Below are 56,026 nucleotides of genomic sequence, written 5' to 3' on the forward strand. Positions count from 1 at the left end.
GGGCTGCCAGGAGGGGGCGTCGGCAAGCGGGGTGGCACCCACCGAGGTAGGCAGCGGCCGCTCGGGCGCGGGCTGGGCGCAGCCGGCGAGGCAGAAAGCGGCCAGGATGGCGAAAATGAGAGTGCGCTGCATTGAAAATCCCCCCGAATTGAAAAGTGCAACGCCCCGAAGTTTAGCGGCTGACTGTGAATCGCGCACTCCAACTTTTGTATAGCGCGCGAATCGCTAGAATGTCAGACATGCCTAATACTTCCCAGTCGCAACAGTGGTTTGAGCGTTCCTCCAAGGTGATTCCGGGCGGGGTGAACTCGCCGGTGCGCGCGTTTGGCTCCGTGGGCGGCCAGGCCCGCGTGATTGAGCGCGGTGCGGGCTCGCGCCTGTGGGACGTCGACGGCAACGAGTACGTTGACCTGGTCAGCTCCTATGGCCCGATGATTCACGGCAATGCGCACCCAGAGATTGTGGAGGCCGTGCAGCAGGCCGCTGCGGTCGGCTTGAGCTTTGGCTCGCCCACCGAGGGTGAGGCTTTGCTCGCGGAAGCCATCGTCGCACGCACCGCGGCCGATAAGGTGCGCATGGTCAACTCCGGCACTGAGGCCACCATGTCTGCGGTGCGCCTGGCCCGCGGCTACACCGGCCGCGCCAAGGTGCTGAAGTTCGAGGGTTGCTACCACGGCCATGTGGATGCGCTGTTGGCCTCGGCCGGCTCCGGCGTGGCGACCTTTGCGTTGCCGGATTCCCCGGGCGTTACGGGCGCGACGGCGGCCGATACCATCGTCGTTCCTTATAACGATATCGAGGCCGTGCGCGAGGCATTTGCGCAGCACCCGGGCGAGATCGCCTGCATCATCGCGGAGGCTTCGGCCGGCAATATGGGCACCGTGGCACCAGAAGAGGGCTTCAACGCCGCGCTTGCCGACGTCGCCCATAGCGACGGCGCCCTCCTCATCCTCGACGAGGTCATGACCGGCTTCCGCACTTCCTATAAGGGCTGGTACGGCGTCGATGGCGTGGCGGCGGACCTGGTAACCTTCGGCAAGGTCGTCTCCGGCGGCCTGCCGGCCGCTGCTTTCGGCGGCCGCGCCGAAGTTATGGACTACCTCGCCCCGGACGGTCCGGTCTACCAGGCCGGCACGCTGTCCGGTAATCCGGTGGCCATGGCCTCCGGCCTGAAGTCTTTGGAGTTGGCCGATGAATCGCTCTACGAGCGCCTGCAGGCCAACGCGGATCGCCTGACCGGCATGATTTCTTCCGCGCTGTCGGCCGAGGGCGTAGCGCACCACATCCAGCGGGCGTCGTCGATGTTCTCCATCCGCTTTGCCGAGGGCGAGGGCCGCAACTTTGCCGATATGCAGGCGGCCGAGACCTTCCGCTTCACCCCGTTCTTCCACGCCCTGCTGGATAACGGCATCTACGTCGCACCGAGCCCATTCGAGACCTGGTTTGTCTCGGATGCACTTACCGACGCCGACTTTGAACTCATCGAAGCCGCCCTCAAGCCCGCCGCCCAGGCGGCGGCCGCCGCGCGTCCCGCACATTAAGTCCCGCACACTAAGGAGAGACATGACACGCACCATCGTTCACCTCGTGCGCCACGGCGAGGTCCACAACCCGGAGAAGATCCTCTACGGTCGCATCCCGGGCTATCACCTGTCCTCGCGCGGGCATTCCATGGCGGCGCGCACCGCGGAGTCTTTCCGCGACCATGACGTGGCCTACCTGGCGGCCTCGCCGCTGCAGCGCGCCCAGGAAACCGCGCGGCCGATTGCGGAGGCAACGGGGTTGGACGTGGACGTCGATAAGACGCTCATCGAGTCCGGCAACCGCTTCGAGGGCCTGCGCACAAAAGGCCTGCGTTCCGCGCTGTGGAACCCGCGCCGCTGGCCGCTGCTGGTCAACCCGCTGGAGCCCTCGTGGGGCGAGCCCTATGAGCAGATTGCCGAGCGCATGCTGGGCTCCATCGAACGCGCCCGCACCGCCGCGGCCGGCCACGAGGCGATCTTGGTCAGCCACCAGCTGCCCATCGTGATGGTGCAGCGCACCGTGCTGGGCCAGCGCCTGCCGCACGCGCCGTGGAACCGCGAATGCGACCTGGCCTCGGTTACCTCCCTGCTTTTCGATGACAACCAGGTCACCGATATCTTCTACTCCTCGCCGGCCCAGGAGATTTAATGGCACTACAACGCAAACGCGCGATCGGCGCGGTGCTGGCGGCGGCAGCCATCGCGCTGCCGCTTGCCGGTTGCTCGCAGGATGCCGATAACGCGCAAAACGCGGTTGCTACCGGCGGAAACTTCGAGTTCATCACGCCCGGCGGCGAAAAGGTCATCAACTACGAGGAATCCGAGCGCAAGCCGCTGCGCACCTTCTCCGGCGAGGATGTGCGCGATACGGATAAGACCATTTCCCTGGAGGACTTTGAGGGCGAAATCGTCGTGCTCAACTCCTGGGGCCAGTGGTGCGCCCCGTGCCGCGCCGAGGCCGATGACCTCCAAGAGGTCCACTCCGAGCTACAGAAGCGGAAGATTGGCACTGTCTTGGGCATCAATGTGCGCGACTATAACCCGCAGGTGTCCAATGACTTCCTCGAAGACAACGGGCTGAAGTATCCCTCCATCTACGATCCGCCGTTTAAGACCGCGGCGGCCCTGGGCGGCGTGCCCACCTCCGTGGTCCCGACCACCATCGTCTTGGACAAACAGCACCGCCCGGCTACGGTCTTTTTGCGGTCCATCACCGCCCAAGATGTGATGGACGTAGTGGACAAACTAGAAAAGGAATAAATGAACAACGCAGCGAGCATCGGCAACTCTTTTGCCGAGGCCGCGACCTCCGGCCCACTCATTCTGGGCCTGTTCGCGGCCGCCGTGGCGGGGCTGGTGAGTTTTGCCAGCCCATGCGTCATCCCACTGGTGCCCGGCTATATTTCCTACCTGGCCGGCGTAGTGGGCGGCGAGGTTACCTTCGATGGGGAGCTGGGGGTGGGCGTCGGCAAGCGCAGGCAATGGGCCGTGGTTCTGGCCGCCGCGTTGTTCATCCTGGGATTTACCGTGGTTTTCCTGCTGGCGACGGTCTCCGTATTCGGCGCGATTTCCGCGCTCCGGCTCAATGAGGAGACGCTCATGCGCGTTGGCGGCGGCGTGACCATCCTGATGGGTGTGGTTTTTCTCGGCGCGATCCCGGCGCTGCAGAAGGACACCCGCATGGCACCGAAGCGTTGGACCACCTGGCTGGGCGCGCCGCTGCTGGGCGGGATTTTCGCGCTGGGCTGGACGCCGTGCTTGGGCCCAACGCTGGCCGCCATCATTTCCGTATCGGCCGGCACCGAAGGCATGACAGCCGCGCGCGGCGTGCTGCTTATCATTTTTTATTGCTTGGGCTTGGGCCTGCCGTTCCTGCTGGTGGCGCTGGGCTCCGCGCGGGCAATGCGCTCGATTTCGTGGGCCCGCAAGCACTCGCATACCATCCAGATAATCGGCGGCGTGGCCATGATCCTCGTCGGCCTGGCCCTGGTAACCGGCCTGTGGGGCGAGTTTATTAGCCTCATCCGCCAGTGGACCGGCAACTTTGGCGCAACCCTGATTTAGGAGAGACGTGAAATATTTCCGCAAAGCCTGGCATTGGCTGACCAGCATGCGCACGGCACTGGCGCTGCTTTTCTTGCTGGCGCTGGCCGCGATTCCCGGTTCCTTGCTGCCGCAGCGCGACCTCAACGAGCAGAACGTGCAGGACTTTATTGAGTCCAATGGCAACGTAGCGAAGATCTACGACAAGCTGCAGCTTTTCGACGTCTTTTCTTCCGTCTGGTTCCAGGCCATCTTTATCCTCTTGGCCATTTCCCTGGTGGGCTGCATCCTGCCGCGCTCCTGGGATCACTACAAGGCATGGAAGACCCCGCCAACGCGCGCGCCGAAGTACCTCCACAAGCTGCCGCTGGCGGCCGAGGGGCATTCGGATAAGAGCGAGGAAGAGCTATCCGCGGAAATTACAAAGCGCCTGAAGAAGTGGCGCGTGGCCGAGTACGCCCCAGAAGAAGACCGCGCCGGCGTGCATACCTTCTCCGCGGAGCGCGGCTACGGCCGCGAGCTGGCAAATCTCATTTTCCACGTGGCGCTGGTGGCCATCTTGGTTACCGTCGCTGCCGGCCGCTTGGTCAACTACGAGGGCCAGGTCATCGTGGTCACCGAGTCCGGCTCGCAGGGCGGCGGCCAGACCCTGGACCAGTCCACGGAGTTCTGCAATACCTCCACGTCCAACTTCGACTCCTTCCGCGCCGGCCCGCTTTTCGACGGCACCGGTCTCCACCCCTTCTGCCTCATCGCCCATGACTTCGCGGCCGAATACCTGCCCAACGGCCAGGCGGAGATGTTTACCTCCAACGTTTCCTACGCGGAGGACGAGGACATCTACAAGGATGACTCCGAGTGGAAGGATTATGAGCTTAAGGTCAACCACCCGCTGCGCTTGGCGCACAACCGCGTCTACTTGCAGGGCCACGGCTACGCGCCGACGGTCACGGTGGAATGGCCCAATGGTGAAAAGCGCACCCAGACCATTCAGTTCCAGCCGAATGACACGACCTTCTTCTTGTCCTCCGGCGCGATGCGCTTCGACCCACCGGCCGGCATGCACCCGGATCTCTATGACCGCCGCCAGAACCAGATCGCCATCCAGGGCCTCTTCGCGCCTACGGCCGAGTGGGCCGGCGAGAACGGCAAGCTGCTGCAGTCCGCATATCCCGGCCTGCAGGATCCGGCGATGGCCATCGATATCTACCGCGGTGATGCCGGCCTGGACACCGGCACCCCGCAGTCCTTCTTCTCGCTGGACCCGAACCTAGTGCAGTCCGGCCAGCTACAAAAGATTGACCGCGTGAACCTCAACCAGGGCGAGGACGTCACCCTGGACGATGGAACGAAGATCACCTTCGACGGCGCCAGCGAGTTCGCCAACTACCAGATCTCTTATGATCCTTTCCAGAAGTGGGTGCTGGTCTCCGCGCTGGTGATGCTCATTTCCTTGGTGGGATCGCTGATAATTAAGCGCCGCCGCGTCTACATCCGCCTGCGGCCGAATGCGGCCGGCGGCACCGACGTGGAGATGGGCGGGCTTGCCCGCACCGACCGCGCCGGCTGGTCCGAGGAGTTCCACGAGCTGCACCGCGCGCTGCTGGAGCTGCCGGACCCAGACGAGGTCGAAGAAGACGAACTTTATACCGACGATTAGCGCCCCGGCCCGATCCAACAAAAGTTGGATTGGGTCGTTTCGCTGAGTAAGGTAATCAGCACTTATCCCGCACGTGTGAAGGCTAGGAGCATTCATGCAGATCGATCAGAATCTGTCTAATTTCTCGGATATCGCGGTGCAGACCGCCTTTGTGGTGTACTGCGTCGCGCTCTTTTTGTCGCTGTTTTACTACGGCCGCATGCAGGGCATCATCGAGGGCCGCCGCGCCGTGAAGTCCGAGGCCGCGAAGGTCTTGGTGGGGGCGGGCGCTGGGGGCGTCGACAAGCGCAGCTATGCCGGCGAGGTTGCCCAGTCTTCTTCCGGAATCACGGCCGATGAGCTGAAGGAAAAGGAGCGCAAGGCCGATAAGCTCGGCGGCATGACCAGCGCGCTGATGTGGGTGGGCATTGCGCTGCACGCCGCGGCGATTGTGCTGCGCGGCCTGGCCACCGGCCGCTTCCCCTTTGGCAACCTGTACGAGTACGTGCTGATGGTGAGCTTCGGTGTGCTGCTGGTGGGCAATATGGCTATGCAGCGCAAGGAATGGCGCACCGTGTGGCCGTGGCTGCTCACCCCGACCCTCGCGCTGATGTTTTATGGTTCCACCAAGCTCTATGCCGAGTCCGCCCCGGTGGTGCCGGCGCTGCAGTCGCACTGGCTGCCCATCCACGTCACCGTGGTTTCTTTGGGCGCGTCCATCGGTATTATCTCCGGCATTGTCTCGCTGCTGACGCTGTTCCGTATGGCGCAACCGAAGCATGCCGAGCATGGCTTCTTCGGTGCGGTGGCCCGCCCGCTGCCTTCGGCCGCGAAGATTGACCAGCTGGCCTACCGCCTGGCTGTTATCACCCTGCCGACCTTGGGTCTGGGCATCATCCTGGGTGCCATCTGGGCCGAGTCCGCGTGGGGCCGCTTCTGGGGCTGGGACCCGAAGGAGACAGTGTCCTTTGCCACCTGGATCCTGTATGCCGCTTACCTGCACGCGCGTGCGACGCCGTCCTTCCGCAAGGCGGCGCCGTGGATCAACGTCATGGCGATGGCGCTGATGGTCTTCAACCTGATCTTTATCAATATGGTCGTCTCCGGCCTGCATTCCTATGCGGGGCTGAACTAGATGGCGGAGCATACGAGCCCGCGCCATAAGCAGGGCAAGCCGGCCGGCGATAATGCGGTGATTTTGGGCCTAGGCGCCCAATTTGCCGAGCGGCGCCGCGAGTTGGGCATTTTGCAGCAGCAGCTTGCCGACGCCGCCGGGGTCTCCCGCTCCACCCTCCACACCATCGAACACGGTGGTGCGGGCGTGCGGTGGGAAAAGATCACGGCCGTGGCCGAGGCCTTAGGCCTAGAGATGCGGTTCGTGCCGAAGGAAGCCTAGTCCTTCTCGCCGTCGGCGTCGCGTTTGCGGCGCTGGCGGCGTTTTTCTTCTTCTGCCTCCTGGGCGCGGCGCTGTTTGAAGCGTTCCTTTTCTAGGTTCCACAGGAATTCCTCGTCATCATCGGGGCCTTTGATAGCGCGGGGTTGTTCCACCTCGCGCTTTTTCCATGTCGAGGGCCCGAAGGCCTTCCAGACGAGGTAGGCGGCGAGGACAAAGAGTAGGAGGAGGATGATTCGGCCCATGCGTGCGATTCTACCTGCACCGCGTACAATCAACCCCCATGACGCATAACCCTGAGCCACCCAAGCCGGACCCAGAACTGCGCCGCCGTTCGCGCGCGGCGCTGTGGAAGTACGGGCTCGCCCGCGTGATGCTATTTATCGCATTGACCGTGGTGATTGAGCTGTTGGCCATCACCATCGGCTTTCCCATCCCGGTGCTCATCGCGGCGCTGCTGGCGCTCTTTGTGGCGCTGCCGCTATCGATGCTGATCTTTAAAAAGTGGCGCATCGAGGCCACCCAGACGCTGGCCGAGTACTCCGCCCAGCGTAAGGCCCACAAGCGCTGGGTCCAGGCGGAGCTGGAAGGCCGCGCCGCGCAGGACTAGACGAGGATGAGCGCGGCGGCCTCGATAACGGCCCACAGGAGCATCGCGCGGCCGGTCAGGCCGAGCACGGGGATAAGCTCTGGGCCCTGGGCGCCGCGGTTGACGGTGCGGATGGCGCGCAGCGCAAGGGGGAAGTAGACCAGGCCGGCGAGCGCGAGCCAGCTGCCGAAGGCGATGCCGATGGTCAGCAGGAATGGCAGCAGGAGCAGCACCGTAAAGAGCAGTCGCGCCTTCTGGTTGCCAAGCCGCACGGCGAGGGTAATCTTGCCGGTCTCGGCGTCGGAGGGAATATCGCGGATATTATTGACTAAGTTCACCCCGGAGCTCATCGCGCCGATGCCCACGGCCAGCGCGAGGCCCGACCACGACAGGCGGCCGGCCTGGGTGAATTCGGTGCCGAGCACAGCGACGAGCCCGAAGAAGATAAAGACGGCGACCTCGCCGAGCCCGCGATAGCCATACGGGTTCTTGCCACCGGTATAAAACCACGCGCCGGCGATGCATAGCGCGCCGACGAGGATGAGCCAACAGGCGTGCGCCGCAAAAGACAGCGCGATGCCGGCGAGTCCGGCCACGGCGAAGGCGGCGAAGGCCGCGAGTTTCACCTGCTGCGGGCGGGCCAGGCCGCCGCCGGTGAGGCGCTGCGGACCGGTGCGGTCGTCGTCGGTGCCGCGGATGCCATCCGAGTAATCGTTGGCGTAATTGACACCGATGATGAGCGCCCACGCCACCACGAGGGCGAGAAGCGCGCGGCCGAAGTGCGCGCCGTCGGCAGCCGCTGCGGCACCAGTACCAGCGATGACTGGGGCGAAGGCATTAGCCCACGTGTGCGGGCGTGCGCCTTGGAGCCAGTCTTTGGCAGTTGCGGGATAGGCAGAAAGTGACATGTCAGTTATTGTGCCACGCCACCGCGGGCATGCTGTGCACAAGGGACGCACACGGCGGATATATAAAAGCCACGGGTATGGCGGAAGCGCGTCGTACGTACCCAAGAAAGGACGGCTGTGGGCCACACCCGTGACAAAAGTTCAATGCGTTGAACTTTCTTAAAGTTATCATGTGAATCGCTCGCGGGGCAAGGCCTTTACTACGATGAATATCATGCATTTAAGCGATCTCCCTGAACGTACCCAGGACTACCTCAAAGTCCTGTGGGACCTCTCCGAGCACTCCGGCGGCGCGCCCATCGCGCTCAAGGAGCTGGCGGGGCGATTGAACCAAAAGGTGCCCACGGCGTCGGAAGCCGTAAAGCGTCTCGTTGCCCAAGGGCTGGTGGAACATGAGCGCTACGCTGGCGTTTCGCTGACCCCAGAGGGCCAGGCACTGTCCATGGGCATGGTCCGCCGCCATCGTCTCCTCGAGACCTTCTTGGTCAAAGAGCTGGGGTACACCTGGGACGAGGTTCACGAGGATGCCGATCTCCTCGAGCATGCATGCTCCGATCGCTTCATCGATCGACTCGATCAGCACCTGGGCCATCCTCAGCGCGATCCCCACGGCGATCCCATCCCCGACGCGCAGGGCAGCATCGAGGACCTTGGCACGCTCACGCTTGACGACGTTCCCCTTCACACCCCTGTCACCATCGAGCGGGTATGCGACGGAGACACCGAGCTGTTGCGCTACCTCGACAGCCATGGCGTCGGCCTGGGCGTCGAGGTCGTAGTCGATTCCCGCGTTGCGGGCCTGCTCAACCTGCACGCAGGGGACGAGGAGTTCTCTCTTGCGGAAGTCGCGGCCGCCGACGTGACGGTGCGCGCTAACGAAGTCTAATCAGTTCTTAAAGAGCCCTGCGACACCACGACGGTCCACCTTGCCGGGGCCGGTCAGCGGCATCTCAGCAATGCGGATAATCTCGCGCGGAATCTGCCACCGAGGCAGGTCATCGAGCGCTTCGAGGATGTCGGTGCGCGAGGCCCAGCCGGTGTAAGCTGCGGCGATCATCTGGCCAAGACGTGGATCAGGGATGCCCACCACGCATACACTGTCGACGCCCGGTACCTGCAACAAGAGCTGTTCCAGTTGTTCTGGGTGCAACTTCAACCCGCCCGAGTTGATGATGCTGTCCAGACGTCCAGTGACGGTGAGTTGACCGTGGGCGTCGAGCTCCCCGGCGTCGGAAGTGGCGAACCAGCCATCGACGAAGTCGCGCGATTCCACATTGCGGTAGCCCTGCGCAATGGTCGGCCCGCCCAGGAAAATGCGGTTATCCTCGCCGATGCGCACCTCGGTGCCGGGCAGGGGAGTGCCGTTGTAGACGCAACCGCCCGCAGTCTCCGAGGAGCCATAGGTGGTTACCACGGTGATGTCGAGCTTGCGCGCAGATTCCAATAGCTGGGGATGTGGCGCTGCTCCACCTACCAGGATGGAGTTGAAACGGCGCAGTGCTTGGATGCCGTCCAGCGAATCGAGTGCCTTGTGCAGCTGCATCGGCGTGAGCGCGGTGTACATGCGGTCTTCGGTGTGAGCGAGTTCTTCTGCTGCGCGGGCGAACTCGGCGATGTTAAAGCCTTGAGACAGGTCGAGGCACAGTGGCTCCACACCCGCCACCAACGAACGCACGAGCACCTGGATGCCCGCGATGTGATGGGCGGGCATGGCCAGTAGCCATTGGCCGGGTCCACCCAGGAAAGAATGGGTGGCATCCGCACTCGCCACCAGGTTAAGCGGGCTTAGCTGCGCACCCTTCGGTGTGCCCGTGGAACCCGAGGTAGCCACCACCAAAGCAATGTCCTCAGCAATCGATTCGCCCGCGCGCATGTGGTTGCGCAGCAATTCCGTCCGCGTGCGGTCCGCTGCGGGAAGGGGTAAGAGCGTGGTCTGCCCAGCGATGGCTCTCTCGAGCTCATCCAAAATACCTGCGGGATTGTGGGGATCGACTGGGAGTGGGGCGAGGATATGAGTCACGAATAATCAGGTTACCCGGGCATATCGCTCGTCCCGGGAGGCGGCGCGCCGGGCGTTTAGAGCAAGGCGCGCAGCCCCATGCTGAGCAAATAGAACACACCCGCCAGCACCGCGATGCAGCCGCCCGCCGACAAACTGAGTGCGGCCGCCAGCCAGAGCCCGCCGCATGCCAGCGCAATGCCCGCGATACCGGCACCGAGCATGAGCTGGGTCGGGCGCTTGATCCACGGCTGCAACGCCGCCGCCGGGGCTACCAGCAGCGCCAGGGACAAGATAGTGCCCACTGCGGGAATCACCACCACCATGGTCACGCTGATAAGCGTGAGGGTAAGCAAGTCATAGCGGCCGGGCTTTCCGCCTTGTGCGCGGAAGGACGTCTGGTCGAAGTAGAAGGAGACCAACGTCCGGCGAAATGCTACCAGCACGCCAAGGCTGACCACCACCAGGGCGCTGACAAACCAGACATCCTGCGCATTGACAGTGGTCAGCGAGCCCACGAGAAAGCTATCCACGTGGATAGGTAGCGGTTGGAACCAGCGCAGCAACAAGATGCCCAGGGAAAATCCCAGGGTGAGCGTCACGCCGGCGGCAGCGGTCGAAGAAATGCCCTCGACGGTACTCAACCACCGCATAAGCCAGGCCAAAGGTAGGCAGAACAGTGCCGCGCCCACCATCAAACCCGTGGAGAGATCCAAGCTCAGAAGGTTGGCCACCACTACGCCGAGCACCGCGCCGGGGAAGATTCCGTGCGACAGGCTCTCGGCGAAAAAGACGCGCTTGCCCATGACCATCAAGGTTCCAACCAAGCCAGATAAACATCCCACAGCAATGGCCTCAAGGAGGGGCATCCGCAGGATCTCTGGATCAAGATGAGACAGTCCCATTAGCTAAATACCCCCTTCAAGCCCGCTAGCGGCACGGTGACAACCAGCATCAAGCTGACGATTGCCTGCGGCGAAATCTGGTGCGCGGTTTGGGACAGCATGATGGCAAATCCCACCACCACTGCCAGCGTGGACAAGCCCGCAGCCCAGAAGCACATGCTGCGCGGGGATCCTGCGATCAAGCGCGCCGAGAGGCCTGGAATGACAATAAAACCGATAACCAGCAACACACCCACTGCCGAGCTAGCCGCCACCACGATTAGGCCAACCGCGACATTCGCAATGAGCTCATAAGCCGCCACGTTGACGCCCATGGCGCGGGCCGCTGCTGTATCGAAAGCGACGAGAATCTGCATGCGCCAGGTTGTCAGGATGAGCAGTGCCGCAATCACGCAGAGCGTGACGGAGGTTGCCAGCCTGGACTGCGTGACGTCGAGAAGCCGGCCAAACATGAGCGCCTCCAGCTGCCCGGACTTGTCGCCATAGGCCAAACTGATGACCACGCCGATGCCGTACATGAAGGTCAGCACCACGGCCGTTCCGGCTTCTATATCCAGCTTCCGCGCTGACTGGCGCCGCCCAGAACCCAGAGAAGCCAGCACCAGCACCGTCACCGTGGCCACCGCGGCCGCACCCGGCACGATGCCCGGGATGCCGCCCACGATGAGCCCTACCACGATGCCTGGAAAAACCGAGTGCACGAGGGCTTCCACCGTAAATTCCATGCGGCGGAGATTAACGAGGACGCTAATGACAGCCCCCACAATCGATAGGCACAGCAGGAAGAGGAAGGCATTGCGCAGGTACGGGGCGAAGAGAATCTGCTCCATTACAGTCGCGCACCTTGCTCCATATAGGTTTCCACTGCTTCCTCGGTTCCCATGGTGTGGACCTTGCCGTCGAGCACAAACGCCGCCCAGTCGCAGGTGTGCTGCGCCAAGATGGGGTCGTGAGTGGAGACGAGCAGGGCGATTCCTGCTTCCTTGAGATCCGCAATGATCTGAATCAGGATTCGGCGGCTTTCTTGATCAAGCCCGTTGAAGGGTTCGTCGAGAAGCACCAGCTCCGGGGCCGAAACCAACGCGCGCGCGATGAGCACGCGCTGGCGCTGCCCTCCCGAGAGCTGGCCAAACCGCGTCTCGGCGAGGTGCTCCATCCCCACTTGTCGCAGGGCATTGAGTACATGGCCGCGATAGCTACGCATGCTCGTGCACCTATGCCACCAGCTCACTGATGGCAAAAGGCCCATTTCCACGACCTTGTAAGCCGTGACGGGAAAACTCAGGTCGGAGTCTTGGTACTGCGGGACGTAGCCGAGCGAGGCGTCGATGGTGGCCATGCCGCGCAAGGCAGCCAGGCCAGTGATTGCCTTGAGTAGGGTAGATTTGCCCGCGCCGTTGGAACCTAGGAGCGCCACGGCCTCGCCCGCGCGGATCTCAAGGTCAACGTCGGTGAGGATATCCCGGGCGCCATAGCCGCAGGTGGCATTGTGCAGAGTGACTAATGGGGAAGACATAAAGAGCTACTTGCGCTTGGCGAAGTCGAATTCCTGCAGCGATTCTGGCAACGGTTGCTGCTTGGAGTCCCAGGCGCTGACCAGGGTGTTGATGTTGTGGACGATGGATCCGATGTAGGTCTCGCCCTCACTGCCTGGCACACCTAGCGAGTCGCCGTACAAAGCGTCGTCGGATGTAACCGCCTTGACGCCTGCGGCGCGGGCGATGGCCTCGATGGACTTCGAGTTGTTGGAATTCTCCGCAAAGATGGCCTTGGCGCCGGACTCGCGGACCTTCTTTACCTGCTCATCGATGTGGCTCGAGGTGGCGTCCTGCTGGTGGTTGAAGTCAGACAGTGCGGAGCCGATGAATTTCACGCCATACTCGTTAGAGAAGTAGCCGAAGGCGTCGTGGGAAGAGAAGAGCACGCGGTCTTGCTCAGGAACTGCGGACATGGAATCGCTGGCCCACTTGTCGAGGTCCTCCAGCTGGTCGGTGTACTTCTTGCCGGCGGCGGTGAAGGCGTCCTTGGCCTGCGGGGAGGCCTGGGACAACGTGTTGACGATGTTGTCGACCTGAATCTTGGCCTGCTTCGGGGAGGTCCACACGTGCGGGTCGTACTTGAATTCTGGGGCCTCGCCGTCCTCCCCCGGGAAAGGCCACGGGCGCGGGCTCACGTGTTCGATGCCCTCGTCGATGGTGTACTTGCCGTTGCCATCGCCCATACCTTCGCTCTTGACGCCCGAGGTCACGGCCATGACGCCGTGGAAGCCGGAGGAGTCCACGGCTTGGTCGAGGAAGTGCTCGAGGTCGACTCCGTTAACGAACATGTAGTCGGCCTGGGAGAGCGCCTGCATCTGCTGCGGGGTCATCTCGTGCTCGTGGGCGCTGGCGTTGGGGGCGAGCAAACAGGTGAGGTCGAGGGTCACTGGGCCCTCGCCGGAGTTGGTCTCCGCACCCTGGGAGTCGACCTTGTGGAGCTTGAGGCCGCCGGCGGCTACCTGGGTGAGGTAGTCGCAGATCTGGGTAGTCGTGGCCACGGCCTTGACGGTGTCGCCGTCCTTCGGCTTTGCAGCGTCGGTGGATTCTTTCGAGGCGCTGCAAGCGGCGAGGCTGGCGCCGAGTGCTAGGGCACAGGTGCCTGCGAGAATGCGCTGTAGGGGCCGGCGTGGGGTGCTGTGATTTGAGCTCATAATGAACTTCCTTTGCATTGTGAGAAGCGAACTCAACAAACACTAGCACCCTTGAACTGAATTGTTCAATACCGTGAACTTAGGTAGTCCTATCTCCTTCTTGAGCTGCTAAACTTAAAAAATCCTCTCACTTCAATGGATGAAGTGAGAGGTTGGGAAGCGGTGGCCTTAGTTGGCTACTTTTGTCTTCTTGCTGAAGAGAAGCTGGTCCAGGGAGTGCATGCCGGGGCCGGCGGCGAGCATCAGGCCCGCGACGGCGACGGTCCATTCGGAGAACCTTTGCCAGCCCTGGGCGATGAGAATTACGCCCAGGGCGACGCGTGCTGCGAGCATGACGAATGAGTTGCAGAGTTTCATGTTCGACACTTTAAGTATTAACTATGGGCATGTCCACAATTGCTTGAGATGTCTCACTCCGGTCCGAGGGCGTCCCACGCCATTTACTCCGCTACATGTATGGATTGCGCGGGGTGTCCTCCTGATCGAAGGGACGCTCCCCGCTGTCCTGCGCATCCTTGATACGCTTGAGCATCCACACTCGCGAGACGATGACGCCCGCCAGTGCAAGTGTGGCCAAGCCGATGGCGAAAATCCACATCGTGCTAACTCCTGGCTAGTAGTAATACGGGAACTGCTCCCACTGCGGGTCGCGCTTTTCGAGGAATGCTTCTTTGCCCTCGACGGCCTCGTCGGTCATGTACGCCAGGCGGGTCGCCTCGCCGGCGAAGACCTGCTGGCCCATGAGGCCGTCATCGGTCAGGTTGAAAGCGAACTTCAGCATGCGCTGGGCTGTTGGGGACTTGCCGTTGATTTCGCGGCCCATCTGGATTGCGGCGTCTTCCAAGTCGGCGTGATCGACAACCTCATTGACCGCGCCCATCTCATACATCCGCTGGGCATCATAGGTGCGGCCCAAGAAGAAAATCTCGCGGGCGAATTTTTGGCCCACCATCTTGGCTAGGTAGGCCGAGCCATAGCCGGCGTCGAAGGACCCTACGTCCGCGTCCGTCTGCTTGAAGCGCGCCTCCTGGCGGGAGGCGACCGTCATATCGCAGACCACGTGCAGCGAGTGCCCGCCGCCGGCCGCCCAACCATTGACCACGGCGATAACCACCTTGGGCATGGTGCGGATAAGGCGTTGGACCTCGAGGATATGTAGGCGGCCGCCTTCCACCTTCTCGCGGGCGGTGTCCACGGTGGATTCATCCGCGGTGGCGTCATCATGGGCGTGCTCGGTGGCGTAGCGGTACCCGGAGCGGCCGCGAATGCGCTGGTCGCCGCCCGAACAAAAAGCCCAGCCGCCATCCTTGTCGGAAGGACCATTGCCGGTGAGCAAAATCGTTCCCACATCCGGCGTGCGGCGGGCGTGGTCGAGGGCGCGGTAGAGCTCGTCTACGGTATGCGGGCGAAAGGCATTGCGCACCTCAGGGCGGTCGAAGGCGATGCGCACGATGCCGTTCTTGCGGCCCTCGCCGTTGAGCCGGTGATAGGTGATATCCGTCAGGTCCTCAAACCCTTCTACGGAATGCCACAATTCCGGCCGGAACGGATTATCGGTGCTGTATTTTCTCTGCTCGCTCATAAAAGCCAGCTTAGTGGCAAAAGAAGAATAGTCCCCATTCCCAACCCTCACCCACACACGCTGCCCAGCAGGCCGGTAATAATCAATACGCGATACTGCGAGGTTGTTGCCCCGCACAATACCCGTGTACGCCATACCAGCGCGGTATTCCATGCCATGGGGAGACTTGAACTCCCCGCCCCTTAAAGCGCTAAAGGGGGCCAGGGTCCCAGGATTTTCCCCTCCAGGGTGGGGGCCTGCTCGCTGCAGGTGTGTGGGCTACCATCGCGCGCTTTAAGCAGCGCGCGAGATGACTATCCGTTTTTCAGTTCGGTATTCCAGTTCAGCTGCTGGATGCGGGTATCCAGCTCGCGGTACTGCTTAGACAAATCATCGACGCGCTTGCGCAGATCCGCCACCGGGATGGTGGAGACAAACTTAATCTCGGTGCGGGAATAGCGATCCGAGCGCGTACCCGCCCGCTGCGCCAGGTCGTGGTAGATGCGGCGCTTGCGCAAGAGGCCGTCGCGAAGCGCGAGGGCTTCCATCAGGTTCCTCTTCTCATCAAAGGCGGTGGCGATATTCGTCGCATTAATGGCCTGCACCAGCTCATCGATGCGCCCGGCCACGCCATCGAGCTCGCGCAGCAGCTCCTGCGGATCCTCATCCGGGGTATCGCCCTCCTGCACGCGGGCCACGGTGAGCAACCGCTCGTGCAGGCTATTGAGGCGCTCCTGTGCCTGGGCGCGCTCCGCCAATGCCTCAGCTAGCAGCATAATTCCTCCTTTATTGGTATGGGTTCCCAAAATAGCGCAGAGCGGGGGAGGGGTCAATGGCCGGCGGGCGCTACCATGAAGGCCATGCATATCGATGACGTCCTTGACCGCGCCCACGTAGTCTCCCTCCCGCTCGCCGTGCGTTTCCGCGGCATCACCACGAGGGAGGCCCTGCTCATCGAGGGCCCGGCCGGCTGGGGCGAGTTCGCGCCCTTCCTGGAGTACGGCCCGGCCGAGTCCGCCGCGTGGCTGCGCGCCGGGCTCGAGGCCGCCTACGAGGGCTTTCCAGAGCCGGTACGCGATTCCATCGAGGTCAACGCCACCATCCCGGCCGTATCCGCCAGCGAGGTCCCGGCCGTAGTGGAGCGCTACCCCGGCTGCCGCACCTTCAAAATCAAGGTGGCGGAGAAGGGCCACACGCTTGCCGACGACGCCGCTCGCGTCCACGCCGTCCGCGACGCCGTCACCCAACGCGGCGATATCCCCATCCTTCGCGTGGACGCCAACGGCGGCTGGAGCGTCGATGAGGCGGTCGAGGCCGCGCAGATGATGATGCCGCTGGATTATATGGAACAGCCGTGCGCCACCACCGAGGAGCTTGCCCAGGTCCGCGGCCGCCTTATGCGCGCCGGCCTCTTTGTGCGCGTCGCCGCCGATGAATCCATTCGCAAGGTCGCCGACCCGTATCGCGTGGCCGAGTTGCAGGCCGCGGACGTCGCCGTGGTCAAGCCTGCCCCGCTCGGCGGCGTGCGCCGCGTCCTCGAGGTGGCCCAACATTTGCGTCAGCGCCATATGGATATCACGGTGGCCTCCGCGCTGGATACCTCCATTGGCATCAATATGGGCCTTGCGGCCGTCGCCGCCCTCCCGCGCATCTACGACGACGAGGACATCGACGTCACCCCGGCCGCCGCCGGCCTTGCCACCGGCTCCCTTTTCGAAGAAGACGTCACCGCCCCGCGCCCGCTTATCGACGGCCACCTTCCCGCCGATATCCTAGCCCCCGCCCCAGACCGTCTCGCTGCGCTCGCCGCCCCCGCCGACCGCCGCGACTGGTGGTTCGACCGCCTTCGCGCCTGTTGGCCGCACCTGTCTGACTAGGCCCTAGAGCAAGCTTTGGTGAAACCGCCATGCCGGAGTCACCAACGCCCGCCGCACCTTTTGCGGACTGCTCTTTAGCCCGCGCACGCTGCGCCGATGCGCCACCGTTTCCTGCACCGTCTCCACCACTAGTTTGAGGTGGTAGTCGGTGCACTCATCCGTAAACTTCAGCGGCGCCCATCCGTGCTGCACCGCGTGATTGGTCTTCCACGTCCCGATGAGGAATTCCCGGTGATTATTCTCCGGCGCGTGATAATAAAGCGAGTCCAAGTCCACCACCGTCGTCCCCGCTTCGAAGCCTAAATCCCAGGTATACGGCCCAAGCCGGAAATTTGGCACCGGCTTGAGCCCCACCCGCCGCATCTCGTGGTACATCCGCTGCTCCCACTTCGATGCCGTCCCCACCGGCGCCTCCTCCGCCAGCTCGCGTACCGCGTCCTTTTCCTTGCTGCTCACCAGCTCTAGATCGGCCGCGAACCTCCCCCTTCCGTTGAGCCCGCGATACGCCTGCGCCAGCGCTTCTTTCAGCAGCCACTCGCTGCAGCGCTCGAAGCTCAATGCATCTGCTACCGCCTGTGCCGGCAACGCCATCCTTACACCCTTTATCCGATTCGCCGGCACCGGCCGCGACCTCACCGTATACACCACATCATCCGCTCGAATCCGGCAGTTTTTATCCACCCGGATCACCGCCGGCAGCTGCACCTCGCATAAGCCATAGGCCGCGAGCGCCGCCGTCCCCGAAAACACCGCATCCGGATAAAGCTGCGCCACCGCGGCTACTTTATCTTTCGCGCTCGCCTCTGCAGCGATATAACAGTTGCGCCGCAAGCGCAAAAGTGTTCCCCCACTAATCCTGCTGCGGATTTGATAGTCAGTAAGGCCTAAATCTAGTAATTCATTTCTCGTCCACATGACTCATTGGACTGGAAATCTTCCGGAAAGGTTCCACCTTCCTAGTTTCAACGATTTCGTCCATCTAGAACACCTAAACCGTCGACGGTTTTCGCCATATGGGTGGACGAAATCGTTGAAAGCCGGTGAACCGCTAGAGAGAACCGTTAAAAAACTGCTGTCAGGCTTGAGACTGCCCAACCTGCCACCTGTGAGTACGCTGGAGGACATGTCTACTATCAAGGTCCGCGATGCTCACCTGCACAATCTGCGCAATGTCGACGTCGATATGCCCCGCGGCAAGCTCGTCGCGGTCACAGGTGTGTCTGGTTCGGGCAAATCTTCGCTGGCGTTCGGTACGATTCACGGCGAAGGCCAACGCCGCTACCTTGAATCGGTAGCACCCTTCGCACGCCGCCTCATTAGCTCGGCCGTCGACCCACAGGTCAGCCAGGTAGAGGGCCTACCGCCGACGGTCGCACTGCAGCAATCGACCTCCGGCGGCGGTGCGCGCTCTACGGTGGGCACGGTGTCCGTGCTTTCGAATAGCGTGCGCCTGCTTTATTCGCGCGCCGGGGATAACCCGGAGGGCCTGTACTCGGATTCCTTCTCGCCCAATACCCCGGAGGGTATGTGCCCGCAGTGCCACGGCACGGGCGTGGTCCACGAGCCGACTGAGGACTCCATGGTCCCAGATCCCACCCTCTCCATCGAGGAAGGCGCCATCCAAGCATGGCCCGGTGCCTGGGCCGGCAAGAACTTCCACGACATTTTGATGAACTTGGGCTATGACCTGGATTCGCCGTGGCAGGACCTGCCGCAAGAGGACCGCGACTGGATCCTCTTCACGGAAGAGCGCCCCGTAGTCACGGTCAAGCCCTTGCGCGGAAAAGATCAGATTCAGCGCAACTATGAGGGCACGTGGCGCTCGGTGGCCAGCTACCTCAATAAGACGCTGGCGGAGACCCAATCGGATACCCTGCGCAAGCGCACCCTGTCCTATATGGAATCGCGCGAGTGCGAGACTTGTGGCGGCCGCCGCCTCAACCCGGCCGCGCTGAAGGTCACCTATGCGGGCATGCCGATTGATGAGCTGGGCGCGCTGCCGCTGGATAGGGTGCATGAGGTGCTCAGCAAGCAGAACCCGGAGGAGAATTCGGCCGAGGATTTGCTCCTGCGGCAGATTCTGCCGGCGTTGACCTCGGCGCTGGAGCTCGGCTTGGCGCACCTGAGCCTGGATCGGCCGACGCAAAGCCTGTCCGGCGGCGAGATGCAGCGCATCCGTTTGGCGGCGCAGCTGCGCTCCGGCCTCTTCGGCGTAGCCTATGTGCTCGACGAGCCCTCGGCCGGCCTACACCCCGATGAGCGCGACGCGGTCATGGATATGTGCCGCCGTTTCATCGCGGCCGGCAACTCCGTGCTCTTGGTGGAGCATGACATGGATCTGGTCGCGCAAGCGGACTGGCTCGTTGACGTCGGCCCGCTGGCCGGCGAGCGCGGCGGCAACGTGGTCTATTCGGGCCCGGTCGAAGACTATGACGCGGACACCCCTACCGCCAATGCGCTGGCTCACCGCACGCTCACGCTTGCCGACGACCCCCGTACCCCCTCCTCCCACCTCGCCCTCCGCGGCATCAACGCACGCAGCATCGACAACTTGGATGTGGACTTTGGCTTGGGCCAATTCACGGCGGTCGCCGGTGTCTCCGGATCGGGCAAGTCCACCCTGGTCAGCACGGTGCTCGCCGGCCTACTGCGCCAATCCGCTACGGCCGTTTCCGATGAGGAAGAGACCGAGGAGAAGGGCTGGTCCGTAGAGAGCACGGAAGGCTTTGACCGAGTCAAGCGCGTCGTGCAGATTACCCAGAAGCCCATTGGCCGCACCCCGCGTTCCACGCTGGCAACCTATACCGGGCTTTTCGATAATGTGCGCAAGCTCTTCGCCTCCACCGATGAGGCTAAGCAGCGTAAATGGACGGTCTCGCGCTTTTCCTACAACGTAAAACAAGGCCAGTGCCCCACCTGCGGCGGCGCAGGCAAGATCGAGGTGGAGCTGGTCTTCTTGCCGGGCTCGTACACCACATGTCCAGAATGCGGCGGCGCCCGCTTCAACGACGAGACCCTGGAGGTGACCTGGCAGGGCCGCACCATCGCGGATATCTTGGAGCTGACCGTGGATGAGGCCGCGGAGGTCTTCGCCGAGGAAGAAAAGATTTACCGCGCCATCGCCACGTTGCAGGCCGTCGGCCTGGGCTACCTCCGCTTGGGCCAGGGCGCACCGGAGCTGTCCGGCGGCGAGGCTCAGCGCATCAAGCTGGCCACGGAGCTGCAGCGCTCCCGGAACTCGCGTCGCGGCCATACGGTCTATCTGCTGGACGAGCCCACCACGGGCCTACACCCAGCTGATATCGACCTGCTCAATACCGAGCTGCACAAGCTGGCGGATGCGGGCCATACGGTAATCGTCGTCGAGCATGATCTTTCGGTCATGGCGAATGCGGACCGCATCATTGAGATGGGCCCGGGCGCTGGCGAAGATGGCGGCCGCATCATCGCGGATGCCACCCCGGCGCAGGTTGCCGCAGAGGATACCGCCACGGGCCGCGCCTTGAGTGCACGCCGAGCGCATTAAGCGGCGAGCCTTCGCTGCCCGTTAGCTGTGGGAGACCTCTCTGGGATCTCACAGCAAAATGGGGTAGAGGTAGAGGGTATGACTACTAAAGGCCCTCATGGCGATAATAATGAAACCCGCAGCTGGTCTAGCCCGGCGGATGATGCCACGCGCCAGATAGGCCGCGTGCCCGATAAAGCCGCCGGCCCCAGCCGCGACCAAGCGCGCCGCGAGCACCCCAAGCAGTACTTCCCAGGCGAGCAGCAGCCGCAGAATGAGACTCGTCAATTCGATGCGGCCGCCGGCTACCAGCAGGGCTCTGGCTATCAGCAGGGCTACGGTCAGCAGCAAAGCTACGGCCAGAACTATCAGCAGCCGGCCGGGCAGGCCTATGGCCAGCAATACGCGCAGCAGCCCGAGTACGAGCCGGTGCCGTCGAACTACGATCCGGACCAGCCGGAAAAGCGCAAGAAGAAGAGCGGCGGCGGTGGCGCCATGGCCGGCGTCTTCGCGGCCATCGCGGTACTTGCAGTGCTGGCTGCGGCGGTCCTGTTTTTCCTGTGGCGCAATGCCGCGGACGAGGCGGATAAGCCGGAACCCCAGCCGGTGACAGAAACGCTGACCACGGAGGTTCCCACCACCGTGACCCAGACCGAAGAGCCGGATACGCAGGATGAGAACTCCAATAATCTGCCGAAGCTGCCGGACTTCCAAAATGACCTGCCGTCCGATATCCCGACCGAGCTGCCACCAGAGGTACAAGACCAGCTAGATAAGGGCAGCGACGTGGACATTGAGGGCCTCCTCAATGACCTCCTGGGCGGCGGCGAGCAGCCGGCCAGCCAGAACTAAGCGCCCAGCACCTGCCCGGTAAGGGAAATGGTGCGCGGACAGGTAAAATCGGGCGGCATGAATGAATCGATGCAGTTGGCTGAGAAGGTAGCCGCCCAACTGGCGCGCCACCTTACGGATGTCGTCCTGTGCCCTGGTTCGCGCAACGCGCCGCTGTCGCTGGCGCTATTGGCGCGTGATGATATCCGCGTACACACCCGCCTGGACGAGCGCGGGGGAGCGTTTACCGCCCTAGGCATGGCGCGGGTGCAGCGCCGCCACGTGGGCGTGGTTATGACTTCGGGGACTGCGGTAGCCAATACCTTGCCGGCCGTGGTGGAGGCACACTATTCCCATACGCCGCTGGCGATTATTAGCGCGGACCGGCCGGAGCGTCTGGTGGGCACGGGGGCGTCGCAGACCATCGAGCAGCAGGGCATCTTCGGCGTCTATGCGGATACCACCCAGGTCACCGGCGCGGACGATATCGCGGCGATGGCCCAGCGCTTCCGCGAGGACCTGCAGGTACACATCAATGTGGCCTTTGATGCCCCGCTTGTCGACGACACCCTGCCAGACCACACCTCCGGCGACGGCGTACGCGAGCCAGCACCGGCCTTTGTGGACCACGGGGAAGTGGCCGTGGATTTGAGCAAGAACACCCTGGTCATTGCGGGCGACGAGGCCTGGGAGGTAGAAGGCCTGCAGGACGTGCCGACCATTGCGGAGCCGAGCGCGCCGGGCCCGTATCATCCGGTGCATCCAGCGGCGGCGCATATCTTCCGCAAGGCGCAGGTCTCCGCGAATGATTATGTGGTCAATACTAAGGTGGAGCAGGTCATCGTCGTGGGGCACCCGACGCTGCACCGTGGCGTGCTAGCGCTGATGAATGATCCGGATATTGAGCTGGTGGTGCTCTCGCGCACCAAGGACTTCACCAACCAGCGCGGCGACGAGGCCCGGCTTGGCACCACCGTCAAAGCCACCGGTGAGCCGAGCCGCGAGTGGATGAAAATCTGCGAAGGCGCAACCGATATGGCTGGACAAGCGGTGCGCGAGACCCTCGAGGATGAGGAACTGGGATTCACCGGGCTGCACGTCGCGGCCGCAGTGGGCGATACGCTCTCCGTCAACGACACCCTGGTGCTCGGCGCTTCGAACCCGGTGCGCGATGCCTCCATGGTGGGCCTGCCTTTCGACGGCGTGGATACGTACTCGCCGCGAGGAGCGGCTGGCATCGACGGCACCATCGCCCAAGCCATCGGCATTTCCTTGGCTACGCAATCGCTGGATCCCACCAACTGGCGCGCCCCGCGAGTAATGGCGCTCATGGGGGATGTGACCTTCTTGCATGACGCGAATAGCCTGCTCATCCCGGAAGACCAGGCGCGACCGGAAAACCTCACCATCGTGGTGGCCAATGACAACGGCGGCGGCATCTTCGAAACCCTGGAACAAGGCGCCGATGCGCTGCGCGAGTCCTTCGAGCCGGCGTTTGGAACGCCGCATGGGGTGGACGTCGGCAAGCTGGCAGAAGCCTATGAAGCAGACTACCGCGAGGTGACCACCCTGCAGGAGCTATTGGATACGCTGGCGGAGCTGAAGGAATACTCCACCGGGATTACCATCGTGGAGGCCAAGACCACCCGTGCCACGCGCCGGGCGCTCAATGAGAAGCTCACCGCAAAGGTAGGCCAGTAAGTGGCCCCGCCGCAGCATAAGCCGCACGCGGCCGTGGTGCCGCGCTATACGCCGGCGGTCTATCGCCGCCGCCTGCACCAGCTGACACTGGCGCTGTATCTGGCTGCGCTGGTGGGCGTGGTGGGCATGGTCATCGGGCCGGCGCTGAATGACCATGCCATCGCCAGCCACCCCGCGCGCGCTTTGGCCACGGTCAAGGATGTGGGCATGCTGCGCACCACGGTGGATTTCCAAGACAGTGAGGGGATTTACCACACCCCACAGCACGGGCTGCTCTATCCCAGTGGGCTGGGCGAGGGCCAACAGGTATGGGTGCACTACGCCCAGGACGATCCAGACCTAGTCAAGGTCGAAGGCCGCGAATGGACGCTGGCCATCATCCCGGCGCTTTCGGTAGGGGTAGTTGCCACGCTCATCGCGGCCGTGCTGTGGAAGCTGATTAGCTTCTTTACCCGCCGCGCGGAGAAATAATTAACCAAGATTTTCCGCTGGCTTCACCATAAACTTAAGAAGATGGGCCATGATGGTGGCATGCGTGTTGCGATCGTGGCTGAATCCTTCCTCCCCAATGTCAATGGTGTGACCAACTCCGTGCTGCGCGTTTTAGAGCACCTGCACGAGACTGGCCAGCAGGCCATCGTCATCGCGCCGGGCGCCCGTGAGGGACAAGAAGAGATTCCGGACTACCTAGGATTCCCCATCTACCGTGTGCCCACCGTGCGCGTGCCGTTGGTGGATTCGCTGCCGGTTGGCGTGCCTACCACGGCGGTCGATGAGGCCTTGCGCGACTTCAAGCCGGATATCATCCACCTGGCCAGCCCCTTCGTACTCGGCGCGGCGGGCGCTTTCTCCGCCCGCCAGCAGCGCGTGCCGGCCGTGGCGTTGTACCAGACCGATGTTGCCGGATTTGCCACCAAGTACCATGCCTCCGCGCTGGCCTATGGCGTGTGGGAGTGGCTGCGCACGATTCATAACTCCTGCCAGATGACGCTGGCACCGTCCTCGTTGACCATCCGGGACTTGGAAAAGCACAACATTAAAAACGTGCGCCACTGGGGTCGTGGCGTGAACGCAGAACTTTTCCATCCCTCCAAGCGCTCTGACGAGCTGCGCCGCAGCTGGGATCCGAGCGGCACCAAGAATGTGGTGGGATTCGTTGGTCGTCTCGCCGCGGAAAAGGGCGTGCACCGCCTCTCGGCGCTCAACGGGCGCGAGGATATCCAGCTGGTCATCGTGGGCGATGGGCCGGAGCGCCCGCTATTGGAAGCCCAGCTGCCCGGTGCCGTCTTTACCGGTGCGCTGTCCGGCGAAGACCTCGCTGCCGCCTATGCCTCCTTGGACGTCTTCGTCCACGCCGGCGAGTTCGAGACCTTCTGCCAGTCCATCCAGGAGGCACAGGCCTCCGGCGTGCCGACCATCGGGCCGCGGGCTGGTGGCCCGGTAGACCTCATCGACGAGGGCTATAACGGCCTTCTGCTGGAGGTAAAGACCTTTGTGGAAGACCTCCCCAATGCGGTGGACGCTCTGCTCAATCCGGAGATCCACCAAGAGATGCGGGACCATGCCCGCGAGTCTATTTCTTCCAAGACGTGGAAGGCCCTGTGTGAGCAGCTCGTGGGCTATTACGAAGAGGTACTGGAGGATACTCGCCGGGTGCCGCTGACCATTCTGGGCCAGCGTCCCGAGCTGCCGCGATGGGCGGCTCGTGCCCTTGGCGCCCGCGTAGCCTAGACTGATCATTTGTGTCTAAGGCAGATCTGGATAAAAAGCCCTTCGATGTGGCGCGCATGTTTGACGCCGTGGGCGAGAAATACGACCTCACCAATACCGTGCTGTCCTTTGGGCAGGACGCGCACTGGCGCAAGCGCACCCGTGAGCGTTTGAACCTTAAGCCGGGCGAGAAGGTCCTCGACCTTGCAGCGGGTACCGCCGTGTCCACCGTGGAACTTTCCAAGTCCGGTGCGTGGTGCGTGGCGTGTGATTTCTCCCGTGGCATGCTGGCCGCCGGCCGTGAGCGCGACGTGCCCAAGGTGGCTGGCGATGGCATGAAGCTGCCGTTTGCGGATAACACCTTTGACGCCGTGACCATATCTTATGGCCTGCGCAATATCCACGACTTTGAGCTCGGCCTGCGCGAAATGGCGCGCGTGACCAAGCCGGGCGGGCGCCTTGCGGTGGCGGAGTTTTCCACCCCGGTGGTACCGATTTTTGGCACCGTGTACAAGGAATACTTGATGCGTCTGCTCCCGCCGGTAGCGCGCCTGGTCTCTTCTAATCCGGAGGCATATATCTACCTCGCGGAATCCATTCGCGCGTGGCCCGGGCAGGAGGAGCTTGCCGCGGTTATCAATCGCAATGGCTGGGCCGAGGCCGGCTGGCAGAACCTTACTTTCGGCATCGTGGCGCTGCACTCGGCGGTAAAGCCAGCCTAGGCGCCGCTCCTTCGCGCCCGGGGGAGCGGGGGACTATGCTGCGGTCGAATCCCAGAGGGGCGTATCGCGGCGAAGGGACGAGACCGTGCGGCCGGCGGCGCGCCAGGTGCGTGCGATGAGGTCGCGGTCATCGTCAGTAATGAGGTTGCCCATCAGGCGCGCGGCGGCCGGCATGAGTATGCGGCCAATGGGCCCGCGCAGGGCCAGTGGACCAGCCAGCGGTAGGAACTGTGGGTAGGTCAACAGGCGCGCGGCCGTGCGGGCCAAGAGGAAGGACTCGCCGTAGTGTTCGCGCAAGACGGCCGGCCAGGCCAGGGTGAAATCCTTCGGGCCGAGCAGGGCTACGGCCAGCGCGGCGGTCTCCAAGCCATAATCGATGCCCTCGCCGTTGAGGGGGTTGATGCAGGCCGCGGCATCACCAATGATCATCCAATTGGCGCCGGCCACGTTAGACACCGCGCCGCCCATGGGCAGTAAGGCAGAGGTAACGTGCTCAATCTCGCCGAGTCCCCACTCGGGGCGCTGTTGGGCGGCGTAGAACTCGAGCAGCTTCTTGGTGTTGATCTTGGCGGGGCGCTGCGCGGTCGACAACGCGCCGAGGCCGATATTGACCTGGCCTAGCTCGGAGCCGAGCGGGAAGATCCAACCGTAGCCGGGTTGCACCTCGCCTTCTTCGTCCTTGAGCTCAACGTGGGAGTGCATCCAGGGCTCAGTGGCATGCGTAGAGGAAGCATAGGAACGCGCGGCGATGCCATAGACCTCCTCGCGATGCCAGGTGCGGCCGAGCTTCTTGCCAAAAGTAGAGCGCACGCCATCGGCCACGATGATCCACTTGGCATGCACGGTGGCCTCACCCACGCGGAAGGAGGTCACGCGGTTGCCCTCGAGCACCGGATCGGTGGCGGGGGTGCCGGTGAGGAGGGTGGCGCCGGCTTCCCGGGCGGCGTCGGCAAGCAGGGCATCAAAGCGGAAGCGCGGCAGGGCCGTGCCCACTTGGGAGGGATAGGTCTCCGGCCAGGGCGCGGTAATATCACCGCCGTATCCGTGCAGCTTCAGGCCGCGATTGCGATAGGAGGCGTTGACCGCAATGCCAAGCTCAGCAAGCTGGTGCATCGCGCGCGGGGTAAGCCCGTCGCCGCAGGTTTTATCGCGGGGAAACGTCGCGGAATCAATAAGGAGGGTGTCATAGCCGGCGCGTGCGGCATGGATCGCGGCGGCTGCTCCGGCAGGCCCAGCGCCAATGATGGCGACCTCGACATAGGTTTGGGAATCGATCTGCTCCGACATGAGGACTATCATTGCATGAGTTCGACCCCTCGAGTGTGTTTAGGGGCGCAGTTTGGACTACGGTAGGTAATCGATTATCTCTGGCTTTTAGTTGCAAGGAACACTATTTAATGACTCACGGTCAATCGCATGCCACGCACGTGGATCTTGGTGATCCGCAGCTCAACGAGCGCATTGGTGCGGGCATGGAAGCAGTAGAAGACAAGCTGCGCAGTGAAATCGACCGCGGCCAGGACTTCTTAAAGGACAAGGTCAGCCACCTGTCTAAGGCCGGTGGCAAGCGCTTTCGCCCCATGATGGCGCTGCTGGCCTCCGAGTATGGTCCGCGTCCGGGCTGCAAAGAGGTTGTTAAGGCCGCCACCGTCGTGGAGATGGTGCACGTCGCCACCCTTTATCATGACGATGTCATGGATGAGGCGGACCGCCGCCGCGGCGTGGAATCTGCCAATTCGCGGTGGAATAATTCCGTGGCCATCCTCGCCGGCGATGCGCTCCTGGCGCATGCTTCCCGCCTGATGAGTGAGCTGGATACCCACACGGTGGGCCACTTTGCCGATACCTTTGAAGAGCTGGTGACCGGCCAGATGCGCGAGACCATCGGCGCGGGCGAGGCCAATGCTGTGGAGCACTACACGGCCGTTATCCGTGAAAAGACCGCGGTGCTCATCGCCTCTGCGGGCTACCTGGGCGCCTACCACTCTGGCGCCTCGGCCGAGCATGCCGCAGCCTTGCACCGCATTGGTGGTGCCATCGGCATGATCTTCCAGATTGTGGACGATGTCATCGACATCTTCTCTGACCCAAAGGAGTCCGGCAAGACCCCGGGCACGGACCTGCGCGAGGGCGTATTTACCCTGCCGGTTCTCTACGCCTTGGAGGAAGAGGGCGAAGTGGGCGACAAGCTGCGTGAGCTGCTTACTGGCCCGCTGCATTCCGACGCCGAGGTGGAGCGCGCCATCGAGCTCCTGCACCAGTCTGGCGGCCGTCAGAAGGCGCTGGAGGACATCAATGCTTACCTGCGCACGGTGGAGGAGCAGCTTGCCGTGCTACCGGAGAACTCCGCGAGCCAGGCCCTTCGCCAACTGGCGGATTATACCGTGCGTCGCGTGGGCTAGCTGCTTGGCTAAGCCCCTCTCTATAGCCCCATTCGCCCCTACTACGCTGGCGATTTGTAGGTGGGAGGGTGGTTCGTAGTAAAGTACTTACTCGCACCACACAGTGCATGCCAGGTTGCCCGAGCGGCCAAAGGGAGCGGACTGTAAATCCGCCGGCATTGCCTTCAGAAGTTCGAATCTTCTACCTGGCACAGAATGAAACCCCGCAAGCAAAAGCTTGCGGGGTTTCAAGCGTACCTGCAGCTGTGGGGCGGATGCTACCGGCAGGGCTCCTGTCTGCGGGAGTCTTGAGCCCTGTAGAACACCGCATAGGCGCCGACGAGAAATACAGCTAGAAATACCCCAGCGATCTTGAAGTAGAAAAATCCATTTCCTAACCTACGAGAAATATCTGGCAATGAGGTGGAATCCGATCCCGCCAGGGCCTTGGCCACGTATACCGCATTCAAACCGCCAATGAAATAGCCGAGGCAGAGCAATAATGAAATACCAACTGCAATCTTTAGCAAAACTGTTAAGGATGAATGGTGGGGTTCTGTACTCATCTAATTCCTCTCATCTTGGTCTTCAGGACCAGCAAACTACACCTTCCTGAGGCGCTGTGTACCAACAGGCGTGCTCGGTAGCCATACCATCAGTCACAGGACATCACTGTAGAGATGAAGGTATGGGGTTTAGCGATAGGATATGGGATATGAAGAAGATCCGAACGATGCTGGACGGGGTAAACGAGGTTCACCTTTTTCAAAGCCAGCGAGTAGCGCAGGCAGCGCAGCAAGCGCATTTGCGCAATCGGACTCGCAGTTATCGGGCGCACCGGAAAATAAATGCAGCGATTTCCCACCAGTTGGAGGAGCGCTCCCTGGCGTAAATAGCCTTTCTAACCTTGATGCCCCGTTGTCGTGGGACTGGCGGCAGCAAGTCCACTAGCCCGCACCCTCATTGGCCCTAAGCAATCCCGGAAGGACCAGTTAGAGAGCGCGGAGCGGGGAGGGGTTTAAATCCCGAAGTAGGCACGCAGGTCGGCCGCGATGGCATCGAGGCGGTCGGCGTCGGGGGATTCGAGGTAGCACTTCAGCTTCGGCTCGGTGCCGGAAGGGCGCACGATGACGCGGTCATCGTTGTCGGTGAAGAACTTGGAGCCTTGGGCGAATTTCTCCACCTTTGCCACGGGGGAACCGGCCAGTTCCGTGGGCGGGGTAGATGCGACCTTATCCATCGCTTGGGCGATGATGCTGAGGTCATCGACGCGGAAGGTCAGCGGCTGGGTGTAGAGGGCACCCACGGTGGCGTAGATGTCTTCTAGACGCTCTAGCAAGGTGGTTCCTGCGGCCTTGCACTCGGCCGCGAGGCTGGCGAGCACTACGGAGGTAGCGACGCCGTCCTTATCGCGGACAGCGGTGGGGTCGGGGCAGAAACCAATGGCCTCCTCATAACCAAACGCGAGATCCGGGGTGCGGGCGATCCACTTGAAACCGGTGAGGGTCTCTTCGTGGCCGAGGCCGTAGTGGGCGGCGATGCGCCCGAGGAGGCGGGAGGAGACGAGCGAGTTGGCGAAGTTGCCTGTCGCACCTTGGCGGGCAAGATAGTCGCCCAAGAGGGCACCGGTTTCATCGCCGGTGAGCTGGCGCCACGAGCCTGAGGAAGTAGGCACGGCGGCGGCGCAGCGATCCGCATCCGGGTCATAAGCGATAAGAATATCGGCGCCGATCTTCTCAGCGTGGCGGATGCCCAAGTCGAGGGCGCCAGGCTCTTCCGGGTTGGGGAAAGAGACGGTGGGGAAATCGGGATCCGGTTGGGCCTGCTCAGGAACCAGGGAGACGCGGAACCCGCAGCGGGTCAGGAGCTTTTCGCCCAGGGCGGCACCGACGCCGTGCATGGCGGTCAGCGCGATGGTGACATCGGTATGTGCGCCCACAAGCTGCGCGGCGCGGTCGAGGTACTCGGCGCGGGTATCGACGTCCGCGATGTTCTCGGTGGATAGCGGGACTTCATCGGAATGGGGTGCCGCGGCAATGGCGGCGGCGATTTCGGCATCGGCGGGTGAAATCAGCTGTACGCCTTCAGCCGGGCCGGTGGCGATGCGGCCGCCCAGGTAGACCTTGTAGCCATTATCGGCCGGCGGGTTATGCGAGGCAGTGACCATAATTCCGGCATCCGCCTTGAGCGAGCGGACCGTGAAGGCGGTCAGCGGAGTGGGGTTCTGCGCTGGCAGAACCAAGGCCTTGCCGCCGGCCGCGGAGATGACCTGTGCGGCATCGCGCTGGAACTGCGCGGAGCCGTGGCGGGCATCGCAGCCAATGGCTACCACTGGGGTATCCACGTGCTGTTTGAGCCAGGAGATAAGCCCATAGGTGGTGCGGATGACTACGGCGCGATTCATGCGAGACTCGCCCGCGCCCACGGCGGCGCGCAGGCCTGCGGTGCCGAAGGCGAGGGGGCCGGCGAAGGCGGCGGTGAGCTCGTCGGTATTGTCCTCTTCAATCCAGGTCATCACCTGGCGGGCGGTGTCCGGATCGGGGTCGTGCTCGGCCCAGGTGCGGGCGTAGTCATAATCCACGGCGGCGGCCTTTGACATGGCTTAGAGCTCCTCGAGGATCTTGGCGGAGGAAGACAGGCCCAGGCGGGTTGCGCCGGCCTCAATCATGGCCAAGGCGTCCTTGGCGGTGCGGATGCCGCCAGAGGCCTTGACACCTAGCTTGTCGCCTACGGACTCGCGCATGAGCTTAACGGCGTGCACGGAGGCGCCGCCGGCCGGGTGGAAACCAGTGGAGGTCTTGACAAAGTCCGCCTGGGCGGCTGCGGCGGCTTTGCAGGCGAGGACAATGGCGTCGTCGGAAAGCGCGGCGGACTCGATGATGACCTTGAGTACCTTGCCGGGGATGGCATCGCGCACGGCCTGGATTTCGGCCTGCAGATCCTCGGCGCGGCCCTCGATGGCCAGTGGGATATTGATGACCATGTCCACCTCTTCGGCGCCATCGGCAACCGCGCGGGCCGCCTCAGCGGCCTTAATCTCCGGCTTCACGGCGCCGGAAGGAAAGCCCACGACGGTGGCAATGTGCAGCGAATCAGGAACCTCGATGGGCAGGGCGGACGGGGAAACGCAGACGGAGTAGGTGCCCAGCTCGGCCGCCTCATTCACCAAGGCGCGGAACTGATCCGGGGTGGCCTCCGGCTTGAGCAGGGTGTGGTCGATGATGGAAGCAACGTCGGTGCGGGAAGTCATAATTGTTCTCCTTAGCGGGTTAGGCGGGATTCGGAACGGGCCATCTTGAGGTCAGAGACGACGTACAGGGCAATACCGATGGCGGCGACGGCCGCGAGGATCCACAACACGGTGTTATAGCTGGTGAGGTCCTGCAGCTTTGCCGTATAGGCAATGCCCAGTGGGATGGCGATATTGATGGTCAGGTTATAAAAGCCGATGGCGATGCCGGATTTGGCGGCGGTGATATTGCGCAGCGCGGTATTGACCAGCGGGGCGTACATCAGCGCAAAGCCGGAGGCAAAGGCCACGATGGCGAGAATGAGTACGGCGACGTGAAGCTGCACAAAGAGCGCGGCCGCCACTAGCGCGCCGGCGACCAGGGCGAAGGCGGTGTAGATGGTGGCGCGAGAGGACAAAACGGCACCGATTTTGCCGGAGAAAATGCCGATGAGGATGGCGCAAATATAGCCCGGGATCATCAGCAGGGAGGCCTTATCGATGTTCATGCCGTGCAGGTCATGTGCGGCAAATGGCAGCAGGAAGATAAAGCCCATCTGGGTGGAGTAGACAAAGAAGACCATGAGGATGGTCCACACGTAGCGGCCATTAGTAAAGAATTCCGGGGTGACCACGGGGTGCTTGGCGTCGCCGATGTGGATGATAAACCCCACGACGCCAAGGAAAGCAAAGATGAGCCATGCCCAGTTGAATTCCTGCATGAACATGGTCAGGCCGGTGGCGAAGACCGCGATGAAAAACAGGCCTAGGGCGTCGAGGTGGCCTTCCACGGCCTCATCTTCTGGCACCAGCTTGATAATCGGCGGGATGGCCAGGATGAGGATGAGCGGGATGAGGAACATCGCCGTCCATGAGACATAGGTGGAAATAAAGCCAGAGGTCAACGCGCCGATGAGCAGGCCGGCCTGGAAGGCGGCGGTAGAAAAGCCGAGGTAGGTCTTTTGATCGGCCTCGCTCAAGTGCTTGGTCACGTAAATGACATACAGCGTTTCCGCGGCGGCAAGGCCGGCGGTCTGGATGAGGCGGCCGGTAAGCACCATGGGCCAAAAGCTGGAAAAGGCGAAGGCCAAAAGCGAGCCCACGGCGATGAGGACAACGCCGGTGAGCATGAGCTTGCGGATGGAGATGGAATCCGCCAGCGCGGCGTAGACCACGGCGCCGATGCCGATGATTACGCCGGCGAGGGAAGCCTGGAGGGAGGCGGTTTTAACGGAGATGTCCAGCGCCTGGGCGATCGGCATGGTCATCGTCTTAAAGCCGTTATCAATAACCAGCGAGAAGACGAAGACAAAGAGCAGGATAGGTACGGCAACCTTGGGGTTTACCGCGGAGCCTGTCCGCTTGTCCTGCGGGGAAGCGGTGGGGTGGGTGGAAGTCACGGGGGAGAGGGTCCTTTTAGTCGAGCGCGTTGAGCGGAAGCGCGAGTTCAATCATGGTGCGGAAGGCGGTCTGGCGCTCTTCCGCGGAGAGGTGGGTATCGTGCACCAGGTTGTCGGAGACGGTGAAAAGTCCCAGCGCGTCGACGCCGGCCTCAGCCGCGGTGGCATAAAGCGCTGCGGATTCCATCTCTACGCCGAGCACACCCATGTGCGCCCAGCGCTCGTTCACGTTCTGGTCAAAGTTGTAGAAGATATCCGAGCTCAAGATATTGCCTACGTGGATGTGGGCCTGCTGCTTTTCGGCCTGATCCACCAAAGCCTTGAGGAGCTTCCACGAGGCGGTGGGGGCGTAGCTGCCCGGCAGGTTGTACTGGCTCAAGAAGTTGGAATCAGTGGAGGCGGACGAAGCAACGATGACATCGTGCAGCTCAATGTCTTCCTGCATGGCGCCAATGGAACCGACGCGGATGAGCTTCTTTACGCCGTAGTTGTGGATGAGTTCCCAGGAGTAGATACCGATGGAGGGAATGCCCATGCCGGAGCCCATGACGGAGATGGGCTTGCCGTTAAAAGTGCCGGTAAACCCCAGCATATTGCGCACACCGTTGAACTGGACGGTATCTTCCAGAAAGTTCTCGGCGATGAACTTCGCGCGCAGCGGGTCACCGGGCAGGAGGATGGTTTCCGCAATGGGCGCGCCCTGCGGATTGATGTGTGGGGTGGCAATATCGGTAGCGGACATATCTGCGCTCCTTGGCATGGGGTGGGGGATTTTACAGACCAAGCTTAAACCCTCAGGGCCCCGAATCAATGGCCTTGTTTGCAGCTTTTCAACAACTGCGGAAAGCCTCACTGGACTCAGTCACCAGCGTGCGCGCCGAGGCGGATGCCTGCGGTGAGCATTGCCACGCTTGCCGACGCCCCTGTTTCCCACACCCCCAATCCACATGCCTTCACACGGCTGCCGACGCACGGTAGGAGACGTGGCCGAGCGGTCCGCAGGGGTGGGCTGCCATGCCGTTTGTCTAACTGCCTTCAAGAGGCGCGAAAAGGTGTCACAAGAGCTATGTATTTTTGCGCTCTGACGTGGCGATTTGTGTAAAACGTTGAAAGCAGGTTAGATTATTGGAGTCCGCAACGGAGAGCACAACGAAATAGCGATGTGTTCAACGCTAGGATGTGCCCCCTTAGCTCAGTCGGCAGAGCGTTTCCATGGTAAGGAAAAGGTCGACAGTTCGATTCTGTCAGGGGGCTCCATTCATGTTTGGGGCAAGGAATTCCTCCAAGGTGAATATGGCGGTGTAGCTCAGTGGTAGAGCAAGCGACTCATAATCGCTGTGTCGCGAGTTCAATTCTCGCCATCGCTACCGGGAAAGAAAGGCGCCCGCAGGGCGCTTTTTTATTACCGCGCTGAAGACAGTGCAGGCTGTGCCTAGTTTCGGATTGGAACTATGGCTCTGGTAAGGTCTTCAACGCTTGGTGCTGAGACATCAAGGGATAAAAGAATAGGGGCGTGGCGCAATTGGTAGCGCAACGGTCTCCAAAACCGTAGGTTGCAGGTTCGAGTCCTGTCGCCCCTGCATAGTAAACCCCGTCACCTCAGGTGGCGGGGTTTCTTCATGCCCTATTTTCTTCGTGACGCTTAGCCCGCCCACATGTTGTCAAGGCCACGTCCGGCAAATGCCATGGTCAGCTTTTCATGCTGTGCAAGCTTTGCTAGGGTTGACAAAGTTATGGAGGTGCGCGTTAAGCGCCCTATGAGATTTAGTTCCCAAGGAGGGTTAGCTGTGAGCGATGAGCAGCAGCCGAAGAATTCGGGTGCATCGCGCCCGACCGGTAAGCGTCAGCTCTCTGGTGCGGCTACCACGTCCTCCGCGGACTACGCCGATAAGCACGTCGTCCGCGTCGAGGATAAGAACCACGATGACACCCCAGGTGGTGGCGTAGCCGCCTTCCCAGGCGAGGTCGTATCCGAGATGAAGAAGGTGGTGTGGCCTACCGCTAAGGAGATGCTGCAGTACACCCTCATTACCTTTGCGTTCCTTATCGTGCTGACCGTTTTGGTCTGGGGCGTTGACACCCTGGCTGGTCTCGGAGTTGAGCAGGTTCTCTCAGATTAGTAAGATAAGCGCATAATCTTTTATCCCGCTGTTTCCGCTTAGAGGAACGGCGGGATACTTTTTGCCCATACGCGGGCGGGTAGGCTGGTCCTACGCAACGCGCCGAGGAATTTTTTGGAGTAAGAATTATGAGCGACGAGAATAACGTCGAAACCGTAGGCACCTCCCTGGAAGAGGCAATGCAGTCCAACGTGCAGGAGCAGGCGGCAGAGCACGCTAGCTCCGTGGAAGAAGCACAACAGGAAGACGCTACCCCAGCCGCTCCGGCAGCGGAGGAAGCTGAAGGAACGGCTGAGTCCACCGAGGCTGCAGGCGAGTCCGCCGACGCAGCGGAACCGGCAGCGACCGAAGCAGAGGCCGAGGGTGCAGCCCCTGAGGCCAGCGAAGACGAGTCCGAGGATGCCGCCTACCGCAAGCGCCTGCGCGCCTTTACCCGCGAACTGAAGAAGCAGCCGGGCCAGTGGTACATCATCCAGTGCTACTCCGGCTACGAAAACAAGGTAAAGACCAACCTGGACATGCGCGCCCAGACCCTCGAGGTAGAAGATTCCATCTTCGAGGTCGTTGTACCTATTGAGCAGGTCCTGGAGAACAAGGACGGCAAGAAGAAGATCGTGAAGCGCAAGCTGCTGCCGGGCTACGTCCTGGTCCGCGCTGAGCTTAACGACGCCGCATGGTCCGTCATCCGCGAAACCCCAGGCGTGACCTCCTTCGTGGGCAACGAGGGCAATGCCACCCCGGTTAAGACCCGCGACGTGGCTAAGTTCCTGATGCCCAACGAGGCGCCGTCCACCAAGGGCGATGCTGCCCCGAACGAGGCAGAGGGCGAGCAGGTTGTGGCTATGCCGGAGAAGGAAGTGGCCAAGAAGTATGCGCACGACTTCGAGGTGGGCGAGGCAGTGACCATCCTGTCCGGCCCGCTGGCTGCCGTATCCGCAACCATTTCCGAGATCGACCCGGAGACCGGCAAGATGCAGGGTCTGGTGTCCATCTTCGGCCGCGAGACCCCGGTGGAGCTGTCGCCGACCGAGATCGAGCGCATCTCCTAAAAAGTGATTTTGTGCAGGGCGCACGGTGTTCTAAACTGGAACGCCGTGCGCCTTTGGCGTGCGTATAAGAAAACGTTTCATCCTCCGGTGGCCCACTGAAGGTGAGCATCCGGACGGGATCCCGTTATTCATCGTGGCGGATATCCCGGTAACACAGGAAAGAGGTAATTCGATGGCTCCTAAGAAGAAGGTATCCGGTTTCATCAAGCTGCAGATCGAGGCAGGCGCCGCTAACCCGGCACCGCCAGTTGGCCCGGCACTGGGTGCCCACGGCGTCAACATCATGGAGTTCTGCAAGGCTTATAACGCCGCTACCGAGAACCAGCGTGGCAACGTGGTTCCGGTTGAGATCACCGTCTACGAGGACCGTTCCTTCGACTTCAAGCTGAAGACCCCGCCGGCAGCTAAGCTGCTGCTGAAGGCCGCTGGCATCAGGAAGGGCTCCGGCGTCCCACACACCGACAAGGTCGGCTCTGTGTCTTGGGATCAGTGCAAGGAAATCGCAGAGACCAAGTTTGCGGACCTGAACGCACGTGACATCGAGAACGGCGCTCGCATCATCGCCGGTACCGCCCGCTCCATGGGCATCACCGTTGATGGCGCACCGGAGAAGTAAAAACTTTATGTGGTAGGGCCAGCTACGGCCCGCCGAACACCACACCAATCCAGAAAAGGAATTGTTAAATGAGCACCAAGTCTAAGGCTTATAAGGCCGCTGCGGAACTGGTAGATAAGTCCCGCCTGTACCGTCCGATCGAGGCTACCAAGCTGGCCAAGGAGACCTCCTCCAAGAACTTCGACGCCACCGTTGACGTCGTCTTCCGCCTGGGCGTTGACCCGCGCAAGGCTGACCAGCTGGTTCGCGGCACCGTTTCCCTGCCTAACGGCACCGGTAAGGACGTTCGCGTTGCTGTCTTCGCTGAGGGCGAGAAGGCTACCGCCGCTCAGGAAGCTGGCGCTGACATCGTTGGCACCGCTGAACTGATCGAGCAGATCAACGAGGGCAACATCGATTTCGACGTTGCTATCGCTACCCCGGATCAGATGGCCAAGGTTGGCCGCGTTGCTCGCGTCCTGGGCCCACGTGGTCTGATGCCGAACCCGAAGACCGGCACCGTTACCGCAGACGTTGCTAAGGCAATCTCTGAGGTTAAGGGCGGCAAGATCTCCTTCCGTGTTGATAAGGCTGCTAACCTGCACGCCATCATCGGCAAGGCATCCTTCGATGCTGAGAAGCTGGCTGAGAACTACGGCGCCCTCATGGACGAGATCCAGCGCCTGAAGCCTTCTTCCGCTAAGGGCATCTACATCAAGCGCGCTACCATCTCCACCACCTCCGGCCCGGGCATCCCGGTTGACGGTTCCGTGGTCAAGGATTACACCGCGTAAGCAGTTCTAACGCACTGCGTTCAAAGTTAAAGGGCTTCGAGGATTGCCTCGAAGCCCTTTTTCTATGTCTTAGCCCGCCTGCAGCTACACGGCGTCAATATCGTCTGGCACCCAATCGCCGCCGTCGTAGTAGACGTTGCGTGCCAAAGGAATTTGGTGCGAAGCAGACTCCAGGATGTGCATAAAATATCCGGCTGTATTCGGAATGGCGAGGGTATCTCCTACGGCAATGCCATCCGGGAAGTCCAGTTCGCGGCGCAGGATAACCTCGTCTTCAATGCAATAGGCACCCACCACAAAGCCGGTGCGTGGCTCGCGGGAGATTTCCTCTACTGGGCCGGCCGTAGGTACTAAGAGAGGGTCGAGCAGGATGTCATCTGCGGCGGTCCGGCACTGGGTGCGATTCATCGCCACGCCGATAAGGGGCAGGCCATCAGAGCGTTCTTTGAGGAAGCTCACCTCGGTGAGGATGACTCCGCAGCCGTCGAGGAGGCTGCGGCCGGGCTCCAGGTGAAGTGCGATGTTCCGCTCGCGCAGCGCCGTGCCAGCGGTGCTGTAGCCGCGGACCTCACCGGAGAGGAGCTGGTCCAGCCACTGACCGCGGGTCGGCTCCTGCCAGAAGGGGTAAGTATTGGACAGCGGATCCGCTTTCCACGTGAATGGTTCACCGGTACCAGCACGTTGGGACGCGATGCGCTCGAGGTAATTCTCCCACTGCTCGCGGGATTCCAGGTAGCTCATGGGCACACCGCCGCCGATATCGATGAAACTAGCGGGCTGGCCCAACGCGCGTAAGTGCTCAACTAACGCAATAGCCTCTGCAAGGGCGGCTCGGCGGTCGGCCTCGCTATAGCCATGCAGGTGCACGTGGACGCCCACAACACGAAGCTCCTGTGGCCACTCGGCTTGCCGCCATGCCGGCAGCCTTTCCCCGAAGCGGGTGGGAGGTAGGGAGTCCGGATCTGGAGCGAGGCGTGGCGCCACGTGGGCGGTGGTTTCTAAAGCCTGCGCGATGGCGGCGATGCGCTGGGATTCGGCGCGAGAATCACAAGAGATAGTAACTCCCCGCGAAACCGCGAGGCGGAGCAAGCCATCTGTTTTGATAGCGGCGCTGAGGATGATGCGCTCGGGGGCGACACCGCGGTCGAGCACTTGGCGGAGCTCGTTCTCGCTGGCTACATCCACCCCGAGCCCGGCATCGCGCGCAGCATCGACAAAACACAGCGCCTTATTAGCCTTTCGTGCGAAAAACACCTGGTTCTCCACACCGTGGGAAGCGCCCGCATCGAGCAGCTCATGGGCATTGTGGCGCAGCGGCGCGGGATTCAACACGTTCACCGGAGAACCGTAGCGCGAGGTCAATGCGCTGACGCGCTGCGGGTTTTCGACGAGCTCACGCATCCACCGTTCCCACCGGGCGCGCAAGGGGACGGTGCCGTGGACGGGTAGTGGTTCTACAGGGGTGGTGGTCATGGGTTTCCTACTTTCTCCGCCCAGCGGGGGATGTCATCGTGCACGGAACGGTTAAGGGAGTCATGGCCGGGCAGAGAGAGCTCATTCATTCGGCCAATTTCCACCACGCCAGGAACGTCGTGGAAGGGGGAGGGGGTGGCTTGGGGAGCAACGGTGGCGTCAATAAGCAGGTTCACGCCGCCCTTTTCCCGCCAGGAATCTATCTGCCCCGGCGTGCCTAGGTAGTCGGTATTCACCACACCGGAGTGGATCAGCTCGACCAGACGCCTGGCTGTGACCGGTGGCGGACCAAAAGCCACGCGCTCAAGGGTGCGTGAAAGCTCACGGAAGCCGGGCATGGGGCCATGCGCCTTGTGCCAATCGACGCACTCTTGGAATACCCCACGAAACGCCGCACCCACGGCCGCGGCCGGGGTGAGCGGACCGGTAGCTTCGGCCGCACGAAGGGACGCCTCGAGCTCAGCGACGGCATCGCCCGTGAAATCCTGACCGTCGATAACGGCGGCGAGGTCCGCAGTTGAGAAGTCACCGAATTCGCCTGCAGCCCCAATGAGGATCTCACGCAGATCCGAAGCGTTGTCGATATGCGCGCAGGCCTGCCGCCACCGCGGTGACACCTCCGGCAGTGGTGTCTCAGGGGAGGGTTTTACCTCCATGAAGCGGCCGCTGCGGCTAACCGGGTAGATGGTTTCGGCGGTATCGCCATACAGCAGGCACACATCGATGAAGCTTAAGGCGGCACCGCGTACGCCGATTCGCCGTGCGGAGCTGGGGAGATCGGCACCGAAGTAGAGACCGGTGACCGGTACGCACGAGGCCTCATAGGCCAAGGAACCGGCGTGGAGATGGTCGTGGCCGGTGCAGACCAGGACCTCGTCGAAGGGGGCGCCATCGACCATGAAACCTTCTCCTTCGGTGCTTACCGCGGTCACGCGGTGCGGCAGGTGCCGGATGCGAACGTGGGCCGGCGCGCGGCGTACTGCGGCGGACCAGGTATCGGCGAGGAATTGGCCCACCTGGGCCCGCGGCGGGAAGGCATCGGTGGTGTCTTTGCCGCGGCGGGTGCGCCAGGCGTTGAAATTATCGTGGGCCGTGGTGACGATGGCGCAGTTGACGTTGAGGCGCCACTGTAGCGGCTGCTGCGGACGGTAGACGGCGCCCGCACCGGCGGGGTAGGGGTCAAAGACGGTGACATCGAGTGGAACGCGGGCGCGCTCGATGAGCTCCTCTACGGCCCAAAGTCCACGCGGTCCACCTCCAATGATGGCAATGCGGCAGGCAGAGCTAGCAGAAGTCACTGCGACGACCTCTCGATGCGCGCGGCAAGTTCAGCGGGCGAAATGTCGAAGTTTTCGCACACCCAGGAATCGTTATAGATGGTGTCCAGGTAAGGCTGGCCGGCGTCGTGCAGCACGGCAACCACTTCGGCCCCTGCCGGCAGGGAGGGGGCGAGGCGTTGGAAGGCGGCGATGACGGCACCACCGGAAGCGCCAGGCAGTAGGCCCTCGGCTTGGGCGAGCTGTCGGGCGGCAACGATGGCATCGAGATCCGGAACCCGCTCCACGGAAGAAGGCGAAAACTTGGTGGATAGCTCGGTCACGATTCCGGCGCCATAGCCAGGCAGCATGCGGGTGCCACGCTCACCACCAAAAAGCACGGAGCCTTCGGCATCAACGCCGATTGTGTGAGCGTCGGCGCCCAACTCGGAGAGCTTGCGTACGCAGCCGCCAAGGGTTCCGGTGGTGCTCATGGCCACGAGCAGGTGGCTGGGCGCTTGGCCGAGCTGGTCCAGAATCTCCGTCATGGTGCCTTCCGCGTGGGCGTGGAAGGCGGCTTCATTGGAGTACTGGTTGAGGTTGAAAGAATCAGGGATCTCTTCCAAAAGCTCGGCCACGCGGGTGCGGCGGGCGGTGAGCCAATCGCCGGTTTCTGGATCGGGGTGGTCGAGCAATTCCACGTGTGCGCCGTAGGCCCGCATGGTAGCCACCGTGGAGGCGTTGACCCGCGGATCCACCACGCAATGGAACTTCATTCCTTGCAGCGGGGCCTGGCGAGCTAGAGCCATGCCCAGGTTGCCGGAGGAAGATTCCACCAGCGTCGAACCCGGGCGGATATCGCCGGCTGCAAGCGCCGCCTGGATAAGGGCTCGTGCCGTCCGGTCTTTTGCAGAACCGCCGAGGTTGAATTGTTCGAGTTTGAGATAAAGGTGGACATCCGGCCGGGGACTAATCGCCTCCACACGCATGAGTGGGGTGTTGCCAATGGGCGGATGCGCTTGAGAATGAATCCTAGGGCTCATCATTGGCCCCATGGTAGACCTTTACGTCCACCTTTTCCGCCGGCTTAGTCCTTGATCTCCGCATAGGCATCGAGGGCAGCTTGGCGCGATTCCTGCAGGTCCACGATGGGCGGGGCGGACAGCGCCGGTGCCCAGCGGCGCACGTACTCGCCGTCGGGGTCGAAGCGCTGGGCCTGCGTTTCGGGGTTGAAGATGCGGAAGAAGGGCGCGGCGTCATCGCCGCAGCCGGCCACCCACTGCCAATTAAACGGGTTGGAGGCGGCATCGGCGTCCACCAACGTGTCCCAGAACCATTCCTCGCCCAGGCGCCAGTGGATGCCCAGGTTCTTGGTGAGGAAGGAGCCCACCACCATGCGCACGCGGTTGTGCATATAGCCGGTGGCCCAAAGCTCGCGCATTCCGGCGTCGACAAGCGGAATGCCCGTAGTGCCGGCCTGCCAGTCTTTGAGCCGTGGGTCGTCCCAAGACCAGTCGAAGCGGTCGAATTTCTCCCGCACGTTTTCGGTCGCGAGATTGGGCAGGTAGTAGAGGCGGTGCCAGGCAAAGTCGCGCCACAGCAGCTCGGAGTGGAACTTGGCGGCCTCTGGCTCCTCGGCCGCGGCGAACCACACCTCGCGCGGGGAGACTTCGCCAAAGCGCAGGTGGGGCGAGAGTAGGGAGGTGGCATTGAGCGCGGGGATATCGCGCTCCTCGGCATAGTTGGCTAGGTCCAGCTGGGCTAGTCGCTCGCGCGCGCCGGCCTCGCCGGGCGTCCAGCGCTCGGCCAGCGATGCCGCCCATGCCGGTTCGGTGGGCTGGGGCCAGGCAGATGCACTGCTTGCCGACGCCCCCATCTCCGGCACCCCCTCCGGTTCATCTCCCGCCACCTGGGAGGCGGCGGCCTTGGAGAAGGGAGTAAAGACCTTATAGGGCTGGCCTTGGCCATTGGTGACCTCCCAGGGCTCGACCAAGGTGAAGCCGGGCGAGGACGTCGCGGTGATGCCCTGGGAGGCCAGGGTTTCCTTGACGGTGGCATCGACCTCGCGCAGCGGGCCGTGGTAGCGGCGGGTCCACGTGACGGTGGTGGCGCCCAGTTCGGCGGCCAGGCGGGGGATTTCCTCGCGGGCATCGCCGGCGGCGCGAATGAGTTCTACGCCGTGGCCGGCAAGGTCGTGGGCGAGGGCGTAGAGGGAGCGCTCGCGCCACCACGTGGTCGCGCCGCCCAGCGGGCGGGTGCCGGGATAGGCAGGCTCGTCGAGGACGACGGCGACCAAGGGGGCGTCGCCAAGCGAGGCGGCCTCGGCCGCGCGGGAAAGGGCCTGGTTATCGTGCAGGCGCAGGTCATCGCGGAACCACATGAGGCAGGTCATGGCGGCCATCCTACGCGGCGGAAACGGCGATTTGGAGAAACTGCGGGTGGGGAGGTAGTGTTTTCCACGAAGTTTGAACGGCCACTTCACGGCCGAGTCAAAGTTCACCGAAGACCGTTGGTCATCCATTTGGATCGAAGGTTCTCCATCCTAGGAGGCGGCCCACGCAGGAGACACTTTGCGATTATTCGCGGCATTCTCTTATGTCGCGCGCCCTGTGCTCTTGCACGGGGCTTTTGTTGTTTCGGGCAACCGAAGCGAGGAAGGCCCCGGCGGAATAATAAAAGAGATGTTTTGGAAGGAGGCGAGAGACAATGGCAAACCCAAAGAACACTGCAGACCTGGCAGAGCTGAAGGAGAAGCTGGCTGGCGCTAACTCTGTTGTATTGACCGAGTACCGCGGCCTGACCGTATCCCAGCTGCAGGAGCTGCGTAACGATCTGGGCTTTGACGTTGAATACTCCGTCGCCAAGAACACCCTTTTCAAGATCGCTGCCAAGGAAGCTGGCATCGAAGGTCTTGATGATTTGCTGACTGGCCCGACCGCAATTGCGTTCATCAAGGGCGAGGCAGTGGATGCTGCGAAGGTCATCACCAAGTTCGCTGATGACAACAAGGCACTCATCATCAAGGGTGGCTACATGGACGGCAACGCACTGTCTGCCGACCAGGTTGAGGCCATCGCCAAGCTGGATAACCGCGAGACCACCCTCGCAAAGCTGGCTGGCGCTATGAAGGGTTCTATGGCGAAGGCAGCCGCTCTCTTCAACGCTCCTGCAACCAAGGCTGTACGCACCGTCGCAGCCCTGCAGGACAAGAAGGAAGCAGAAGCTTAAGTCGTCACAAAAGACGCACAATTACAACACCGTGTGCGCGGCCTAAATCACGCGCAGCGTACACACAACACAGAAAGGACTTGCCATCATGGCTAAGCTCACCAAGGACGAGCTCATTGAAGCTTTCAAGGAAATGACCCTCATCGAACTGTCCGAGTTCGTTAAGGAATTTGAAGAGGTATTCGACGTTGAGGCTGCTGCTCCGGTTGCTGCTGTTGCAGCTGGCGCTCCGGCTGAGGGCGGCGCTGGTGCCGCTGAGGAGAAGACCGAGTTCGACGTCGTTCTGACCGACGCTGGCGCTAAGAAGATTGGCGTTATTAAGGCTGTCCGCGAGATCGTCTCCGGCCTGGGCCTGAAGGAAGCTAAGGAAATGGTCGAGGGTGCTCCTAAGGCTATCCTCGAGGGCGCTTCCAAGGACGACGCTGAGGCTGCTAAGACCAAGCTGGAAGAGGCTGGCGCTTCCGTCGAGCTCAAGTAATTTCACTGAGCTTTACGCTTTCAAACCCCCACTCTTACCGCCGCGCGCGGTGGGAGCTGGGGGTTTCCTCGTTTTATGCTCGCGGGCGCAATGCGGGTAGTACAGCAATGGCCAATAGTGTCAAAGTGTGACACTATGGCGTTGCTGAGTTCAGGAGGGGTAGCTTAGAGCGCTTTCACACAGATGGTAAGGCGCCAAAGTACGTGCCCCCCCTGAACTGCGAAGGATACTGCGTCGCAAACTCATCATGATTGACCGAGCAGCCTCTCTTGCCGATTTGAGGATTCCACCAGCGAATCACTTAGAAAGGCTGAAAGGGCAGTGGGACGGATTTTATTCCATCCGTGTTAATGCGCAGTGGAGAGTAGTCTTCCGGTGGACAGGGAAAGGAGCTGTGGACATTGACTTCATCGACTATCACAAATGAGGGAGAGGAAGCCTCGGATATCGTCCCCGTTCCACACCCTGGAGAGGTTCTGCGCGAGGAATTTCTGGAGCCGCTCGGACTGGCTCAATACCGCTTAGCCAAGGATATTTTTAGCTCCAAGTCCCAAATTTCCAAGCTGGTGCGTGGGCGCATTGGGATTAGTGCGGAAATGGCGCTCCGTCTTTCCGCCTATTTTGGCAATTCGGCGGAGTTTTGGCTGGGGCTGCAAGAAGAGTTTGATCTCTGGTGCGCGCGGCAGACCACGGATACCAGCAGCATCATCGCTTGGAATACGCAGACGGCCTAAAACCAATCCGGCGTGGCGGGGCGGCCTGTAGAAACAGGGAATCGCCGCCACGGGTTGTAGAATTAGCCCCCATGCTGCCCAAGTCCCGCATTATTTCCGTCCTGCTCCTAGGCCTCGGCGTCGCGCTCATCGCCGCCGGAATTGTGGCGCCGGCGTTTTTGGATTACTCCCCGCGGCTGCCGCTGAACCTGAAAAACAGTACGTGGACACTGCACGATGATTCTGCGGATTCGCAGCAGCTGTCCAAGGACGGCACCACGCCGTATTCGGGCCCCATGACCTACCAAATCAACATGGATATCCAAGAGCCCTCGGACGAGGAGAAGGCCACCGTACGCATCGGTGAGACCCGCATGCGCGGCGAAGGGGAGGGCCTTAATGACCTGAGCCAGGCCCAGGTGTGGACCTATCCCGTGGACCGTCTTAGCGGCGAGGCGGCGGGGGAGGCGTCGCTTAGCCATACGCTTGCTACGCCTTCGGATAAAGTCACGGTGGATGGCTACTGGCTTAAGTTCCCAGCAGGCGCAGAGAAGACCAACTACCCGGTCTTTGACCCGACCCTGCGCAAGGCCGTCGATGCGGTCTTTGAAGAAGAAACCACGATGGACGGCCGCACGGTCTACCGCTACCACCAAGAAATTGAGCCAACCAACGTCGCGCAGCTATTTGCGGCCGATGGCAATACCACCAGCCTGCCCAAGAAAGACGGCGGCGAGGAGCAGGGCTACCTAACCCACTCCGGCAGCCGCGACTTCTATGTGGACCAACAAACCGGCCTCGTGGTGGGCATGGATATGGATATCGATGATTACTACGCGGACCGCGAGGGTGTGGGCCGCGAGCGCGCCTTCGTCTTTAATGGTTCTACCTCTGAAGAGGACCAGCAGGCGCTGCTCAAAGAGGCGGCAGATTTCCCGCGCGACCGCGTGGCGGAGATCGTGCGGTGGGGTGCCATCGGCCTCGGCGCACTGTTGACCCTGCTCGGAATCATTGGCGCACTGGGCCTAATTGGCGGCAAGAATAAGCATGCCCGCTCGCGGCATAACCGTGGGCGCATCGGCGGGAACGCGGTTCCGGCCAGCCACTAAAAGCCCAGTTAAGAAACTAATCCGCCACCAGGTTTGCGGTGTAGCGAGAATTTAGTGGTAGGGTGCTCGGTGGTTGTCGCGCACAGTCGCGCGACGTGGACGCGTTAGCGCCGCGGCGAGCACGAGCTTGCCCCCTAGCGCGGTAGCGACACGCCCCAAGAGTGGTGTGTCTTTACATGGCAGGTCTTTTCCTATAAGCTGTTTCGTTGCGCTGGAATCTGGATCTTCGGTGCACATTTAGCCTTTCAGGCCGGTGATGGCAAAACCGACTTGACAAGGTGATTTTGTGCATTCTGAACCCAGACACTCCACAGCAGACCGAATGCTAGAATTACCAGCGGTTTTGCGGCTCGTCGGCCAGGGCGAGCAGGCAATCCGCGTGAGGTGCTGGAAGGACCCATCTTGGCAGTCTCCCGCCAGACCAAGTCAGTGGCCAATATCCCCGGAGCCCCGAAGCGATACTCGTTTGCAAAAATCAGCGAGCCTATCGCCCTGCCGGGTCTCCTTGACGTACAACTTGATTCCTTTGATTGGCTCGTTGGCGCGCCGGAGTGGCGCGAGCGCGAGCAGGCTGAGCGCGGCGATGACGCCCGCGTGACGAGCGGCCTCGAGGACATCCTCGAAGAGCTCTCGCCGATTGAGGACTACTCGGGCAATATGTCCCTGTCCCTGTCGGAGCCGCGCTTTGAACCGGTGAAGAACACCGTGGATGAGTGCAAGGAAAAGGACATCAACTACTCCGCGCCGCTGTACGTGACCGCAGAGTTTATTAATAACGACACCCAAGAGATTAAGTCGCAGACCGTCTTCATCGGCGATTTCCCGATCATGACGGATATGGGCACGTTCATCGTGAACGGTACCGAGCGCGTCGTCGTCTCTCAGCTGGTGCGCTCCCCGGGCGTGTACTTCGATCGCTCGATCGATAAGTCCACCGAGCGCCCGCTGCACTCCGTGAAGGTTATTCCTTCCCGCGGTGCATGGTTGGAGTTCGACGTCGACAAGCGCGACACCGTCGGCGTGCGCATTGACCGCAAGCGCCGCCAGCCGGTAACCGTGCTGCTTAAGGCACTGGGTTGGAGCGAGGAGCAGATCAAGGATCGCTTCGGCTTCTCCGAGCTCATGATGTCCACCCTGGAGTCTGACGGTGTAGCGAACACCGACGAGGCACTGCTGGAGATCTACCGCAAGCAGCGCCCAGGCGAGCAGCCCACCCGCGAGCTGGCTCAGTCCTTGCTGGATAACTCCTTCTTCCGTGCAAAGCGTTACGACCTGGCTAAGGTCGGCCGCTACAAGGTCAACCGCAAGCTGGGGCTCGGCGGCGACCACGATGGTCTGATGACCCTGACCGAGGAAGACATTGCCGTCACCCTCGAGTACCTGGTCCGCCTGCACGTAGGCGAGCGCGAGATGAAGGCACCGAACGGTGAGATGATCGCCCTGCACACGGACGACATCGACCACTTTGGTAACCGTCGCCTGCGCACCGTGGGTGAGCTCATCCAGAACCAGGTCCGCGTCGGCCTGTCCCGCATGGAGCGCGTTGTGCGCGAGCGCATGACCACTCAGGACGCGGAGTCCATTACTCCGACCTCCCTGATTAACGTGCGCCCGGTCTCTGCTGCTATCCGCGAGTTTTTCGGTACCTCGCAGCTGTCCCAGTTCATGGATCACAACAACTCGCTGTCCGGCCTGACCCACAAGCGCCGCCTCTCCGCGCTGGGCCCAGGCGGTCTGTCCCGTGAGCGCGCCGGCATTGAGGTGCGAGACGTTCACGCTTCTCACTACGGCCGTATGTGCCCGATTGAGACTCCTGAGGGCCCGAACATTGGCCTGATTGGTGCGCTGGCGTCCTACGCCCGCGTGAATGCTTTCGGCTTCATTGAGACCCCGTACCGCAAGGTTGTGGACGGCAAGATCACCGACCAGGTGGAGTACCTCACCGCCGATGAAGAGGACCGCTTCGCAATTGCTCAGGCCGAGGTTGAGCAGGACGAAGAGGGTAACCTCACCGGCGAGCGTATTGAGGTCCGCCTGAAGGACGGCGATATCGGGCTTACCGACGCCGCCGGTGTCGACTACGTTGACGTCTCCCCGCGCCAGATGGTTTCCGTGGGTACCGCCATGATTCCGTTCTTGGAGCACGACGATGCTAACCGTGCCTTGATGGGTGCGAACATGCAGAAGCAGGCAGTGCCGCTGGTACGCTCCGAGGCCCCGCTGGTTGGTACCGGCATGGAGCAGCGGGCTGCGTACGACGCTGGCGACGTGGTTATCACCCCGAAGGCCGGTGTGGTCGAGAACGTCACCGCTGATGTCATCACCATCATGGATGATGAGGGCCAGCGCGATACCTACATCCTGCGTAAGTTCGAGCGCACCAACCAGGGCACCAACTACAACCAGACCCCGCTGGTTTCCATGGGCGAGCGCGTTGAGGCCGGCCAGGTTCTGGCCGATGGCCCTGGTACCCACAATGGTGAGATGTCCCTCGGCCGCAACCTGCTGGTTGCCTTCATGCCGTGGGAAGGCCACAACTACGAGGACGCCATCATCCTCAACCAGCGCATCGTGGAGGAGGACATCCTGACCTCCGTCCACATCGAGGAGCACGAGATCGATGCTCGCGATACCAAGCTGGGCGCCGAGGAAATCACCCGCGAGATCCCGAACGTCTCCGAGGACGTCCTGAGCGACCTGGACGAGCGCGGCATCATCCGCATCGGTGCCGACGTCCGCGCCGGCGACATCCTGGTGGGTAAGGTCACCCCGAAGGGCGAGACCGAGCTGACCCCGGAGGAGCGCCTGCTGCGCGCCATCTTCGGTGAGAAGGCCCGCGAGGTTCGCGATACCTCCATGAAGGTGCCGCACGGTGAGGTAGGCAAGGTCATTGGCGTTGCCCGCTTCTCCCGCGACGATGATGACGATCTGGCCCCTGGCGTCAACGAGATGATTCGTGTCTACGTTGCCCAGAAGCGCAAGATCCAGGACGGCGATAAGATGGCCGGCCGCCACGGCAACAAGGGTGTTGTGGGCAAGATCCTGCCGCCAGAGGATATGCCGTTCATGGAAGACGGCACCCCGGTGGACATTCTGCTCAACACCCACGGTGTGCCGCGTCGTATGAACATCGGCCAGGTCCTCGAGGTTCACTTGGGCTGGCTGGCACACGCCGGCTGGAAGGTCGATACCGAGGATCCGAAGAACGCCGAACTGCTCAAGACCCTGCCGGAAGAGCTCTATGACGTTCCTGCAGATTCCTTGACCGCTACCCCGGTCTTCGACGGTGCTACCAACCACGAGATCGAGCGCCTGCTGGCTTCTTCCCGTCCTAACCGCGACGGCGATGTGCTGGTGGATGAGCATGGCAAGGCCACGCTTTTCGACGGCCGCTCGGGCGAGCCATACAAGTACCCGATCTCCGTCGGCTACATGTACATGCTCAAGCTGCACCACTTGGTCGATGAGAAGATTCACGCCCGTTCCACCGGTCCTTACTCCATGATTACCCAGCAGCCGCTGGGTGGTAAGGCCCAGTTCGGTGGCCAGCGCTTCGGCGAGATGGAGGTGTGGGCAATGCAGGCTTACGGCGCTGCCTACACCCTGCAGGAGCTGCTGACCATCAAGTCCGATGACGTCGTTGGCCGCGTGAAGGTTTACGAAGCCATTGTTAAGGGCGACAATATTCCAGATCCGGGCATCCCTGAGTCCTTCAAGGTGTTGCTCAAGGAGCTGCAGTCCCTGTGCCTGAACGTGGAGGTTCTCTCCACCGACGGCACTCCGATGGAGCTGTCTGGCTCTGATGACGATGACATGGATAGCCCATCGCTTGGCATTAACCTGTCCCGCGATGAGGGTTCCTCCGCTGACATCGCCTAGTTAGTTTCTTGGTCCACCGCGGGGAAAATCCCCGCGGCAGGGCATAAACGTTTCATTCATAAAAAGCCATCAATTCCTCGACAACGAGGATGAAAGGGAGACATTACGTGTTTGACGTAAATCTCTTCGACGAGCTCCGCATCGGTCTGGCCACCGCAGACGATATTCGTCGCTGGTCCAAGGGCGAGGTCAAAAAGCCCGAGACCATTAACTACCGCACCCTGAAGCCGGAGAAGGACGGCCTCTTCTGCGAGCGCATCTTCGGCCCTACCCGTGACTGGGAGTGCGCTTGTGGCAAGTACAAGCGCGTCCGCTACAAGGGCATCATCTGTGAGCGCTGTGGCGTTGAGGTGACCAAGTCCAAGGTTCGCCGTGAGCGCATGGGCCACATTGAGCTGGCTGCTCCGGTAACCCACATTTGGTACTTCAAGGGCGTTCCTTCCCGCTTGGGCTACCTGCTGGACCTGGCTCCGAAGGATCTCGAGCGCATCATCTACTTCGCGGCGAATATCATCACCTCCGTGGATGAAGAGGCCCGCCACAACGACCAGTCCACTCTGGAAGCAGAGATGCTTCTGGAGAAGAAGGACGTTGAGGACGATACCGAGTCCGAGATCGCAGAGCGCGCCTCCAAGCTGGAGTCTGACCTGGCTGAGCTGGAAGCAGCCGGTGCCAAGGCAGATGCCCGCAAGAAGGTACAAAACGCTGCCGATAAGGAGATGCAGCACATCCGTGAGCGCGGCGAGCGCGAAATCGCCCGCCTGGATGAAATCTGGAACACCTTCATCAAGCTGGCTCCGAAGCAGATGATCATTGATGAGACCATCTACGAAGAGCTGGTTGACCGCTACGAGGATTACTTCACCGGCGGCATGGGTGCAGAAGCCATCCAGACCCTGGTCCGCAACTTCGACCTCGAGGCTGAGGCCGAGGAACTGCGCGAGATCATCAACAACGGCAAGGGCCAGAAGAAGATGCGTGCCCTGAAGCGCCTGAAGGTCGTTGCTGCCTTCCTGCGCTCCGGCAACGATCCGGCAGGCATGGTGCTGGACGCCATCCCGGTTATCCCGCCAGAGCTGCGCCCGATGGTGCAGCTGGACGGTGGCCGCTTCGCTACCTCCGACCTGAACGACCTCTACCGCCGCGTAATCAACCGCAATAACCGTTTGAAGCGCATGATCGACCTGGGCGCTCCAGAGATCATCGTGAACAACGAGAAGCGCATGCTGCAGGAGTCTGTAGACGCGCTCTTCGATAACGGCCGCCGTGGCCGTCCGGTTACCGGCCCGGGCAACCGTCCGCTGAAGTCCCTGTCTGACTTGCTCAAGGGCAAGCAGGGCCGCTTCCGCCAGAACCTGCTGGGTAAGCGTGTGGACTATTCCGGCCGTTCCGTTATTATCGTTGGTCCGCAGCTGAAGCTGCACGAGTGTGGTCTGCCGAAGCTCATGGCGCTCGAGCTGTTCAAGCCGTTCGTCATGAAGCGCCTGGTAGAAAACGACTACGCTCAGAACATCAAGTCCGCCAAGCGCATGGTTGAGCGCCAGCGCCCAGAGGTGTGGGACGTTCTGGAGCAGGCCATTTCTGAGCACCCGGTGATGCTTAACCGCGCACCTACGCTGCACCGCCTGGGTATTCAGGCCTTCGAGCCGAAGCTGGTTGAGGGTAAGGCTATTCAGCTTCACCCGCTGGCTTGTGAGGCGTTCAACGCCGACTTCGACGGTGACCAGATGGCAGTCCACCTGCCGTTGTCCGCTGAGGCACAGGCTGAGGCCCGCGTCCTGATGCTGGCGTCCAACAACATTCTGTCCCCGGCATCCGGTAAGCCGCTGGCCATGCCACGTCTGGACATGGTTACCGGCCTGTACTACCTGACCATGGACAAGTCCGAGGACGAGATCGGCGGCAATGGTCGCTTCCGCGAGGCAGAGAAGGACAAGCCGGCTACCGGTGTCTTCTCCTCCTACGCTGAGGCCCTCATGGCCTATGACCGCGGTACCGTTGGCCTGCAGGCTCCGATCAAGGTCCGCATCGATCATCTTCGCCCGCCGAAGGAGATCGAGGAAGAGCAGTTCCCGGATGGTTGGTCCAAAGGCCAGGCATGGATGGGTTACACCACCATCGGCCGCGTCATGTTCAACGAGCTCCTGCCGTGGAACTATCCGTACCTCGAGGGCATCATGGTCCGTAAGGGTGGCGGTTCCGGCAACAAGGTTCTCATCGGTGACGTGGTCAATGACTTGGCGAATAAGTACCCGATGATCACCGTGGCTCAGGTGCTGGACAACATGAAGGATGCCGGCTTCTACTGGGCAACCCGTTCCGGCGTGACCATCACCATGTCTGACGTTCTGGTTCTGCCGAATAAGACCGAGATCCTCGAGTCTTATGAGAAGGAAGCAGAGCGCATCGAGCGCAAGTACTGGGAGCAGGGTGCCCTGACCGAGCGCGAGCGCTACGACCGCCTGGTTGAGCTGTGGAAGGACGCTACCGATACCGTCGGTGAGGCCGTCGAGAACATGTACCCGGACCACAATCCGATTCCGATGATTGTGAAGTCTGGTGCGGCCGGTAACATGCGTCAGATCTGGACGCTGGCCGGTATGAAGGGCATGGTTGTGAACTCGCACGGTGATTACATCACCCGTCCGATTAAGACCTCCTTCCGCGAAGGCCTGTCCGTGCTGGAGTACTTCAACAACTCCCACGGTTCCCGTAAGGGTCTGGCCGATACCGCACTGCGTACCGCTGACTCCGGCTACCTCACCCGTCGTCTGGTGGACGTGGCTCAGGACGTCATCGTGCGCGAAGAGGACTGTGGCACCCGCCAGGGCGTGCGCGTCCCAATCGGCGAGGAATCCGGCGACAAGGTTGTTCTCTCCGAGCTGTGGGAGACCTCCGCATCCGGCCGCGTTATCGCAACCGACGTCAAGGACGCCAACGGCGAGGTCGTGGCCGAGGCCGGCTCCGACCTCACCGAGGAGCTCACCCAGAAGCTGCTTGACGCTAAGGTCACCGAGGTTAAGGTTCGCTCCGTGCTGACCTGCCAGACCCCGGCTGGCGTGTGCGCCAAGTGCTACGGCAAGTCCATGGCCTCCGGCCAGCTCGTCGATATCGGCGAGGCCGTTGGCATCGTGGCTGCGCAGTCTATTGGTGAGCCGGGTACCCAGCTGACCATGCGTACGTTCCACCAGGGTGGTGTCGGTGGCGATATTACCGGCGGTCTGCCGCGTGTTCAGGAGCTCTTCGAGGCCCGTAACCCGAAGAACCGCGCTCCTATCGCCTCCGTTGATGGCACCGTGTCCCTGTCTGACGAGGGCAACTTCTGGACCCTGACCATCACCCCGGATGACGGCTCTGATGACGTGGTTTACGAGAAGCTCTCCAAGCGCCAGGGTCTGGCTCAGGTCCGTCGCCCGATGGAGTCCAACCCGGATGCGATGATCGAGCGTTCCCTCAAGGACGGCGACCACGTGGAGACCGGTGACCGCCTCATGCGTGGTGCGGCCGACCCGCACGACGTGCTCGAGGTTCTCGGCCGCCGTGGCGTGGAGCAGCACCTCATCAATGAGGTTCAGGCTGTCTACCGTACGCAGGGTGTGGCTATTCACGATAAGCACATCGAGATCATCATCCGGCAGATGCTGCGCCGCGGTACCGTCATCGATGCCGGTACCACGGACTTGCTGCCGGGTAACCTCATTGACCTCTCTGAGGCTAAGCAGCTCAACGCTGCCCAGGTTGCTGAGGGCGGCGAGCCGGCTCAGCTGCGCTCGGAGATTATGGGTATTACCAAGGCTTCCTTGGCTACCGAGTCCTGGTTGTCCGCTGCTTCGTTCCAGGAGACCACTCGCGTGCTTACCGACGCCGCTATTAACAAGCGCTCCGATAAGCTCATCGGTCTCAAGGAGAACGTCATCATCGGTAAGCTGATCCCGGCCGGTACCGGTATCTCTCGCTACCGCAACATCTCCGTCAAGCCGACCGAGGCTGCACGCAACGCTGCATACTCGATTCCGACTTACGGCGATTCCATCTACGGCGATGACGGCTTCGGTGAATTCACCGGTGCTTCCGTCCCGCTGGATGAGGACTTCACCTTCTAGGTAAGAGCGAGGGCAGTAACGCCGTAAAAGCTGCCCAAACAAGAAGCGTGTCTGGACCCCAGACACGCTTTTTTCATGCGAAAAGGCGGACAGCTTAGAGAAGGCGTACTGATCTCCAAGAGGGACATTTAGCTGATTTATCACGTATTTAAGTGACGCGAACAGTCCGAAGGGTGACTGACTAGGCGGATCTTCCGTTCCCGGGAGATGTGTACGACGTTAACCATCGATAATAATAAAATAAAATGCAGGCATGAGTTGTTAAAAGTGGCTGATTTCAATAATATTACAGGTTGAGGACAGTTAGAAATCAGCTAAAAATCAGTTGTTCGTACGCCCAGACCAAGAGTGGGGGCATGCTCCTGTTCTCTGTTGTTCCCTAACTTTTCATAAGGAAGGCCTTTTCATGGAATTGAAGAGTTCTAATCGCGCTGCTCGCCGTCGTGGTACCACGATCGCTGCTGCTGCGCTTTCGGTCGCGCTTGTGGCGCCGTTTGTTCATCCAGTTGTCGCCCCACAGTCTGCAGCAGCCGCGCAGGCTCAGACCTCAGGCACTGTTGCGGCTACTCCCGTGACGGATCCGTCTAAGCGCATTGAAGCGGATGGCATCGCGAATGGTTACGTCACGAAGCGAATCGACATGACCAACGCTTTTGCAACGCTGTCTGGTGTCGTTGGCCTGAAGGAAACGAGTGCGTCGTCTTCCTTGAAGGGAACTATGGGCATCAATGACGCCACGGTGTACATGCAGTTCAAGGACGTTGACGGCACGATTTCGCCGATCTACACTGCGAAGTCCCACCAGCTTGGCAGCTCCGCCGGCAACTACGCCTTCGATCTTCGAGCAAAGGATGAGGATGGCAATCTGCTTTCCCACCCGGACAGCCCTGTGCCGGGCGGCGAGTACTCCTTCATCGATGCGAACGGCAAGCCGCACATCTTCCGCGCTGAGCGCGGTCAGGAGTACCGCATTTGGGTTGATTCGCCGCTGAAGAATGAGGAAACCGGCAACGACCTTACCTACGTTCGTCAGGCTGGTGGCGGTGTTCCGGGTGCGTGGGCACCTGTCACGCAGGGCACCGCAAACGGTGCTTTCTACTTTGAGGGCAACAACATGCAGCGCACGGGTGTGTTCTTGGAGGAGCGCGCGCCGAGCGTTTCGGAAAACTCCTACATGGTGAGCCCGGAATTTTCCATGGATGAGGAAGGCTGGCACAAGCCTGAAGGAAAGGAAGCGCCGCGTTACTCCTACTTCGGTAGAGTCTGGTCCGACGCGGAAGGTGGTCCGGACCGTAACGAGACCGGCCCGCTTTATCAGTGGAAAGGTGATCAGCCGATCGAGGGGGCGAAAGTCTACGCCTCCGTTCTTTCCGACGATGGCATCGCTGAATACGAGCGACTAGCAATCGCCGATATGCCGTACCGCGAGCAGGCTGCCGCCACCAAGGCCATGATCGAGAACATGCGTGCGAATGGTAAGGAGCCGATCCTTAAGACCGTTGGCGCTGTTACCGATGCCGAAGGCCGCTACACCATCCGTATGGGTGAGGATGTCGGCGACCGCATGAAGAATTACACCTACATCTGGGCGGAGAACGACGGCAAGGTCCTGAACTCCTTCAGTGGTTTCCCGACGCCGGTCTTCCAGAAGGTGAACGGCAATGCGGGTGAGAATCCGAACTGGGGCGGTGCAGTTGGTATTCCGAGCTACACCAACCAGCGTTGGTACAACATCAACTTCGCTGAGGTGCAGGCCGACATCGCAAATTTGGACATCGTCAATTACGATTCCTACCTCAACCCGGCAGACCTTCCGGAAGGCATCAACAACCTCGAGCCGGCGAAGATCAAGTTGACGGGCGCGCTGCCGTTCTCTGGCAATAACAAGATCCGTTGGATCGGCCCAGACGGCAAGAAGATTGGCGAAGACTGCGCGGTCGACACCCTGGCGGACGCTGCTAACTGCTCCCTGGCTCCTGAAGATTTCGCAACTCCTGGCACCTATGTCGCACAGCTGGTCAATGCATACGACGTTGTCGTTGGTCAGGACTCCTTCCTTGCGTTGGACAAGGTTCGCCAGAACGGTGAATTTGAGCCGCAGTACGAGGACGCTACTGCTCCTACCGGTGAGAAGACGACCGTGGAAGTGCCGAAGGACAAGGACGGCAAGGAGATTCCGGAAGGGACCACCTTCAAGCCGGCTGGTCAGGTAACTGATCCGGACGGCAACAAGATCGACAAGCCCGAGTGGATCAAAGTTAACCAGGATGGTTCGATCGTGGTTGAGCCGCCAAAGGATGCGAAGCCTGGCGACTACACCATCCCAGTCGTGGTAACTTACCCGGATGGCTCCCGCGAGACCATCGAAGCAAAGGTCAATGTAAAGACCAGTACTCCTGCTCCGTCGATTATTGCTGGTTCTGAGGACGATGAGGTTCCGGCTGATGGTTCGGAGAAGACCTTGGATGACAAGGTTGAGAATCCGACTGATGATATGACTGGTGAGGTCCTGGATAAGGACGGTAATCCGATTAAGGATGCGACGGTTGAGGTTGATCCGAACACCGGTGACATTAAGGTGACGGTGCCGGAGGGCACTAAGCCGCAGGATGGCAAGGATGGCA

General features: G+C 61.7%; 52 protein-coding genes and 4 tRNA genes. 34 read left to right on the forward strand and 22 right to left on the reverse strand.

The features are described 5' to 3' along the window. Positions 1-230 precede the first annotated feature (230 nt). From hemL to MHK09_RS08760, 7 genes are all read left to right on the forward strand, one after another. On the forward strand, positions 231-1,541 hold the full coding sequence (hemL, locus tag MHK09_RS08730; protein WP_179387340.1) for a glutamate-1-semialdehyde 2,1-aminomutase: 1,311 nt from the start codon (positions 231-233) through the stop codon (positions 1,539-1,541). Positions 1,542-1,563: 22 nt separating this feature from the next. Next, a complete protein-coding gene (locus tag MHK09_RS08735) occupies positions 1,564-2,172 on the forward strand; it encodes a histidine phosphatase family protein (RefSeq protein WP_250413292.1) in 609 nt (202 codons plus the stop codon). After that, the gene (locus MHK09_RS08740) at positions 2,172-2,783 is read left to right on the forward strand and encodes a TlpA disulfide reductase family protein (protein ID WP_250413293.1); all 612 of its coding nucleotides are present in this window, start codon (positions 2,172-2,174) and stop codon (positions 2,781-2,783) included. The genes MHK09_RS08735 and MHK09_RS08740 overlap by 1 nt, the downstream gene beginning before the upstream one ends. Next, positions 2,784-3,587: a cytochrome c biogenesis CcdA family protein gene (locus MHK09_RS08745; RefSeq protein WP_250413295.1), complete on the forward strand. Its 804-nt coding sequence runs from the start codon at positions 2,784-2,786 to the stop codon at positions 3,585-3,587. A 7-nt stretch (positions 3,588-3,594) separates the two neighbouring features. Then, positions 3,595-5,226 carry a cytochrome c biogenesis protein ResB gene (locus tag MHK09_RS08750; protein ID WP_250413296.1) on the forward strand — a complete coding sequence of 544 codons (1,632 nt, stop codon included), beginning with the start codon at positions 3,595-3,597 and terminating at the stop codon, positions 5,224-5,226. A 94-nt stretch (positions 5,227-5,320) separates the two neighbouring features. Beyond that, entirely contained in the window at positions 5,321-6,340 is a 1,020-nt protein-coding gene (gene ccsB / locus MHK09_RS08755; RefSeq protein WP_250413298.1) for a c-type cytochrome biogenesis protein CcsB, read from the forward strand. Further along, on the forward strand, positions 6,341-6,601 hold the full coding sequence (locus MHK09_RS08760; protein WP_200436254.1) for a helix-turn-helix domain-containing protein: 261 nt from the start codon (positions 6,341-6,343) through the stop codon (positions 6,599-6,601). On the opposite strand, the gene MHK09_RS08765 is transcribed toward MHK09_RS08760, so the two are convergent. Beyond that, entirely contained in the window at positions 6,598-6,843 is a 246-nt protein-coding gene (locus MHK09_RS08765) for a hypothetical protein (protein ID WP_005327924.1), read from the reverse strand. The two genes, MHK09_RS08760 and MHK09_RS08765, sit on opposite strands and share 4 nt — an antisense overlap. A 38-nt stretch (positions 6,844-6,881) precedes the next feature. Here MHK09_RS08765 and MHK09_RS08770 point away from each other — a divergent pair, with 38 nt between their 5' ends. Beyond that, positions 6,882-7,208: a DUF4229 domain-containing protein gene (locus MHK09_RS08770; protein ID WP_250413299.1), complete on the forward strand. Its 327-nt coding sequence runs from the start codon at positions 6,882-6,884 to the stop codon at positions 7,206-7,208. On the opposite strand, the gene MHK09_RS08775 is transcribed toward MHK09_RS08770, so the two are convergent. Then, positions 7,205-8,095 carry a 1,4-dihydroxy-2-naphthoate polyprenyltransferase gene (locus tag MHK09_RS08775; protein WP_250413300.1) on the reverse strand — a complete coding sequence of 297 codons (891 nt, stop codon included), beginning with the start codon at positions 8,093-8,095 and terminating at the stop codon, positions 7,205-7,207. The genes MHK09_RS08770 and MHK09_RS08775 overlap by 4 nt on opposite strands. A gap of 214 nt (positions 8,096-8,309) precedes the next feature. Between MHK09_RS08775 and MHK09_RS08780 the strand changes: the two genes are divergently transcribed. After that, a complete protein-coding gene (locus MHK09_RS08780) occupies positions 8,310-8,981 on the forward strand; it encodes a metal-dependent transcriptional regulator (protein WP_034656208.1) in 672 nt (223 codons plus the stop codon). On the opposite strand, the gene menE is transcribed toward MHK09_RS08780, so the two are convergent. The 9 genes from menE to MHK09_RS08825 all read right to left on the reverse strand — a co-directional run bounded on the left by menE (position 8,982) and on the right by MHK09_RS08825 (position 16,025). Continuing rightward, complete coding sequence (gene menE / locus MHK09_RS08785; protein ID WP_250413301.1) at positions 8,982-10,115, reverse strand: o-succinylbenzoate--CoA ligase; 1,134 nt, start codon at positions 10,113-10,115, stop codon at positions 8,982-8,984. Positions 10,116-10,171: 56 nt separating this feature from the next. Beyond that, positions 10,172-10,999: a metal ABC transporter permease gene (locus tag MHK09_RS08790; protein ID WP_250413302.1), complete on the reverse strand. Its 828-nt coding sequence runs from the start codon at positions 10,997-10,999 to the stop codon at positions 10,172-10,174. Continuing rightward, positions 10,999-11,829 (reverse strand): metal ABC transporter permease, encoded by an 831-nt coding sequence (locus MHK09_RS08795; RefSeq protein WP_049377866.1) that lies wholly within the window; start codon positions 11,827-11,829, stop codon positions 10,999-11,001. The genes MHK09_RS08790 and MHK09_RS08795 overlap by 1 nt, the downstream gene beginning before the upstream one ends. Continuing rightward, positions 11,829-12,515 (reverse strand): metal ABC transporter ATP-binding protein, encoded by a 687-nt coding sequence (locus tag MHK09_RS08800; RefSeq protein WP_250413303.1) that lies wholly within the window; start codon positions 12,513-12,515, stop codon positions 11,829-11,831. The genes MHK09_RS08795 and MHK09_RS08800 overlap by 1 nt, the downstream gene beginning before the upstream one ends. 6 nt (positions 12,516-12,521) lie before the next feature. After that, a complete protein-coding gene (locus tag MHK09_RS08805; RefSeq protein WP_250413305.1) occupies positions 12,522-13,688 on the reverse strand; it encodes a metal ABC transporter substrate-binding protein in 1,167 nt (388 codons plus the stop codon). 168 nt (positions 13,689-13,856) lie between these two features. After that, positions 13,857-14,045, reverse strand: a complete 189-nt coding sequence (locus MHK09_RS08810; RefSeq protein WP_250413306.1) for a hypothetical protein — start codon at positions 14,043-14,045, stop codon at positions 13,857-13,859. 91 nt (positions 14,046-14,136) lie between these two features. Further along, complete coding sequence (locus MHK09_RS08815) at positions 14,137-14,286, reverse strand: hypothetical protein (protein WP_005322953.1); 150 nt, start codon at positions 14,284-14,286, stop codon at positions 14,137-14,139. 15 nt (positions 14,287-14,301) lie between these two features. Then, the gene (locus MHK09_RS08820; protein WP_049358881.1) at positions 14,302-15,270 is read right to left on the reverse strand and encodes a 1,4-dihydroxy-2-naphthoyl-CoA synthase; all 969 of its coding nucleotides are present in this window, start codon (positions 15,268-15,270) and stop codon (positions 14,302-14,304) included. 293 nt (positions 15,271-15,563) lie between these two features. Further along, entirely contained in the window at positions 15,564-16,025 is a 462-nt protein-coding gene (locus MHK09_RS08825) for a DIP1984 family protein (RefSeq protein WP_005322951.1), read from the reverse strand. A 75-nt stretch (positions 16,026-16,100) separates the two neighbouring features. Here MHK09_RS08825 and MHK09_RS08830 point away from each other — a divergent pair, with 75 nt between their 5' ends. Further along, positions 16,101-17,126, forward strand: a complete 1,026-nt coding sequence (locus MHK09_RS08830) for an o-succinylbenzoate synthase (protein ID WP_436232111.1) — start codon at positions 16,101-16,103, stop codon at positions 17,124-17,126. A gap of 3 nt (positions 17,127-17,129) precedes the next feature. Here MHK09_RS08830 and MHK09_RS08835 read toward each other — a convergent pair whose 3' ends face one another. Then, a complete protein-coding gene (locus tag MHK09_RS08835) occupies positions 17,130-17,900 on the reverse strand; it encodes a hypothetical protein (RefSeq protein ID WP_250413309.1) in 771 nt (256 codons plus the stop codon). 349 nt (positions 17,901-18,249) lie between these two features. Between MHK09_RS08835 and MHK09_RS08840 the strand changes: the two genes are divergently transcribed. The 6 genes from MHK09_RS08840 to MHK09_RS08865 all read left to right on the forward strand — a co-directional run bounded on the left by MHK09_RS08840 (position 18,250) and on the right by MHK09_RS08865 (position 25,595). Next, on the forward strand, positions 18,250-20,652 hold the full coding sequence (locus tag MHK09_RS08840) for an ATP-binding cassette domain-containing protein (RefSeq protein WP_250413310.1): 2,403 nt from the start codon (positions 18,250-18,252) through the stop codon (positions 20,650-20,652). Positions 20,653-20,730: 78 nt separating this feature from the next. After that, a complete protein-coding gene (locus MHK09_RS08845; protein ID WP_250413312.1) occupies positions 20,731-21,483 on the forward strand; it encodes a hypothetical protein in 753 nt (250 codons plus the stop codon). A gap of 57 nt (positions 21,484-21,540) precedes the next feature. After that, positions 21,541-23,163, forward strand: a complete 1,623-nt coding sequence (gene menD / locus MHK09_RS08850) for a 2-succinyl-5-enolpyruvyl-6-hydroxy-3-cyclohexene-1-carboxylic-acid synthase (protein WP_250413314.1) — start codon at positions 21,541-21,543, stop codon at positions 23,161-23,163. After that, positions 23,164-23,634 carry a DUF3592 domain-containing protein gene (locus tag MHK09_RS08855; protein WP_080971157.1) on the forward strand — a complete coding sequence of 157 codons (471 nt, stop codon included), beginning with the start codon at positions 23,164-23,166 and terminating at the stop codon, positions 23,632-23,634. 60 nt (positions 23,635-23,694) lie between these two features. Then, positions 23,695-24,894 (forward strand): glycosyltransferase family 4 protein, encoded by a 1,200-nt coding sequence (locus tag MHK09_RS08860; RefSeq protein WP_250413340.1) that lies wholly within the window; start codon positions 23,695-23,697, stop codon positions 24,892-24,894. An 11-nt stretch (positions 24,895-24,905) separates the two neighbouring features. Next, positions 24,906-25,595, forward strand: coding sequence for a demethylmenaquinone methyltransferase (locus tag MHK09_RS08865; RefSeq protein ID WP_005322922.1), 690 nt, complete (start codon positions 24,906-24,908; stop codon positions 25,593-25,595). Between the two features lie 33 nt (positions 25,596-25,628). Here the strand turns inward: MHK09_RS08865 and MHK09_RS08870 are convergent, their stop codons facing one another. Continuing rightward, the gene (locus MHK09_RS08870) at positions 25,629-26,894 is read right to left on the reverse strand and encodes a geranylgeranyl reductase family protein (RefSeq protein WP_179387356.1); all 1,266 of its coding nucleotides are present in this window, start codon (positions 26,892-26,894) and stop codon (positions 25,629-25,631) included. Positions 26,895-26,992: 98 nt separating this feature from the next. Here MHK09_RS08870 and MHK09_RS08875 point away from each other — a divergent pair, with 98 nt between their 5' ends. Beyond that, positions 26,993-27,997: a polyprenyl synthetase family protein gene (locus MHK09_RS08875; RefSeq protein WP_005327943.1), complete on the forward strand. Its 1,005-nt coding sequence runs from the start codon at positions 26,993-26,995 to the stop codon at positions 27,995-27,997. Positions 27,998-28,106: 109 nt separating this feature from the next. Continuing rightward, positions 28,107-28,188 (forward strand) — tRNA-Tyr (locus tag MHK09_RS08880). A gap of 66 nt (positions 28,189-28,254) precedes the next feature. Here the strand turns inward: MHK09_RS08880 and MHK09_RS08885 are convergent. Continuing rightward, positions 28,255-28,542, reverse strand: a complete 288-nt coding sequence (locus MHK09_RS08885) for a hypothetical protein (RefSeq protein ID WP_250413316.1) — start codon at positions 28,540-28,542, stop codon at positions 28,255-28,257. Between the two features lie 149 nt (positions 28,543-28,691). On the opposite strand from MHK09_RS08885, the gene MHK09_RS08890 reads away from it, so the two are divergent. Beyond that, on the forward strand, positions 28,692-28,868 hold the full coding sequence (locus MHK09_RS08890) for a hypothetical protein (protein ID WP_250413318.1): 177 nt from the start codon (positions 28,692-28,694) through the stop codon (positions 28,866-28,868). A gap of 126 nt (positions 28,869-28,994) precedes the next feature. On the opposite strand, the gene MHK09_RS08895 is transcribed toward MHK09_RS08890, so the two are convergent. The 4 genes from MHK09_RS08895 to deoD are packed head-to-tail and all read right to left on the reverse strand — an operon-like array spanning position 28,995 to position 33,347. Continuing rightward, a complete protein-coding gene (locus MHK09_RS08895; protein WP_250413320.1) occupies positions 28,995-30,575 on the reverse strand; it encodes a phospho-sugar mutase in 1,581 nt (526 codons plus the stop codon). A 3-nt stretch (positions 30,576-30,578) separates the two neighbouring features. Beyond that, positions 30,579-31,226 carry a deoxyribose-phosphate aldolase gene (gene deoC, locus MHK09_RS08900; RefSeq protein ID WP_250413322.1) on the reverse strand — a complete coding sequence of 216 codons (648 nt, stop codon included), beginning with the start codon at positions 31,224-31,226 and terminating at the stop codon, positions 30,579-30,581. Positions 31,227-31,237: 11 nt separating this feature from the next. Continuing rightward, the gene (locus MHK09_RS08905; protein ID WP_250413323.1) at positions 31,238-32,605 is read right to left on the reverse strand and encodes an MFS transporter; all 1,368 of its coding nucleotides are present in this window, start codon (positions 32,603-32,605) and stop codon (positions 31,238-31,240) included. Positions 32,606-32,621: 16 nt separating this feature from the next. Then, positions 32,622-33,347, reverse strand: a complete 726-nt coding sequence (deoD, locus tag MHK09_RS08910; RefSeq protein WP_005327952.1) for a purine-nucleoside phosphorylase — start codon at positions 33,345-33,347, stop codon at positions 32,622-32,624. A 439-nt stretch (positions 33,348-33,786) separates the two neighbouring features. Between deoD and MHK09_RS08915 the strand changes: the two genes are divergently transcribed. From MHK09_RS08915 to rplA, 7 genes are all read left to right on the forward strand, one after another. Then, positions 33,787-33,862 (forward strand) — tRNA-Thr (locus MHK09_RS08915). A gap of 38 nt (positions 33,863-33,900) precedes the next feature. Then, a tRNA-Met gene (locus MHK09_RS08920) sits at positions 33,901-33,972 on the forward strand. Between the two features lie 140 nt (positions 33,973-34,112). Continuing rightward, positions 34,113-34,185 (forward strand) — tRNA-Trp (locus MHK09_RS08925). 207 nt (positions 34,186-34,392) lie between these two features. Continuing rightward, complete coding sequence (gene secE / locus MHK09_RS08930) at positions 34,393-34,725, forward strand: preprotein translocase subunit SecE (protein ID WP_049358680.1); 333 nt, start codon at positions 34,393-34,395, stop codon at positions 34,723-34,725. Between the two features lie 128 nt (positions 34,726-34,853). Next, a complete protein-coding gene (gene nusG, locus MHK09_RS08935; RefSeq protein ID WP_005327959.1) occupies positions 34,854-35,774 on the forward strand; it encodes a transcription termination/antitermination protein NusG in 921 nt (306 codons plus the stop codon). A 172-nt stretch (positions 35,775-35,946) separates the two neighbouring features. Next, positions 35,947-36,390: a 50S ribosomal protein L11 gene (rplK, locus tag MHK09_RS08940; protein WP_250413324.1), complete on the forward strand. Its 444-nt coding sequence runs from the start codon at positions 35,947-35,949 to the stop codon at positions 36,388-36,390. Between the two features lie 68 nt (positions 36,391-36,458). After that, complete coding sequence (gene rplA, locus MHK09_RS08945; protein WP_005322897.1) at positions 36,459-37,163, forward strand: 50S ribosomal protein L1; 705 nt, start codon at positions 36,459-36,461, stop codon at positions 37,161-37,163. Between the two features lie 84 nt (positions 37,164-37,247). Here rplA and MHK09_RS08950 read toward each other — a convergent pair whose 3' ends face one another. Genes MHK09_RS08950 through MHK09_RS08965 form a run of 4 tightly spaced genes read right to left on the reverse strand, consistent with a single transcriptional unit; the run spans position 37,248 to position 42,284 of the window. Further along, a complete protein-coding gene (locus tag MHK09_RS08950) occupies positions 37,248-38,636 on the reverse strand; it encodes a type III PLP-dependent enzyme domain-containing protein (RefSeq protein ID WP_250413325.1) in 1,389 nt (462 codons plus the stop codon). Continuing rightward, entirely contained in the window at positions 38,633-39,934 is a 1,302-nt protein-coding gene (locus MHK09_RS08955) for an FAD/NAD(P)-binding protein (protein ID WP_250413326.1), read from the reverse strand. The genes MHK09_RS08950 and MHK09_RS08955 overlap by 4 nt, the downstream gene beginning before the upstream one ends. Then, positions 39,931-40,947: a pyridoxal-phosphate dependent enzyme gene (locus MHK09_RS08960; RefSeq protein ID WP_250413328.1), complete on the reverse strand. Its 1,017-nt coding sequence runs from the start codon at positions 40,945-40,947 to the stop codon at positions 39,931-39,933. The genes MHK09_RS08955 and MHK09_RS08960 overlap by 4 nt, the downstream gene beginning before the upstream one ends. A 32-nt stretch (positions 40,948-40,979) precedes the next feature. Beyond that, on the reverse strand, positions 40,980-42,284 hold the full coding sequence (locus MHK09_RS08965; RefSeq protein ID WP_250413330.1) for a cryptochrome/photolyase family protein: 1,305 nt from the start codon (positions 42,282-42,284) through the stop codon (positions 40,980-40,982). Between the two features lie 314 nt (positions 42,285-42,598). Between MHK09_RS08965 and rplJ the strand changes: the two genes are divergently transcribed. The 8 genes from rplJ to MHK09_RS09005 form a co-directional block, all read left to right on the forward strand. Further along, positions 42,599-43,120 carry a 50S ribosomal protein L10 gene (gene rplJ, locus MHK09_RS08970; RefSeq protein WP_005322886.1) on the forward strand — a complete coding sequence of 174 codons (522 nt, stop codon included), beginning with the start codon at positions 42,599-42,601 and terminating at the stop codon, positions 43,118-43,120. Positions 43,121-43,208: 88 nt separating this feature from the next. Further along, a complete protein-coding gene (rplL, locus tag MHK09_RS08975) occupies positions 43,209-43,598 on the forward strand; it encodes a 50S ribosomal protein L7/L12 (RefSeq protein WP_005322882.1) in 390 nt (129 codons plus the stop codon). Between the two features lie 247 nt (positions 43,599-43,845). Continuing rightward, positions 43,846-44,025, forward strand: coding sequence for a type II toxin-antitoxin system RelE/ParE family toxin (locus MHK09_RS08980; RefSeq protein WP_250413331.1), 180 nt, complete (start codon positions 43,846-43,848; stop codon positions 44,023-44,025). Then, the gene (locus MHK09_RS08985; protein WP_250413332.1) at positions 44,000-44,332 is read left to right on the forward strand and encodes a HigA family addiction module antitoxin; all 333 of its coding nucleotides are present in this window, start codon (positions 44,000-44,002) and stop codon (positions 44,330-44,332) included. The genes MHK09_RS08980 and MHK09_RS08985 overlap by 26 nt, the downstream gene beginning before the upstream one ends. A gap of 71 nt (positions 44,333-44,403) precedes the next feature. After that, positions 44,404-45,420 (forward strand): cell envelope lipid trafficking protein PgfA, encoded by a 1,017-nt coding sequence (gene pgfA, locus MHK09_RS08990; RefSeq protein WP_250413334.1) that lies wholly within the window; start codon positions 44,404-44,406, stop codon positions 45,418-45,420. A gap of 384 nt (positions 45,421-45,804) precedes the next feature. After that, a complete protein-coding gene (gene rpoB / locus MHK09_RS08995; RefSeq protein ID WP_250413336.1) occupies positions 45,805-49,299 on the forward strand; it encodes a DNA-directed RNA polymerase subunit beta in 3,495 nt (1,164 codons plus the stop codon). A gap of 107 nt (positions 49,300-49,406) precedes the next feature. Beyond that, complete coding sequence (locus MHK09_RS09000; RefSeq protein WP_005327978.1) at positions 49,407-53,402, forward strand: DNA-directed RNA polymerase subunit beta'; 3,996 nt, start codon at positions 49,407-49,409, stop codon at positions 53,400-53,402. 406 nt (positions 53,403-53,808) lie between these two features. Beyond that, the coding region (locus MHK09_RS09005; RefSeq protein ID WP_250413337.1) for a Rib/alpha-like domain-containing protein at positions 53,809-56,026 on the forward strand (2,218 nt) is incomplete at its 3' end.

Origin of the sequence: Corynebacterium tuberculostearicum, from assembly GCF_022347235.1 — a bacterium.
Lineage (GTDB): Bacteria > Actinomycetota > Actinomycetes > Mycobacteriales > Mycobacteriaceae > Corynebacterium > Corynebacterium tuberculostearicum_F.

What these genes read in the sequence shown, in the direction of transcription:
- hemL (WP_179387340.1), top strand. Translation starts at nt 231, where the DNA reads ATGTCAGACATGCCTAATACTTCCCAGTCGCAACAGTGGTTTGAGCGT.
- MHK09_RS08735 (WP_250413292.1), top strand. Translation starts at nt 1,564, where the DNA reads ATGACACGCACCATCGTTCACCTCGTGCGCCACGGCGAGGTCCACAAC.
- MHK09_RS08740 (WP_250413293.1), top strand. Translation starts at nt 2,172, where the DNA reads ATGGCACTACAACGCAAACGCGCGATCGGCGCGGTGCTGGCGGCGGCA.
- MHK09_RS08745 (WP_250413295.1), top strand. Translation starts at nt 2,784, where the DNA reads ATGAACAACGCAGCGAGCATCGGCAACTCTTTTGCCGAGGCCGCGACC.
- ccsB (WP_250413298.1), top strand. Translation starts at nt 5,321, where the DNA reads ATGCAGATCGATCAGAATCTGTCTAATTTCTCGGATATCGCGGTGCAG.
- MHK09_RS08760 (WP_200436254.1), top strand. Translation starts at nt 6,341, where the DNA reads ATGGCGGAGCATACGAGCCCGCGCCATAAGCAGGGCAAGCCGGCCGGC.
- MHK09_RS08765 (WP_005327924.1), bottom strand. Translation starts at nt 6,843, where the DNA reads ATGGGCCGAATCATCCTCCTCCTACTCTTTGTCCTCGCCGCCTACCTC.
- MHK09_RS08770 (WP_250413299.1), top strand. Translation starts at nt 6,882, where the DNA reads ATGACGCATAACCCTGAGCCACCCAAGCCGGACCCAGAACTGCGCCGC.
- MHK09_RS08775 (WP_250413300.1), bottom strand. Translation starts at nt 8,095, where the DNA reads ATGTCACTTTCTGCCTATCCCGCAACTGCCAAAGACTGGCTCCAAGGC.
- MHK09_RS08780 (WP_034656208.1), top strand. Translation starts at nt 8,310, where the DNA reads ATGCATTTAAGCGATCTCCCTGAACGTACCCAGGACTACCTCAAAGTC.
- MHK09_RS08790 (WP_250413302.1), bottom strand. Translation starts at nt 10,999, where the DNA reads ATGGGACTGTCTCATCTTGATCCAGAGATCCTGCGGATGCCCCTCCTT.
- MHK09_RS08795 (WP_049377866.1), bottom strand. Translation starts at nt 11,829, where the DNA reads ATGGAGCAGATTCTCTTCGCCCCGTACCTGCGCAATGCCTTCCTCTTC.
- MHK09_RS08800 (WP_250413303.1), bottom strand. Translation starts at nt 12,515, where the DNA reads ATGTCTTCCCCATTAGTCACTCTGCACAATGCCACCTGCGGCTATGGC.
- MHK09_RS08805 (WP_250413305.1), bottom strand. Translation starts at nt 13,688, where the DNA reads ATGAGCTCAAATCACAGCACCCCACGCCGGCCCCTACAGCGCATTCTC.
- MHK09_RS08810 (WP_250413306.1), bottom strand. Translation starts at nt 14,045, where the DNA reads ATGAAACTCTGCAACTCATTCGTCATGCTCGCAGCACGCGTCGCCCTG.
- MHK09_RS08815 (WP_005322953.1), bottom strand. Translation starts at nt 14,286, where the DNA reads ATGTGGATTTTCGCCATCGGCTTGGCCACACTTGCACTGGCGGGCGTC.
- MHK09_RS08820 (WP_049358881.1), bottom strand. Translation starts at nt 15,270, where the DNA reads ATGAGCGAGCAGAGAAAATACAGCACCGATAATCCGTTCCGGCCGGAA.
- MHK09_RS08825 (WP_005322951.1), bottom strand. Translation starts at nt 16,025, where the DNA reads ATGCTGCTAGCTGAGGCATTGGCGGAGCGCGCCCAGGCACAGGAGCGC.
- MHK09_RS08830 (WP_436232111.1), top strand. Translation starts at nt 16,101, where the DNA reads ATGAAGGCCATGCATATCGATGACGTCCTTGACCGCGCCCACGTAGTC.
- MHK09_RS08840 (WP_250413310.1), top strand. Translation starts at nt 18,250, where the DNA reads ATGTCTACTATCAAGGTCCGCGATGCTCACCTGCACAATCTGCGCAAT.
- MHK09_RS08845 (WP_250413312.1), top strand. Translation starts at nt 20,731, where the DNA reads ATGACTACTAAAGGCCCTCATGGCGATAATAATGAAACCCGCAGCTGG.
- menD (WP_250413314.1), top strand. Translation starts at nt 21,541, where the DNA reads ATGAATGAATCGATGCAGTTGGCTGAGAAGGTAGCCGCCCAACTGGCG.
- MHK09_RS08860 (WP_250413340.1), top strand. Translation starts at nt 23,695, where the DNA reads ATGCGTGTTGCGATCGTGGCTGAATCCTTCCTCCCCAATGTCAATGGT.
- MHK09_RS08870 (WP_179387356.1), bottom strand. Translation starts at nt 26,894, where the DNA reads ATGATAGTCCTCATGTCGGAGCAGATCGATTCCCAAACCTATGTCGAG.
- MHK09_RS08875 (WP_005327943.1), top strand. Translation starts at nt 26,993, where the DNA reads ATGACTCACGGTCAATCGCATGCCACGCACGTGGATCTTGGTGATCCG.
- MHK09_RS08885 (WP_250413316.1), bottom strand. Translation starts at nt 28,542, where the DNA reads ATGAGTACAGAACCCCACCATTCATCCTTAACAGTTTTGCTAAAGATT.
- MHK09_RS08890 (WP_250413318.1), top strand. Translation starts at nt 28,692, where the DNA reads ATGAAGAAGATCCGAACGATGCTGGACGGGGTAAACGAGGTTCACCTT.
- MHK09_RS08895 (WP_250413320.1), bottom strand. Translation starts at nt 30,575, where the DNA reads ATGTCAAAGGCCGCCGCCGTGGATTATGACTACGCCCGCACCTGGGCC.
- deoC (WP_250413322.1), bottom strand. Translation starts at nt 31,226, where the DNA reads ATGACTTCCCGCACCGACGTTGCTTCCATCATCGACCACACCCTGCTC.
- deoD (WP_005327952.1), bottom strand. Translation starts at nt 33,347, where the DNA reads ATGTCCGCTACCGATATTGCCACCCCACACATCAATCCGCAGGGCGCG.
- nusG (WP_005327959.1), top strand. Translation starts at nt 34,854, where the DNA reads ATGAGCGACGAGAATAACGTCGAAACCGTAGGCACCTCCCTGGAAGAG.
- rplK (WP_250413324.1), top strand. Translation starts at nt 35,947, where the DNA reads ATGGCTCCTAAGAAGAAGGTATCCGGTTTCATCAAGCTGCAGATCGAG.
- rplA (WP_005322897.1), top strand. Translation starts at nt 36,459, where the DNA reads ATGAGCACCAAGTCTAAGGCTTATAAGGCCGCTGCGGAACTGGTAGAT.
- MHK09_RS08950 (WP_250413325.1), bottom strand. Translation starts at nt 38,636, where the DNA reads ATGACCACCACCCCTGTAGAACCACTACCCGTCCACGGCACCGTCCCC.
- MHK09_RS08960 (WP_250413328.1), bottom strand. Translation starts at nt 40,947, where the DNA reads ATGGGGCCAATGATGAGCCCTAGGATTCATTCTCAAGCGCATCCGCCC.
- MHK09_RS08965 (WP_250413330.1), bottom strand. Translation starts at nt 42,284, where the DNA reads ATGACCTGCCTCATGTGGTTCCGCGATGACCTGCGCCTGCACGATAAC.
- rplJ (WP_005322886.1), top strand. Translation starts at nt 42,599, where the DNA reads ATGGCAAACCCAAAGAACACTGCAGACCTGGCAGAGCTGAAGGAGAAG.
- rplL (WP_005322882.1), top strand. Translation starts at nt 43,209, where the DNA reads ATGGCTAAGCTCACCAAGGACGAGCTCATTGAAGCTTTCAAGGAAATG.
- MHK09_RS08980 (WP_250413331.1), top strand. Translation starts at nt 43,846, where the DNA reads ATGATTGACCGAGCAGCCTCTCTTGCCGATTTGAGGATTCCACCAGCG.
- pgfA (WP_250413334.1), top strand. Translation starts at nt 44,404, where the DNA reads ATGCTGCCCAAGTCCCGCATTATTTCCGTCCTGCTCCTAGGCCTCGGC.